Raw genomic sequence first — 55,699 nt, 5'->3', positions numbered from 1 at the left:
GCGGCGCTGTACCGGGTCAAGCGCGACGGACGCGACGGCTACGCGCTCAGCGACGCGACACCAGCACACCATACGCATGCGTCTGGTAACCTGCCGCACTCCGATCCACCCACTGCCGCGCAATGAAGCCATCGCTGTTCCGCCTGGGCCTGAACCTGTGGCCGCCGTTCCTGTGCGCCGGCATCCATGTGACCGAACTGAGCGCGGACTACCGCCACGCCCGGGTCGAACTGCGCATGCGTCCGTGGAACCGCAACTACGTGGGCACCCATTTCGGCGGCAGCCTGTTCGCCATGACCGATCCGTTCTGGATGCTGCTGACCATGCAGAACCTGGGGCGCGACTACTACGTCTGGGACAAGGCCGGCAGCATCGAGTTCGTGCGCCCGGGGCGCGGCACGGTCAGCGCGCGGTTCGATCTGGACCAGGCGCTGCTGGACGAACTGCGCGCGGCCACCGCCGGCGGCGACAAGCATCTGCGCTGGTTCGAGACCGACGTCGTCGACGCCCAGGGCGAGGTGGTGGCGCGGACGCGCAAGCAGCTGTACGTCAAGCGCAAGCCGCCGCGTTAGCGCGCCTGCCGCCCGCGGGTTCGCCAAGGCCGGCGCCGCCTCTGCGCACGCATGCGGGTACACATCGCATGCGATACCGACCGCGCCGTCAGCGTGCGCGGCGTCGCGAGGCGGGCCGCATGGGCGGGCCCCGGCCCAATCGCAGCTGCACGGCCGCGCCGCGAGACCATGCGGCGCCGCACCAACGGCCATCACGCGCCGCTACACTACGCGGATGTCGCCCGATCTCTCCGCTCCCGCCCCCCGCCCGTCCCTGCAACGGCTGTTCTTCACCGGCCTGCTGACCCTGTTGCCGATCTGGCTGACCTGGGTGGTGGTCAAGTTCGTGTTCGTGCTGCTCTCGGGCATCAGCAGCCCCTGGGTGGTGCCGCTGTCGGTGCGCATCGCCGCCTCGTTCCCGCGCGAGCTGGGCTGGGTCACCGCGCAATGGGTGCAGAACACCATCGCCCTGATCGCCACCCTGGCGGTGATCCTGCTGGTCGGCATCCTCAGCCGGCGCATGATCGGCCAGCGCCTGCTGCGCTGGTTCGAAGCCGTGATGCGCCGCATCCCGCTGGCCAGCGTGGTCTACGACAGCGTGCGCAAGCTGGTGGACATCCTGCAGACCCAGCCCGGCAGCACCCAGCGCGTGGTGCTGATCGACTTCCCGCACCGGGACATGAAGTCGGTGGGCCTGGTCACGCGGGTGATCAAGGAACACGGCACCGGCCGCGAGCTGGCCGCGGTGTACGTGCCGACCACGCCCAACCCGACCTCCGGCTACCTGGAGATCGTGCCGGTGGAACTGCTCACGCCCACCGACTGGAGCGTGGACCAGGCCATGAGCTTCATCATCTCCGGCGGCGCGGTGTCGCCGGAGAGCGTGCCCTTCACCCGCACCGTGGACCGCTGACGCCGATGCGCCGCGGCACGCTCGACGATCGCGCGGTCCGGCTGTTCATCGCCCTGGCGGCGTTCTTCTGCGTCAACGCCGCGCTGGCCGAGTTCATCGGGGTCAAGATCTTCGCCCTGGAAGACACCCTGGGCATCGCGCCGCTGAACTGGAACCTGTTCGGGCAGACGGGCTCGATGAACTTCACCGCCGGCACCCTGCTGTGGCCGCTGGTGTTCATCCTCACCGACACCATCAACGAGTTCTTCGGCCGCCGCGGCGTGCGCTTCATCTCCTGGCTGGCGGTGGCGCTGATCGGCTATGGCTTCCTGTTCGCTTTCGCCGCGATCGCGCTGGCCCCAGCCGGCTTCTGGGTCACCGCGGCGCAACACCAGGGCGTGCCCGACTACCAGGCCGCGTTCGCCGCGGTGTTCGGCCAGGGCATGTGGACCATCGCCGGTTCGCTGGTCGCATTCATGGCCGGCCAGCTGATCGACGTGGCGGTGTTCCACCGCATCCGCAACGTGACCGGGGAGAAGCACGTGTGGCTGCGCGCCACCGGCTCCACCGCGGTCTCGCAGCTGATCGACAGCTTCGTGGTGATCTACATCGCCTTCGTGCTCGGCCCGCAGCACTGGTCGATGCAGCTGTTCCTGGCGGTGAGCACGCTGAACTACATCTGCAAGATGCTGCTGGCGGTGCTGCTGATCCCGTTGCTGTACCTGATGCGGCGGCTGATCACCGATTACCTGACCCCCGAACGCGCCGAACAACTGCGCGAGGAAGCCGCCGCCGACTGAACGCCGGCACACGCGCGAGCGCACCGCACGCGCTTGCGCGCGGCCGTCGTGCAGCGCCGCAGACGCCGATGCCGCCTGGCCCGTCGCGACACGGCGCCCGCCCGGGACAGGGCGGTGGGCGCCCGCAGGCAGCGGCCATGGGTGGCCTCGGCGGTGCGGATCGGGCAAGCTCCCCGCTCGCTTGTCGTTGGAGCCCGCAATGCCGCCCCGCTTTTCCCGCCTGCTGTCCCTGGCCATCGCCACCGCCCTGAGCCTGTCGCTGGCGGCCCCGGCGGACGCGGCCAAGAAGAAGACCACCAAGCAGACCACCGCGCAGACCCGCGCCAAGGCGAGCAAGGCCCGCAAGGCGCGGCCGGCGCCGGCTCCGGTGGTGCTGACCAAGGCGCAACAGCTGAACCGGCTGTACGACGACTACTGGGAAGCCTCGCTCAAGCTCAATCCGCTGCAGGCGACCTTCCAGGGCGACAGCCGCTACAACGACCAGTTGCCGAACTTCCTCTCGGCTGCGTTCCGCCAGCAGTCGCACGACTTCACCGTGGAGTGGCTGGGCAAGGCCGAGGCGATCGGCAAGGACGGACTCAGCGGCCAGGACCTGCTCAGCTACGAGATCTTCGTCGGCGACGCGCGCAACGCGCTGGAGGCGGAGAAGTATCCGAGCTGGATGCAGCCGGTGAACCAGTTCTACAACGTCGGCAGCATCATGGTGATGCTCGGCTCGGGCACCGGCGCGCAGCCGTTCCGCACGGTCAAGGATTACGACAACTGGTCGCGGCGCGCGCTCGGCATCCCGGCGCTGTTCGACCAGGCCATCGCCAACATGCGCGAAGGCATGAAGGCCGGCGTGGTGCAGCCGCGCGCGCTGATGGAGAAGGTGCTGCCGCAGCTCGATGCGATCATCAAGCCCACCGCCGAGGAGAGCCTGTTCTGGGGCCCGGTGCGCAACCTGCCGGCGGACATTCCGGAGGCCGAGAAGCAGCGCATCACCGCCGAATACAAGCGCATGATCGAGTACCGGATCATGCCCGCCTACCGCGCGCTGCGCGGCTTCATCGCCACCGACTATCTGCCGGCCACGCGCAATACCGCCGGCATCGGCGCCCTGCCCGGCGGCGATGCCTGGTACGCCTGGAACGTGCGCCAGAGCACCACCACCGACCTGACCCCCGCCCAGATCCACCAGATCGGCCTGGACGAGGTGGCGCGCATCCAGGGCCAGATCCAGGCGGTGATGAAGCAGGTGCGCTTCCGCGGCTCGATGCAGAAGTTCTTCAAGTTCATGCAGACCGACAAGCGCTTCACCTTCAAGAGCGAGGACGAGCTGCTGAGCTACTACCGCGGCCTGGAAGGCCGGGTCGACGCGGCGGTGCCGCGCATGTTCTCGCTCAAGCCCAAGGCCGCGTTCGAGATCCGCCCGGTGGAGCCGTACCGCGCGCAGTCGGCCGCCAGCGGCTCGTACATGCGTCCCAGCGAAGATGGCCGCCCCGGCATCTTCTACGTCAACACCTACGACCTGCCCAGCCGCAAGACCTGGGATGCGGAAGACCTGTACCTGCACGAGGCCATTCCCGGCCACCACTTCCAGCTCGGCCTGCAGCAGGAGCTGACCAACCTGCCCAAGTTCCGCCGCTTCGGCGGCGAGACCGCCTTCATCGAAGGCTGGGGCCTGTACGCCGAATCGCTGGGCAAGGACATGGGCCTGTACCAGGATCCCTACAACTATTTCGGCTACCTGCAGAACGAGCTGTGGCGCGCGATCCGCCTGGTGGTGGACACCGGCCTGCACAGCAAGGGCTGGACCCGCGAGCAGGTGATCGACTACATGCTGCAGAACTCGGCCACCAGCCGCACCGACGCCGAAGCCGAGGCCGAGCGCTACATGGCCATCCCCGGCCAGGCGCTGTCCTACAAGATCGGCGAGATGAAGATCCTGCAGCTGCGCGACTACGCGCGCGCGCAACTCGGCGACAAGTTCGACATCCGCGAATTCCACGCCGAAGTGCTGAAGGATGGCTCGGTACCGCTGAACGTGCTGCAGGAAAAGATCGAGCGCTGGGTGGCGAGCAAGAAGAAGGGGTGAGCGGAAAGCCGCTCCTCCGGCGGAACATGCGACCTGAGGCGTCGCGGGATCGTCGCAGGAGCGACTTCAGCCGCGATGGGGCCTTGCTGGTGAAGCCCGGTCGCGGCTGAAGCCGCCCCTACGGAAAAGCAGCAGCCGCAGCGAGGCAGATAGCACGCCAGTTCCACCAGGACATGAGCGCGCACGAACCCACAGTGCAGCTCCCTGGCATGCCGGCTGCTGCAAGTGCAGCGCGACAGGAGTGGGAACTACAGCGACGTCCCGTTGATGCAATCGCCGTCCGGTTGCGCCCATTCCACTCGGTGCGGATCGCACACCAGTTGCATCAGGGCACTGGGCCCGCATGAACCCCTTGTGGGAGGGACTTCAAGTCCCGACGCGTTGCAGTGAAGGGCGTCTGGACTGAAGTCCCTCCCACAAACGGCCAAGGCGATCGATCAGCGCCGACACCCACTGAAAACCGACGGCGAAGCCATCGCGCCGTCGCGTGCAAGGCGCCCCGCACTCTCTAAGACGATGCCAGACGCCGCGCCAGCTGCGCGATGTCCCGCGGCGTGGTGCGGCCTCGCAGCGACGGAATGCGCAGTGTCGCAGACGGCAGCGGTGTGGTCGCGACGCGCTGCGCTATGCTGCTGCCATGCCATTCGCCCGCTTACTGACGACGCGCGACCGCACTGTCGCCACCGCCGCGCCACAGACGCGCACTGCAGCCATCGCCCACACCTGTTGCCCGAGCGCGCCGCGATGACCTCGTCGCTGACCCTGGACGGCCTGCACCACGTGGCGATCATCGCCTCCGACTACGCGCGCTCCAAGGACTTCTATTGCCGCATCCTGGGCCTGCCGGTGATCGCCGAGGTCTACCGCGATGCGCGCGACTCCTGGAAGCTGGACCTGGCCCTGCCCGACGGCAGCCAGCTCGAACTGTTCTCGTTCCCCGCGCCACCGCCGCGGCCGAGCCGCCCGGAAGCCTGCGGCCTGCGCCACCTGGCGCTGCGCGTGCGCGACCTGGACGCCGCCGTCGCGCACCTGCAGGCGCACGGCGTGGCGGTCGAACCGATCCGTGTGGACGAGTACACCGGCCGCCGCTTCACCTTCTTCGCCGATCCCGACGACCTGCCGCTGGAACTGTACGAGCACGGCTGAACGCCCACCGCCGGCCACGCTGAACCGCATGCCGCAGTGCGGATTCCCAGCACCATACGCTTGGGTATACAGTCGGATCAGGCCGGCATCGCGCCGGCCGCACCGGACATCCCTCGGGAGGGGAACATGCGCACGACCTTCAAGACCCTGATGCTGGCCCTGCCGCTGAGCGCGGCGGCATTCATGGCGCACGCCGCCGACACCTCGCCGGTCGGCCGCTGGCAGACCATCGACGACGAAACCGGCAAGCCCAAGTCGATCGTGCAGATCGAACAGGCCGCCAACGGCAAACTGAGCGGCAAGGTGGTCGAGATCCTGCAGTCCAACCACGGCCCCAACCCGATGTGCGACAAGTGCGACGGCGAGCGCAAGGGCAAGCCGATCAAGGGCATGACCATCCTGTGGGGCCTCAAGCCCGACGGCACCGCGGTATGGGACGGCGGCTCGGTGCTGGACCCGGCCAAGGGCAAGACCTACAAGGCCAAGGTCACCCTGACCGACGGCGGCAAGAAGCTGCAGATGCGCGGCTACATCGGCATCGAGGCGCTGGGGCGGACGCAGACCTGGATCAGGGAGTGACGGAAGCCGGGAATTGGGAGTTGAGAATCGGGAATCGTTAAAAGCGGCATCTGCCGGCCTGATCCCACCCCACTCCGACAAGGCGCCTGCAAAGGCGCCTTTTTCGTGGCCATCAGCTCGCGGGCGGCGCTCTTGCGATTCCCCATTCCCGATTCCCCATTCCCAGCTCCATGCAATAATCCCCGGCCCCCAGAAACGCCGGCCGCCATGACCACCGCCCTCGTCACCACCGCCCTGCCCTATGCCAACGGACCGCTGCATCTGGGGCATCTGGTCGGCTACATCCAGGCCGACATCTGGGTGCGCGCGCGGCGGCTGCGCGGCGACCGCACCTGGTTCGTGTGCGCCGACGACACCCACGGCACGCCGATCATGCTTGCCGCCGAGAAGGCCGGGGTCACCCCGGAGAGCTTCATCGCCGCCATCCAGGCCAGCCACGAGCGCGATTTCGCCGCGTTCGGCGTGGCCTTCGACCATTACGACTCGACCAACTCGGACGCCAACCGCGCCCTGACCGAGGCGTTCTACGCCAAGCTCGACGCCGGCGGCCACATCGCGCGGCGCTCGGTGGCGCAGTTCTACGACCCGGCCAAGGGCATGTTCCTGCCCGACCGCTACATCAAGGGCATCTGCCCGAACTGCGGCAGCGCCGACCAGTACGGCGACAACTGCGAGGTCTGCGGCGCCACTTATTCCCCGACCGAACTGAAGGAGCCCAAGTCGGTGATCTCCGGCGCCACGCCGGAACTGCGCGATTCGGAGCACTTCTTCTTCGAGGTCGGCCGTTTCGACGGCTTCCTGCGGCAGTGGCTGGCCGGCGACGTCGCCCTGCCCGGAGTCAAGGCCAAGCTGATGGAATGGCTGGACAGCGAAGGCGGCCTGCGCGCCTGGGACATCTCCCGCGACGCGCCGTACTTCGGCTTCCAGATCCCCGGCCAGCCGGGCAAGTATTTCTACGTGTGGCTGGACGCGCCGATCGGCTACCTGAGCAGCTTCCAGACCCTGTGCGCGAGCCTGGGCGAAGCCTTCGAGCCGCACCTGGCCGCCGGCACCGCCACCGAACTGCACCACTTCATCGGCAAGGACATCGTCAACTTCCACGGGCTGTTCTGGCCGGCGGTGCTGCACGGCACCGGCCACCGCGCGCCGACCCGGCTGCACGTCAACGGCTACCTGACCGTCGACGGCGCCAAGATGTCCAAGTCGCGCGGCACCTTCGTGATGGCCCGCACCTACCTGGACGTGGGCCTGGAGCCGGAAGCGCTGCGCTACTACTTCGCGGCCAAATCCTCCGGCGGCGTCGACGACCTCGACCTGAACCTGGGCGACTTCGTGGCGCGGGTCAACGCGGACCTGGTCGGCAAGTTCGTCAACCTGGCCAGCCGCTGCGCAGGCTTCATCGACAAGCGCTTCGGCGGCACGCTCGCCGACGCGCTGCCGGATGCGGCGCAGTACGCGCGTTTCGTCGCCGCGCTGGCGCCGATCCGCGAGGCCTACGAGCGCAACGACCCGGCCAGCGCGATCCGCCAGACCATGGCCCTGGCCGACGAGGCCAACAAGTACATCGACGAACACAAGCCCTGGGTGCTGGCCAAGCAGGACGGCGCCGAAGCGCAACTGCAGGCCGTGTGCACGCAGGGCCTGAACCTGTTCCGGGTGCTGGCCGCCGCGCTCAAGCCGGTGCTGCCGCGCACTTGCGCCGAAGCCGAGGCGTTCCTGTCGGCCCCGCTCGGCGCCTGGGAAGACCTCGACGCCCCGCTGCTGGCGCACGTGATCCAACCGTACGCCCCCCTGTTCACCCGTATCGACCCCAAGCTGCTGGACGCCATGACCGACGCCTCCAAGGACACCCTCGCCCCCACTCCAACTGCCGCGCCCCCCGCCAAGCAGGAAGCGAAGGCCGCCACCAATCCCCAATCCCCAATCCCCAATCCCGGCCACATCGGCATCGACGACTTCGCCAAGCTCGACCTGCGCATCGGCAAGGTGCTGGCCTGCGAGTTCGTCGAAGGCTCGGACAAGCTGCTGCGCTTCGAACTGGACGCCGGCGAGCTGGGCAAGCGGCAGATCTTCTCCGGCATCCGCGGCAGCTACGGCGAGCCGGAGAAGCTGGTCGGCCGCAGCGTGGTGTTCATCGCCAACCTGGCCCCGCGCAAGATGCGCTTCGGCCTCAGCGAAGGCATGATCCTGTCGGCCGGCTTCGACGGCGGCGCCCTGGCCCTGCTCGACGCCGACAGCGGCGCGCAGCCGGGCATGCCGGTGCGGTAAGGCCGGAAAAGGAGAATCGGGAATCGGGAATCGGGAATCGCAGAGCTGCAGCCCGCCGCCAGACCCGCTTTTACGATTCCCGTTTCCCCATTCCCCATTCCCATGGACTTGGCCCTCTTCGACTTCGACCACACGGTCACCACCGCCGATACCTATTCGGGATTCCTGCGCCGTGTGGCCACGCCGGCGCAGCAGGCGCGGGCGCGCTGGGCGGTCGGGCCGTGGCTGGCCGGCTATCGGCTGGGCCTGGTGTCGGCGGCGACGTTGCGCACGCGGGTCACCCGGCTGGTGTTCGCCGGCCGCGATGCAGACGAGATCGCCCGCGAGGCCGAGCACTATGCGCAGCAGGCGCTGCCGCCGCTGCTGCGACCGGACATGATGCAGCGGATCGCCTGGCACCAGGCCCAGGGGCACACCGTGGTGCTGGTCTCCGGTTCGCTGGATCTGTATCTGCGGCCCTGGTGCACGCAACATGGGCTGGACCTGATCTGCAACCATCTGGAAGTGCAGGATGGGCGCCTGACCGGCCGCTATCGCCACGGCGACTGCGGCCCCCGCAAGGCCGCGCTGATCCGCATGCAGTACGACCTGAACGCCTATCGGCGCATCCATGCGTACGGCGACAGTCGCGAGGATCGGCCGATGCTGGCGCTGGCGCACGAGCGCTGGTACTGCGGGCGCCGGATCGCTTGAGCCGATGACACTGCCCGATGCGGCGCCGTCGGGCGAACATGGGCACCGCGTTACACTGTGCGGGCTGACCACGCCGATGCACCTTCTTCGCTCTGTAGTCCCCGCGGCGCTGCCGCGCGCCGCCCCTGCCATGACGCCCGCCCACGACGCCCTGCTCGAACGCCTCGATCGCCTGCTGCCGCAGACCCAATGCGGCCAGTGTGGGTTCGACGGCTGTCGTCCCTATGCCGAGGCGATGGCCGCCGGCACGGCGCAGGTGGACCGCTGCCCGCCCGGCGGCGACGCCGGCGCGCGCGCCCTGGCGCGGGTGCTCGGGGTCCCCGCCCTGCCCTACGATCGCAGCCGCGGCACCCACACGCCGCCGCAGGTGGCGTGGGTGGTCGAGGCCGAATGCATCGGCTGCACCAAGTGCATTCAGGCCTGCCCGGTGGACGCCATCGTCGGCGGCGCCAAGCACATGCACACGGTGCTGGCGCCCTTGTGCACCGGCTGCGCGCTGTGCCTGCCGGCCTGCCCGGTGGACTGCATCGTCCTGCGCTGAGACAGCCGCTGCAGCGCGAGCGCCACGGCCTGCGCATCCGGATCGGCACCCGCCGCGTATGTCCTGGTGTCATCCCACCGGAGCGCCGTGCATGCCGACGTCGACCGCCGCCTTCCCGTTCACCCGACCGCACCTGCCGCTGGCCCTGGTCCTCGGCGCCGCCGCCCTGGTCGCCGCCACGCCTGCGCGGGCGATGCTGCACTACGAGGGCATCGCCTATGCCGCCGACGGCAAACAGGTGCTGTACCGCGAAAGCCACTGGGTCCGCGAGGATGGCGCGCGCCTGGTGCTGTACCAGTGCAACGACGGCGCCGCGTTCGCGCGCAAGCGCGTGGACGACGGCAGCGCCGCGCCGGACTTCGAACTGGTCGATGCGCGCAGCGGCTACCGCGAGGGTGTGCGCCGCAGCGGCAGTGGGCGCGAGATGTTCAGTCAGGCCAAGGGTCAGGCCGAACGCCGCGCGCCGCTGCCCAAGAGCACCGAGGCGCAGGTGATCGACGCGGGTTTCGACGCCTACCTGCGCCAGCGCTGGGACAGCCTGGGCAGCGGCGGACCGCAGCGCATCGCCTTCGTGCTGCCCAGCGAACTGCGCACGCTCGACTTCCGCATCACCCCCGGCCCTGCCGATGCCGAAATGCAGCGCTACACCCTGAGCCTGGCCGCCTGGTACGGCACGCTGCTGCCCGACCTCAGCGTCGCCTACACGCGCCAGGACCGGCGCCTGCGCGAGTTCCGCGGCGTCGGCAACATCCGCGACGCGCGCGGCCGCTACCCGAGCGTGCGCATCGAATTTCCCGAACGCCTGCGCGGCCAGGCCGACGATGGCGCCTGGGAGCAGGCGCTGCAGCAACCATTGGTCGCGCAATGCAGCGCGCGCTGAGCCGCGCCGCCAGCGCATTCACGCCGGCCATCGCCGCACCCGCTACAACCATGCCTGCGCATCGCCCGCGCATCGACGAGGACACCTCATGGCCAAGGCCTACCTGTGGTTCAACGCCGCGCTCTACGCGCTCCTGGCCGTCTGGTGCACGCTGCTGCCGGCGCAGACCGCCGCCGCGGTGGGCTATGTCGGCCTGGACCGCTCCGGCCAGTCCGAATACCTGGTCATCTACGGCGGCCTGCAATTGGGTATGGCCTTCCTGTTCGGCTACTTCGCCCGCACCGGGCAACTGCGCACCGGCCTGCTCCTGGCGCTGGCGTTCTACGTGCCCATCGTGCTCTACCGCAGCGCCAGCCTGCTGCGGCTGTGGCCGGTCGGCCCGACCACGACCGGCCTGGCCGCGTTCGAGATCGTCCTGCTGCTCACCGCGTGCGTACTGTGGCGGCGCCAGCGCGCCTGAGCGACGGCCGCGGCGAAAGCCTGTAGCATCACGCCGACCTTCGCCACCGTCTCCCGGCATGACCGAGTCGCCCGATCACGACGAAGCAGGACAATTGCTGGTGGCCACCGCCACCGGCGACAGCGCCGCGTTCGAACGCCTGTACCGCACCACGTCCTCGCGCCTGTTCGGCGTGTGCCTGCGCATCGTGCCGCAGCGCGGCGAAGCCGAGGACGTGCTGCAGGAAGTGTTCTCCTCGGTCTGGCGCAAGGCGGCGCAGTTCGACCCGCAGCGCGCGCGCGGCCTGACCTGGCTGACCATGATCGCCCGCAACAAGGCCATCGACCATCTGCGCGCACGCGCACCGGCGCGGCAGTCGGTGGCGCTGGACGACGCCGGTGAACTGCAGGACGAAGGCCGCGATCCGCTCGCCGATACCGAGTGGCGGGTGGCGGGACGGCGCCTGGACGTGTGCATGGGCGAACTGGAGCCGCCGCGCGGCGACTTGATCCGCACCGCGTTCTTCGAGGGCATCACCTACGAGGAACTGGCCCACCGCAGCGGCACGCCGCTGGGCACGGTCAAGAGCTGGATCCGCCGTGGCCTGGCCAAACTGAAAGCGTGTTTGGAACGATGAACGCCTCCGTGCCCGATCCACAGGAAACCCCGCCGCCGCGCGACGTGCTGGCCGGCGAATACGTGCTCGGCGTGCTCGACGCGCAGGAGCGCCGCGCCGCCGAAGCGCGCATCGACAGCGACCGCGCCTTCGCCGCGGCGGTGCTGCAGTGGCAGCAGCACCTGATGCCGCTGGCCGACGAGATCGCCCCGGTGGCGGTGCCCGAGCGCGTGTGGGTGCGCATCCGCGCCTCGCTGGGTCTGGATGCGCCGGCGCCGCGCCCGCGCCCCGCCGCACCCGGGTTCTGGGACAGCGTGCGGACCTGGCGTTGGCTCAGCGCCGGCGGCTTCGCCACCGCCACGGCCTGTCTGATGGCGCTGCTGCTGGCGCGTGCGCCGGTGCCGCCGCCGGCCGCGCAGCCGCCGCCGGTCGCCACCACCACCACGCCCAAGCCCAGCGGCATCGCGATGACCTCCACGCTGATGCAGGACGACGGCAAGCCCGGCTACGTGGCGCTGATGGACGCCGACAAGCGCAGCATCACCCTCACCCCGCTGGGCGGCACCCACGACAGTGCGCGCGTGCCCGAACTGTGGCTGATCCCGGCCGACGGCAAGGCGCGCTCGATGGGTGTGTTCGACGAGGCCAAGGCGCGCGTGGCGCGCATCCCCGATGCGCTGATGCCCATGCTCAGCGACGGCGCGGTGCTGGCGGTGACCATGGAACCGCCCGGCGGCGCGCCCGGCGGCGTCGCCACCGGTCCGGTCGTGGCCAAGGGCGGCATCAGCACGCTGCAGCTGGCGCCGTAGACAACCCTTCTCCCATCGGGACCATGGATGCCCTTCCCCCGTCGGGAGAAGGAGCCCCGAAGGGGCGGATGAGGGTACGGGCGAAGCCTGATGCAGCGTCCGGTAACGCAAATTGGATGCGCGAGAGCTTCGCTCCGTACCCTCACCCCAACCCCTCTCCCGATGGGAGAGGGGCAGTGCACCACGTACCTTGCACGCGCCGTGGAGAGATCGGGCCGCGGTCAGGCTATGCCGCGCTCGTCTACAAGAACCGGGCGCGCATTCACCCGCCCACCACTCGTGCGCAGGCAACATCGCCGCCGCCATCGCGCATCCGCACGACAGCCAGATCTTGCGATTCGTGCGACGCCTGCGCTGTGCCGTCGTGGCCGCCATGCCGCGCCCGCATCCGTGCAGGGGAAATGCGACGCGGGTGCATCCGTGTTCCGGTTTCGCCCGTATCGCTCCCAAGTCCCCCAATGAGACGCGCTTGTGCCGAGTCCCGTTCCGGAACCCAGCCCTTCCACAACGCCACCTGCCGCGCGTGGCCGCATCCTGCGCACCTTGCGGCGGTGGTTCGACACCAGTGCCGAGATCGAGCTGGATCCGGCGCGCGCCGACCGTATCGACTGGCTGCGCGCCGCGCCCTACATCGGCCTGCACCTGGCGTGCCTGGGCGTGTTCTGGGTCGGCGTGTCCTGGTTCGCCGTCGGCATGGCGGTGGCGATGTACGCCGTGCGCATGTTCGCGCTCACCGGCTTCTACCACCGCTATTTCGCGCACCGCGCGTTCAAGACCTCGCGCCCGGTGCAGTTCCTGTTCGCCGCGATCGGCGCCACCTGCGTGCAGCGCGGGCCGCTGTGGTGGGCCGCCCACCACCGCAACCACCATCGCCATACCGATACCCCGGCCGATCCGCATTCGCCGCGCCAGCACGGCTTCTGGTGGAGCCATAGCGGCTGGTTCCTGACTCCGCGCGGCTTCCGCACCGACTGGGAGGCGATCCCGGACCTGCGCCGCTTCCCCGAACTGCGCTTCCTCGACCGCTTCGACCTGTTGCTGCCGGTGCTGCTGGCGCTGGCGCTGTTCCTGCTCGGCGAGTGGCTGCAGCAGCACGTGCCGCAGCTCGGCACCGACGGCCCGCAGTTGCTGGTGTGGGGCTTCTTCGTCTCCACCGTGGCGCTGTTCCATGCCACCTTCACCATCAACTCGCTGGCGCACCGCTTCGGCAGCCGCCGCTTCGACACCCGCGACGACAGCCGCAACAACCTGTGGCTGGCGCTGCTGACCTTCGGCGAAGGCTGGCACAACAACCACCATTTCTTCCCCGGTGCCGCGCGCCAGGGTTTCCGCTGGTGGGAGCTGGACCTGACCTGGTACGGCCTGAAGGCGCTGTCGTGGACGCGCGTGATCCGCGAGCTCAAGCCGGTGCCGGCCGGGCTGGTGCGTGCGCAGGCGCGTGCCCGATGAGCCGGATCGCGGTGGTGGGCTCGGGGATCGCCGGCCTCGGCGCGGCGTGGCTGCTGTCGCAGCGCCACGAGGTGACGCTGTACGAGGCGGCCGACTATCTCGGCGGCCACACCCATACCCACGCGATCGAACTGGACGGCGCGGAATACGCGGTGGACAGCGGCTTCATCGTGTTCAATCCGGAGCACTACCCGCTGCTGAGCGCGCTGTTCGCGCGGCTCGGGGTCGAGTCGCAGCCGACCACGATGAGTTTTTCTGTGCACGAAGAGCGCACCGGGCTGGAGTACAACGCCGGCACGCTCGATGGGCTGTTCTGCCAGCGCCGCAATCTGCTGTCGCCGCGCTTCTGGCGCATGCTGCGCGATCTGCGGCGGTTCTACCGTGAGGCGCCGCAGGTCCTGCACGACGCCAAGCTGGCGCAGCTCACCCTCGGCGACTTTCTGCAGCGCCACCGCTACTCCGAGGTGTTTCGCGACGCGCACCTGGTGCCGATGGCCTCGGCGCTGTGGTCCTCGCCGTCGCGGCAGATCCTCGATTTCCCGATGCGCCAGCTGATCGGCTTCATGGCCAATCACCACATGCTGCAGGTCAGCGGCCGCCCGCAGTGGCGGGTGGTGCGCGGCGGCTCCAACAGCTACGTGCGCGCGCTGCGCAGCCGCTGGCGCGTGCGCGAGCGGCTCGGCACGCCGGTGCGCGCGCTGCAGCGCACGGCCCACGGCAGCGTCGCGATCGCCTGCGATGCCGACACCCAGCAATACGACCACGCGGTATTGGCCTGCCACGCCGACGACGCGCTGCGCCTGCTGACCGACCCCAGCGACGCGGAAATCGCGATCCTCGGCGCGATCGGCTACCAGGACAACGAGACCGTGCTGCACACCGATGCGCGCGTGCTGCCGCGCGACCGCCGCGCCTGGGCCGCCTGGAACGCGCACGTGCCGGCGGATCCGGACGCGCCTTGCACGGTCAGCTACTGGATGAACGCGCTGCAGTCGCTGCAGGCGCCGCAGCCGTTCATTGTCAGCCTCAACCGCACGGATGCGATCGATCCGGCCAAGGTGCTGCGACGCATGCGCTACCGGCATCCGCTGCAGACCCAGGCGTCGGTGGCGGCGCAGGCGCGCAAGGGCGAGATCCAGGGCCAGCGCAATACCTGGTTCGCCGGCGCCGGCTGGGGCTTCGGCTTCCACGAGGACGGCCTGCGCAGCGCGGTCGACGTCGCCGCCGCGCTGGGGGTACCCTGGTCATGACGCTGATGCGCCGTGCTGCCGTGCCCGCCCCGCCGACTGGCGCCGTCTCGACAACGTCGGCGGCGGCGGGCACGACCCTGCATGGCCTGCACAGCGCGGTATACACCGGCTGGGTGCGGCATCGCCGTTACGCGCCGAAAGCGCTGGCGTTCCGCTATCCGCTGTTCCTGCTGTACCTGGACCTGGACGAACTGGAGCAGGTGTTCGCGCGGCGCTGGCTGTGGTCGGTGAACCGGCGCAACCTGGCCGAGTTCCGCCGCAGCGACTACCTGGGCGACCCCGCGCAGCCGCTGGACGAGGCGGTGCGCGACCGCGTGCAGCAGCACACCGGCGAGCGTCCGCTGGGCCCGGTGCGCATGCTCACCCACCTGCGCTACTTCGGCCACTGCTTCAATCCGGTCACGTTCTACTACTGCCACGACGCGCAGCAGCGCCTGCACAGCATCGTCGCCGAGATCACCAACACGCCGTGGCGGCAGCGCCACGCCTATGTGCTGCCGATGGCCGAGGCGCGCAATCACGGCACCACGCACGCCTGGCGCTTCGCCAAGCGCTTCCACGTCTCGCCGTTCATGGCGATGGCGCACACCTACGCCTGGCGCTTCAGCGAACCCGGCGCGCAACTGCGCGTGCACATGGACGTGCTCGATCCCACGCCGGCGGCGACGCGGCGACGCTTCGACGCCACCCTGGTGCTCGAGCGCCGGGCCCTCGATGGCGCCAGCCTGGCGCAGGCACTGCTGCGCTATCCGGCGATGACCCTGCAGGTCATGGCCAAGATCCACTGGCAGGCGCTGCGGCTGTGGCTGCGCGGCAACCCGGTGCACGACCACCCCGACCACTCCCTTCCGCGAGAACGCCGATGAACGCTCCGCACGCGCCCTCTTCCGCCGCCGCGCTGGCCCCTGCCGCACCGCCGCTGCGCGGGCTCGACCGCCTGCTGCGGCAACGCCTGCTCGCCACGCTGGATGGCCTGCGCGAAGGCCAGTTGCGCATCGAGGAAGCCGGCACGCTGACCACGCTGGGCGATTCCACCGCTGGCGCCGACGCGCTGCAGGCGCATCTGCGCATCCATGACCCGCGCTTCTACCGGCAGGCCGCGCTCAACGGCAGCGTCGGCGTCGGCGAGGCGTACATGGACGGGCTGTGGGATTGCGACGACCTGGTCGCACTGGTGCGCCTGCTGGTGCGCAATCGCGACCGCCTGGACGCGATGGAGACCGGCCTGGCCCGGCTCGGCGGCCTGGCGATGCGCGGCCTGCACGCGTTCGCGCGCAATACCCGCGCCGGCAGCCGCCGCAACATCGCCGCGCACTACGACCTGGGCAATCCGTTGTTCGAGCTGTTCCTGGATCGCAACCTGATGTACTCCTCGGCAATCTTCCGCGACGCCGACGCCGCCTTGGGCGAGGCCGCGCTGGAACGCGCCGCCGAGCGCAAGCTGCAGCGCATCTGCGCCAAGCTCGATCTGCAGCCGCACCACCACCTGGTCGAGATCGGCACCGGCTGGGGCGGCTTCGCGCTGCATGCGGCCAAGCACCACGGCTGCCGCGTCACCACCACCACCATCTCGCGCGAGCAGTACGAACTGGCCCGGCAGCGCATCGCGGCCGCCGGGCTGTCGGACCGGGTCGAGGTGCTGCTGCGCGACTACCGCGATCTCGACGGCCGCTACGATCGCCTGGTCTCGATCGAGATGATCGAGGCGATCGGCCATCAATACCTGGATACCTACTTCGGCAAGGTCGGCAGCCTGCTCAAGGACGACGGCCAGGCGCTGATCCAGGCCATCACCATCGAGGATCATCGCTACGCGCAGGCGTTGAAGTCGGTGGACTTCATCAAGCGCCATATCTTCCCGGGCAGCTTCATTCCCTCGGTGGCGGCGATGACCGGCGCGATCGGCCGCGCCAGCGACCTGCGCCTGTTCAACCTGGAAGACATCGGCCCCAGCTACGCGCTGACCCTGCGCGCCTGGCGCGAGCGCTTCATGGCCAGGCTGCCGCAGGTGCGCGCGCTCGGCTACGACGAACGCTTCATCCGCATGTGGGAGTTCTACCTGGCCTACTGCGAAGGCGGCTTCCTGGAGCGCTCGATCGGCGACGTGCACCTGTGGCTGAGCAAGCCGCGCGCACGGCCGGCGCAGTTCGCGCCGGCGCTGGCGGGCGACGCATGAGCAACCTGATCAACTACCTCGCCCTGCAGGGGCTGTGGCTGGCCGCCGTCGTCGGCGCCGCGCACGGCTTGGCCTGGGCCGGCCCGGCGGCGCTGGCGCTGTTCGCGCTGTACCAGTTGCAGCCGCGCCGCCGCGCGCGTGGCGACGCCGCGCTGATCGCCCTGGCGTTGCCGTTGGGCGCCGGTGTCGATGCGGCCATGCGCGCCGGCGATTGGGTGCGCTACGCCGCCGCGCCGCCGGCACCGTGGCCGCCGCTGTGGATCCTGGCGCTGTGGGCCGGCTTCGCGCTGACCTTCCAGCACTCGCTGGCCTGGGTGATGCGCCATCCCTGGCGCGCGGCGCTGTTCGGCGCCATTGGCGGCCCGCTGGGCTATGTGCTGGCCGCGCGCGGCTGGCAGGCGGTGACGCTGGTGGCGCCCACGCCGCAGGCGCTGCTGGCGCTGGCTGTGGGCTGGGCCGCGGCGCTGACCTTGCTGAGCCTGGCGACGCGCCGCCTGATGGTCGCCACGCCGGCGCTGCCGGCCACCGGAGCGGCGCGATGAACGCATGGCCGCTCCTGCATGTAGGCATCTTCACCGTGCTGGTCATGCTCGCCGGCTGGGCCTGGCAGCGACATACCCGCAATGCCGGCGTGGTCGATGTGCTGTGGTCGGCCTGCATGGCGCTGACCGCGGTGTACTGCGCCTGGCGCGCAGATGGCGCGCTGCTGCCGCGGGTGCTGACCGCGGTGCTGGGCGGGCTGTGGGGCGCGCGCCTGGCCTGGCATCTGGGCGTACGCGTGTTCGGCGATGCGCACGAAGACGGCCGCTATCGTGCCCTGCGCGAGCACTGGCACGGCGACCAGCTCAAGTTCCTGGCGTTCTTCCTCGGCCAGGCGCTGGTGGTGCTGGCGTTCGCGGTGCCGCTGTCGGTGGCCGCGCACAATCCGCAGCCGCAGTGGAGCGTGTGGACCACGTTGGCGGTCGCGACCTGGCTGATCGCGGTCGGCGGGGAAAGCCTGGCCGACCGGCAACTGGCCGCGTTCCGCACCGACCCGGCGAACAAGGGCAAGACCTGCCGCCAAGGCCTGTGGCGCTATTCGCGGCATCCGAACTACTTCTTCGAATTCGTGCACTGGTTCGCCTACGTGTTCCTGGCAGTGGGCAGCGGCGCGCTGTGGGTCGGCGTGGCCGCGCTGGGCCCGTTGCTGATGTTCGCCTTCCTCTATCGCGTCACCGGCATTCCCTATACCGAACAGCAAGCGCTGCGCTCGCGCGGCCGCGATTACGCCGACTACCAGCGCAGCACCAGCGCCTTCTTCCCCATGCCGCCGCGGCACTGAGCCGCGCGAGGAGATCCGCCATGTCCAGTACCTTCGCCACCTCTTCCCCGCCTGCCGCGCCGGCCGAGCCGCTGGCCACGCGCCTGGCCGAATCCGGCCTGCTGCCCGACGCCATGCTGCGCGCGGCGATGCGCCGGTTGTGCGCGCAACGCCTGCGCGACGAGCGCGCCGGCGGCGCCGACGCGGCCTGGGAGCGCCAGCGCCTGCTGATCGAATCGCTGCGCGAGAGCGCCATCGCGATCGAGACCGACGCAGCCAACCGCCAGCACTACGAAGTGCCGCCGCGCTTCTTCGAGCTGTGCCTGGGCAAGCGCCTGAAGTACAGCAGCTGCTACTGGGATGCGACCACGCCCGACCTGGACGCGGCCGAAGAACGCATGCTGCAGCTGTACGCCGAACGCGCACAGTTGCGCGACCGTCAGCGCATCCTCGAACTTGGCTGCGGCTGGGGCTCGCTGACGCTGTGGATGGCCGAGCAGTTCCCCGGCGCACGCATCACCGCGGTCTCCAACTCGCGGCCGCAGCGCGAGCACATCGAAGCGCAATGCCGCGCGCGCGGGCTGGGCAACGTCAAGGTGATCACCCACGACGCCAACACCCTGACCCTGCCGACCGAAAGCTACGACCGTGTGGTCTCGATCGAGATGTTCGAGCACATGCGCAACTACCGCGAACTGCTCAAGCGGGTCAGCCACTGGCTGGTGCCGGGCGGCCGGCTGTTCGTGCACATCTTCTGCCATCGCGACCTGGCCTACCCGTTCGAGGTGCAGGGCGAGGACAACTGGATGGGCCGGCACTTCTTCACCGGCGGCCTGATGCCGGCGGCCGACACCCTGCTGCAGTTCCAGGACGACCTGGCGATCGAACGCCGCTGGCTGCTGTCCGGCCAGCATTACGAGAAGACCGCCAACGCCTGGCTGCACAACCAGGACCGCCACCGCGACACGCTGATGCCGGTGCTGCAGGCCACCTACGGCGCCGACGCCAAGATCTGGTGGCAACGCTGGCGCATGTTCTGGATGGCCTGCGCGGAACTGTTCGGCTACGAACAGGGCCAGCAGTGGGGCGTGGCGCATTACCGGTTCGTCAGGCGCTGAGGGGCAGGGATTGGGGAGTCGGGATTGGGGATTGGCAAAGGCGGCGTGCTGCCGCCTGATCGCTCCTACGCGGATCAGGGGATATGCAAGCGACGGCGTGGCGGGCAAGACGAATCCCCAATCCCCAATCACCAATCCCGGCCGCTTAAGCGGCGGCAGTAATGACGATCTCGATCTTCCAGGCCGGGTCGGCCAGCTTGGCCTGCACGGTGGCGCGGGCCGGGGTGTTGCCCGGGCTGACCCATTCTTCCCAGACCTTGTTCATTTCGGCGAACTCGGCCAGGTCGGTCATGAAGATCTCCGCGCGCAGGATCCGGCTCTTGTCGGTGGCGGCGAGCGCCAGCAACCGGTCGATCGCGGCCAGCACCTGGCGGGTCTGGCCGGCGATGTCTTCGCTGGTATCGTCCGCGATCTGCCCGGCCAGATAGGCCACGCCGTTGTACACGGTCATCTCCGACATCCGCGGGCCGGTATCGAAACGCTGGATCATGATGCGCTGTCCTGTAGTGGGAAGACCGCGCCATTGTCGCGCGATTGCGCCGCGGCTGCAGGCACCGGCCGCCACACGCGATACGCCACCGGCAGCAGCCAGGCCAGGATCAACACGATCGGCAGTTTCTGGGTCAGCCCGCGCGGCGGTGCGCGCCACAGCACATGCACCCACAGGGCCACGAACGCCAGCACCGCCAGCAGCAACAGCGGCCCGGCGCGGCCCTTCCACGCCGCCTGCCCGCGCAGCCACGCGCTCTGCAGCAGCATCGCCGTGGTCACGCACAGGAACGCGGTCTGCGCGGAGAGTCCGTGCACCAGCGGCGCCAGCAGCGGTGCGCGCTGCGGCAGATAGCTGTCGCCGATCGCCACGCCGCACAGGCCGAGCGCGGCGCAGCCGAACAGCAATACAGGCGCACCGCTGCGCGCGCGTGGCGGCGCCTGCGCATACAGCCCGGCCGCCAGCGCCACCACGCCGACGGCCAGCAGGACGTAGACGGTGCGCAGCAGCAGGCCGCCGGGCCCATGCAGGTACTGGCTGAGCGTGGCCTGCTGCCAGTGCAGATCGGCACGCACGACCTGCAACGCCATGGCCACGCCGAGGAACAGCAGCGCCAGCAGCAACGCTGCGGCGCCGGCCAGGCGCGTCCAGCGCGGCGGCGAGGGAAAGGGAGATGCGGACAAGGGCATCGACAGGCTCCGGAACCGACACAGACCGTCGCCACATGCGCCGGCCACGGCCCCTGCCGCGGTCCAGACGCCGTGGCGACGTGCGATTCCACTATCATGCGCGTCGCCGGCACGGCCGGTATAGCCTGGAGCGTGGGATGCACGGCAAGAGGAGCGGTACGGCTGACAGGGGTGCGATGTGTGCGCTGCGGGGTGCGGCCCGGGAGGGCGCCAAGCTCACCGATACCGGACTCGCCTGCGCGCCGCTGACCGCGACCGCTGTCGGGATCTGACGCGTGGCATCCCACCAGGGTGATGCGCGGCAGGCCGGTGCAACCCGGCTTGCCCCGCCACCCCACCCACCGCGACGCAGCCACTTGGTCGCAGCCCTCTCAATGTTCGTCACACGCTTTCATCCAACCGGTATCGCGATGGCCCGTCTTCGTTTCACCCGCACTTCCGCTCCGGCCGCGTCGCGCACCGCGCAACGTGCGCCGTCGCGCCTCGCCGCCGTCCGTCCGCAATGACCGACGCCGCGCCCTCCACTCCCGCACCCACGCCCGGCTGGCGCCGTGCGCTGCCGGTGCTGGCCAGCCTGGCGATCCTGGCCCTGGCGCTGCACGCGCTGGCCACGGAGTTCAGCACCCACGGCTACAGTGCGATCCGTCACGCCTTCAACCAGCTGAGCCTCAGCCAGATCGTGCTGACCCTGCTGCTGGGCCTGAGCAGCTATGCCTGCCTGATCGGCTTCGATGCCGTCGGCCTGCGCCGCAGCGGGCGCAAGCTGCACCCGATGCGGATCAGCATCACCGCGTTCCTGGCGCATGCGGTCGGGCAGACTCTGGGCTTCGCCGCGTTGACCGGCGGCGCGGTGCGCCTGCGCGGTTACGGCCGGGTCGGGCTGAGCCTGGCCGAGATCGGCCAGGTGGTGCTGATGAGCACGCTCGGCTTCGTGTTCGGCGCGTGGCTGCTGCTGGCGCTGGCCCTGACCCTGGAACCGGCCGCGGCGGCGCTGGCGCTGCCGGTCGGCGCGACCGCGGTGCGCGCGATCGGCATCGCGTTGCTGGTCGGCTTCGCCACGATGCTGCTGCTGGCCGGCCGCGACGGCCGCACCCTGCGCTGGCGCAGCCACGAACTGTGGCTGCCGGACCGGCGCACCACCCTGGGCGTGACCGCGCTGAGCGTGGTCGAACTGGGCCTGGCCAGTGCCGCGTTCTACGTGCTGCTGCCCAACGAATCGGGCATCGAATACATCGGCTTCGTCGGCCTGTACCTGGTCGCGGTGGTGGCGGGCCTGGTCTCGACCGTGCCGGCCGGCCTGGGCGTGTTCGAGTGGAGCCTGCTCAAGCTGCTGCCCGGCGTGGCGCCGGCGGCGGTGCTGGCGGCGGCGCTGATCTACCGCATCACCTACTACGTGGTGCCGCTGCTGCTGTCGGTGCTGATGGCGTCGCTGTCCGGCCTGCGCCGGCCGCTGGCCGCCAGTGCCGGCGGCGTGCGCGTGGCCTGGCGCACGCTGCGCCCGTGGCTGCCGCAGATCATCGCCCTGGCGGTGTTCGCGGTCGGCGCGGCGCTGGTCATCGACGGCACCCTGCCCACGCCCAAGCGCCGCCAGGACATGGCGCCGCTGTCGATCATGGAAACCTCGCACTTGCTGGCCAGCCTCGGCGGCGTGGTGCTGCTGCTGATCGGCCAGGGCCTGCAGCGGCGCAGCCATGCCGCCTGGGTGCTGGCGATCGGCATCTGCGTGCTGCTGCCGCTGCCGGCCTGGCTGCGCGGCGGCCACGTCTCGGTGGCGCTGTCCTCGCTGGTGGTGGCGGTCGGCCTGTGGGGCGCGCGCCGCGAGTTCTATCGCGAGGGCGCCCTGCTCGACGAGGCCTGGTCGTGGCCGTGGCTGCGCAACCTCGGCCTGGTGCTGATCGCCACGATCTGGCTGCTGTTCTTCGTCTACAGCCACGTCGAATACCAGAACGAGCTGTGGTGGGAATTCGCCACCTCGGCCAACGCCCCACGCGCGCTGCGCGCGGTGCTGCTGGTCAGCGTGGCGGTGGTGGTATTCGGGCTGGCGCGGCTGCTGCACAGCACGCGCTCGCCGTTGCCGCCGGCCGATGGCGCGCAGCTGGACGCGCTGGCGCCGGTGCTGGCCGAGGCCACCGACACCCAGGCCTGCCTGGTGCTGACCGGCGACAAGGCGCTGCTGCAGGCCGAGGACGGCCCCGGCTTCGTGATGATGCAGCGCTACGGCGGCTCGCTGGTGGCGATGGGCGACCCGGTCGGCGCGCCGGAAGTGGCCCGCGCGCTGATCTGGCGCTTCCGCGAGGAAGCCGACCGCATGGGCCTGCGCCCGGTGTTCTACCAGGTCGGCGAGCAGCACTGGCAGACCTACCTGGACCTGGGCCTGACCCTGGTCAAGCTCGGCGAGGAAGCGATGGTGTCGCTGGAGGGCTTCCACCTGGAAGGCCGCGACCGCGCCGACCTGCGCCAGGCCTGGAACCGCGGCAAGCGCAGCGGGCTGAGCTTCCGCATCGTCGAGACCGACGCGGTGGACGCGCTGATGCCGGTGCTGGCCGAGGTCTCGCAGCAGTGGCTGGAAGACAAGGCCGGCGCCGAGAAGGGCTTCTCGCTGGGCAGCTTCGACCCGGCCTACCTGCGCCGCTTCCCGATCGCGGTGGTGGAGTTCGAGGGCAAGGTCGTGGCCTTCGCCAACCTGTGGCAGGCCCCGGCCGGTCACGAGCTGTCGGTGGACCTGATGCGGCACATCGCCGATGCGCCGAAGGGCACGATGGACTTCCTGTTCATCGAGCTGTTCCTGTGGGGCCGCGACCAGGGCTACAAGCGCTTCTCGCTGGGCATGGCGCCGCTGTCGGGCCTGGCCCAGCACCGCCTGGCCGGCCGCTGGAACCGCTTCGGCAACCTGATCGTGCGCCACGGCGAACGCTTCTACGGCTTCACCGGCCTGCGCCGCTTCAAGTCCAAGTTCGCCCCTGCCTGGCGCACCCGCTACCTCGCCGCCCCCGGCGGCATGCACCTGCCCGCCGCCCTGCTGGACGTGACCCGACTGATCTCGCTGGATCCGCGCAAGCCGGAGTGAGGCGGGGATCGGGGAGTCGGGATTGGGGATTGGCCTGGCTACCCCGTTTGCCGGAGCTTTACGAGGCTTCGCGCCGTACCCTCATCCGCCCCTTCGGGGCACCTTCCCCCGAAAAGGGGGCCGTGGTCCCGATGGGAGAAGGAAAAGCAAAGCCCCTCTCCCCCCGGGAGAGGGGTTGGGGTGAGGGTACGGCGGCCGACGACGCGAGCGCGCAAGCCCGCACGCGCGACCAACCCCCAATCCCGCCTCCCCAATCCCGGCTTCTACTGAATCCGCTGCAGAATCTGCTTGGCCAGCGTCGCGTAGTCGCCCTGGAAATGATGGTCGCCGGGCAGCTTGACCAGTTGCACCGCGCCCTTGGGCAGGTCCGGGCACAGCGCGTCGTCGTCGTCCTCGCCGTAAATGCACAGGGTCTGCGCCGGCGGCATCTTCGCCACTTCCGGGGCGATCGGCAGGCCGTCGTCGCCGGAGCTGATCCAGTTGGACACGTGGAACTCGTAGTCGGCGGTCTTGCCGACCGACAGCAAGGCGGTGAGTTGCACCTGGTCGCGCATCGCTTCCGGCAACTGGTTGTAGGCCGCCGGCAGCACGTCGGCGCCCTGCGAGAAGCCGATCAGCACCACCCGCCCGCGTTGCCACAGGTGGCTGTAGTGGCGGTAGATGCGGTCCAAGTCGGTAGCGAAGCCCTGCGGCGTGCGCTCGCTCCAGAAGTAGCGCAGCGAATCCACGCCCACCACCGGGATGCCGGCCTTGGCCAGGGCGCCGGCGACCTGCTGGTCGAGTCCGGCCCAGCCGCCGTCGCCGGAGACGAAGATCGCGAACACGTTGCCGTTGTCGGCATCGCCCGCGCCCGCGGCGGCAGGCACTTCGACCACCGGCAACCCAGCCAAGTCGGCCGGGGTCGGCGGCAGGCTGACGCCGGGCCGGTCGCCCAGCGAACGCACCGCCGCACGCAGGCCCGGCAGCGCATCGCCGCTGGCGCTGCGGCGGAACTGCCGCGCCTGCGCCACCTTCTGCAGGAACGCGTCGCTCTGCTGGGTGCAACGGTCGCGGCGGGTCTTGGCATCGAGCGCCGCCAGCCACGGCACCGGCAGCGCAGTCGCCTGCAACGCGCGCGCCGGCGCGGTGATGCCGGCGCCGCAGATCTGGTCGTCGAGCACCTGCACCGGGCAGAAATCCTCGGTCAGCAGGCCCGCCAGCAGATGCTTGGGCGCCTGCGCCGCGACCGCATAGGCCAGCGCGGCGCCGTCGCCATCGCCCACCAGCAACGGCAGGTGGTAGGTCGGCACGTGGAAATAGGCCTGCACGTAGCGCGAGAAATTCTCCACGTCGCCGGCGGAGAAGCCGCAGGTGCCGTCGATCTTGGCCAGCACCGTCTGCAGGTGCGCACTGTCGATCACCGCCACCATGGCGCCGTCGTCGCGCAGCGCCTCGATCTGGCGCATGCGCTCGGCGTCGGCGTGCTTGCCGCCGGCGAACCACAGCACCACGCGCTGCGCGTTGCCCTTGGGCAACAGCACCGGCACCTGCTCGAAGCGGCCGTGGCTGAGCTTTTCCGGCGCCGCGGCCGGTGCGCCAGCATGCGGCGCGGCGGTGGCCGCAGCGCCCGGTGCTGCGCCGGCGACGCCGGCCGCGAGCAGTCCGCCCAATGCACATCCCCACATCCAACCGCCACGCTTCTGCATCATCCGGCAATCCTGAAAAGGCGTGTAAAGATAATCCCGAACGGCGACGGCGCGAAGCGCGGCGCGCTCCCTGGTTCATGCCAGGTACGCCGGACCTGCGCCAGCGCCTGCACCGGCAGGCCTGTCAGGCGTCCGCGTCGGCGCCGGGATGGCGCAGCCGCCAGGCGGCCAGCGCCTGCCGGTAGCGCTCCAGCTCCTCGTGGTAGAGGTCGTAGACGCACAGCGGACAGCCGCTGTCGCAGCAGTCGCTGGGGCCCGGCGGCAACGGCGCCTGCGGGCGGGGATCGGCATTGGCGGCAGGGTCGGACATGGGGCTCCGTGGCGGCGGCCGGGGCAGACCGGCGCGGCAGTGTAGAAGAAGGCGGCGCAGGCAGCGGTCCGCGTCCCCTCAGCCGATGGCGTGACGCAGGTTGGCGCGCGCGGCCGCGTCGTAGCGCGCATGGAAGCGCTCGCTGAGGAAGATGCGCGGCTGCGCCAGCACGGTGCGCAGGAACGCGCGGCGCTTGCGTCGGTACAACCAGCCCGGCACCACGCCGCGGTACTCCTCGGCGATGGCGCGGTCGTAGGCGGCGAAGGCTTCCGGCGCGGCGCCGAGGATGGCCATGTCGCAATCCAGGAACAGCGCGGCGTCCGCATCCACCGAGTCGACGGTCAGTTGCCCGTGACGCGCGGTGAGTTCGATCAGCGCAGCCACCCGCGTCGCCTCCACCCCGGCGTCCGGCAGCCATTGCGCGATCGCCGCCTCGGCCAGGCGCGCCGACTGCGCTTCGTTGTCGCCGCGGCCGGCACGATAGACCGCATCGTGATAGAGCACGGCCAGGTAGACCTCGCGTGGCTGCCGCCAGCCGGTGTCGGCGGCGACCTCGGCGTAGTGCGCCAGCACCGCCTCGACGTGGCCGAAATGGTGATACGCCCGCGGCGGTTCGGCGTAGGCCGCCCGCAGCTGCGCCCATTGCGCCTCGGGCAGGGTCAGCGGCGCCGCGTTCATGCGCCGTGCTGCGCAGGGGCGGCGCGCAACGGCCAGCTGGCTTCGTGCAGGTAACGGCCCTGGCCCTGTACGCTGCGGATCAGGCTCAGCGACGTCGCCTGCCAATGCAGCGCCGGCACCTGCTGCGACGCCAACGCCTGATCGACATAGGCCAGGGTCATGTGCGGCAGATAGGCGCCGTCGGCGCGCGGCGCCACGCCGTGTCGGGCCAACTGCTGCTGGAGCGCCTGACGCAACGCCAGCAACGGCGCGGGCTCGGCATCACCGCGCAGTACCAGCGGTCGGCTACGCGCGCGGCTGTCGAAAGTCACCGCCTGGTCGAATGCAAGTTGAAAGGGCGAGGCCGCAAGCGCCTGCCCGGCGGCGCATGCCTGCTGCAGCAAGCGTGGCGGAATCCCGGCGTATTCGCCCAGATAGTGCAAGGTCACGTGCAGCCGCTCGGGCGGCAGCGCACGCCCGTGCAGACCATGCGCCTGGCACAGTTGCTGGCCAAGGCTGTGCACCGCTTGCGCGGTTCGCGTGTCGGGTAGCAGCGCAAAGAACAGGCTTTCGCGTGCGGCAGGCGCATCGAAACCGAGCGAGAACTGGGCGCCGGCAGGCGCAGCATCGGGAGACATGGGCAGAAGCGGCAAACGCCGCAATCAGGTCGGGCAGCGGTCGAGCACGCATGGTAGCAAGCGCACCGTCCCGCTGCAGACCATCGGCACGCCGACCCGGACAACGCCGCGATGCGGCGCGCCGGGCCGGCGGCGGGCGGCGCTTATGCCGCGTTCTTCATCGCGTGCTTGCGGGTGCGCATCACGTCGTGGCAGGCGCGCACTTCCGGCAGCAGACGGGTGGCGGCGTCGCGCGCGGCCACCGGGGTGTCGGCGTCGGCGATCGTCTCGTTGAAGGCCTTCAGCAGGCGATCTTCGGACTCTTCCAGCTCGGCGACGTAGCCGTACTTGGTGTCGCCCAGCGCGGCGCGGACCTTGCCATACATCTGCTGCATGCTGCCGACCATGGTGCCGTGCTCTTCCGGCTTGCCGCCGACCGACTGCACCACTGCGCTCAGGCTGCTCACGATGTCCGACTTGACGCCGGCGATGCGCAGGAACAGCGCGGACAACTCGGCGTCGCCCACCTTCTTGGCGGCTTCTTCGTAGAAGTCCTTGCCGTCGCGGGAAATGGCGATGAGGTCGTTGAGGCTGTGCGTGGTCTTGCTCTGGATGCTCATGGGAAACTCCTGTGGCGAAGCCGGCGATATCGCGCAACGGGCACACGGGGGTGAACCTGGATATCGCACGGCGCGGTCGAGAGGATTGCCGCGTTGCGTGGTGTTGGCGATGCTGGGCAGAACGGCATAAAGCGCACGTGAGCCATCGGCGCTCGCTCGTCACGCCGCATTGCCCGTGGTGAACACGCGTTCATGGCCGCACTGCGCAGTCAGACATGTGGCGAAGTTTTCACCATCCTGTCTGCGTGCATTGTGGCGCCTGGGTGGCAGCGACTTATCCACACGGTTGCCCCACGTTCGTCCACAGCGGTTGTGGATGACCGCCGCCATCGATCGCGTCGGCCGGAGACCGCTCGTCGGCACCGCCACGATGACCGTCCTGTCTCGCCAGCGAGGGCCTATAGTGCAGGCGAGCCCTCGCCACTGCAGGGCACCGCGAGGTGCGTCATGTTCGCCTGGACCGCGTTCGCCCTGCTCGCCGCCGCCACGGCCGCCCCGTCGCCGCCCACACCGTCGCGACCTTCATCGCACACGGCAGCGGCCGTCCAGAGAGAGGCGACACCGCCGGTTCGGGCGACGACTACCGCGGCAACCGCCGTTCCGATCCCTGAGCAGATCATGCAACTTCCACCGGCGCTGCATGCGCTGCTGCAGCAGCGCATCGACCGCGGCGCCGATGCCGAACACCGTCTGCAGCAACTGGTGGCGCTGGCCTTCGATGCCAACGGCCTGGACCTGCAGTACGACCCCAAGGCCACCCACAGCGTCGCCGAGAGCTACGCCACGCGCCACGTCAACTGCCTGTCCTTCACCCTGCTGTTCGTGGCGATGGCGCGCGACGTCGGACTGCAGGCACAGGTCCAGGAGGTGCGTCGCGTGCTGAGCTGGTACGAGGACGGCAATGCGCTGTACAACGTCGGCCACGTCAACGCCGGCGTGCGCGTGGACAGCGGCCGCGGCAGCATCGACCTGGACCGCAGCGTGCTGATGGACCGGCGCGGGCCGCAGCCCATCTCCGACCGCCGCGCCCTCGCCCACTACTACAACAACCGCGGCGCCGAGCTGATGGTCGACGGCGATGTCGACGGCGCCCGCGCGCATCTGGCGATGGCCCTGCAGATGGACCCACGCTTCGCCGGGGCCTGGAACAACCAGGGCGTGCTGGCGATGCGCGATGGCGACAGCACCGCCGCCGCACGCGACTACACCAAGGCGCTGGAGATCGATCCGGAGCACCTGCCGGCGCTGTCCAATGCCGTGGGCCTGGCCCGACGCTTGGGCGACGGCACCCGCGAGGCCGCCCTGCAGCGGCAGATGGAACAGGTGCGCCAACGCGACCCATTCCAGCAATACCTGCTCGGCAACGAGGCGGAACGGCGCCAGGACTACGCCGCGGCCATTGCCTATTACCGTCACGCGCTGCACCTGTACGACGGCGCCCACCTGCTGTACTTCGCCCTGGCCCGCGCCTACCTGCACAGCGGCGACACCCGCCGCGCCACCGCGGCGCTGCGCGAGGCCATGGCGCACGCCGATCCAGCCACGCAACCGCGCTACCAAGGCAAGCTGGACGCGCTGCGGCGGCTGTCTTCCACCGCGCGGCCGCTGCGCTAGCGCACCCTAGCCGGCCGCATGCGCGCAGGCGCCACGCCGTGCCGCCTGGCGCGCCCACAGGTAGATCAGCAGGCCTCCCACGGCCATCGCCGCGCCGACATAGCCGGTGGAGGTCCAGCCCAGGCCGGCGCCGATCGCGATGCCGCCCAGCCACGGCCCCAGCGCGTTGGCCAGGTTGAACGCGGCATGGTTGGAGGCCGCGGCCAGGGTCTGCGCATCGCTGGCCACGTCCATCAGGCGGGTCTGCAGCACCGGCGCCAGCGCACCCATGCTGCCGACCGCGACCACCGCCGGCAGCACCGCCCACGGCGAAGTGGCCGCCAGCGGGAACACCAGCAACACCGCCAGCGACCACAGCAACACCAGCGGCACCGCGCGGAACTGCATCCGGTCGAACAGCCAGCCGCCGGCCAGATTGCCGAGCAGGCCGCCCAGCCCGAATGCGCCCATCGCCACCGGGATCCAGTGTTCGGACACGCCGGTGACCTCCATCAGGGTCGGCGCCAGATAGCTGAAGACGCAGAACATGCCGGCGAAACCGATCGCGCCGATGCCCAGCGCCAGCCACACCTGCGTGCGGTTGAAGGCGCGCAGTTCGCCCAACGGCGAGGGCCGCGCCTCCTGCGGATCGGCGGGTAACAGGCGCCACACCAGCACCACCGTCAGCACCGCGATCGCCGCGACCAGGGCGTAGGCATAGCGCCATTCCGCCACTTGGCCGAGCCAGGTCGCCAGCGGGTTGCCGACCAGCACCGCCAGGTTGAGGCCGAGCAACACCCGGCTGACCGCCGCGCCACGCTGGTCGGGCGGACCGATCGACGCGGCCACCAGGGTCGCCACGCCGAAATAGGCGCCATGCGGCAGGCCGGCGACGAAGCGCGCCAGCAGCATGCTGTGATAGTCCGGCGCCACCGCGCTGGCGAGATTGCCGAACGCATAGAAGCCCATCAGCGCCAGCAGCAGATCGCGGCGCGACCAGCGCGCGCCGAGGATCGCCAGCAGCGGCGCACCGACCACCACGCCCAGCGCATAGGCACTGATCAGATGCCCGACCTGCGGCGCATCGATGACCAGACCACGGCCGATGTACGGCATCAGCCCCATAGTGGAGAACTCGCTGGTGCCGATCGCGAAACCGCCCATCGCCAGCGCGAACAGGATCAGCACGTAGCCGCGCCGCGACAGCGGCGCCGTGGCGGATGAGGTCATGCGCACGTCCCGAAGGAAAGGGCCGCCCATTATTGTGCATCGCAGCAAGTCCTGCAGCCTCACCTGCGCAACGCCACGTTGCGTGGTGCCGCTGGCGGCGCCCGGGGCGGCGATGCCCTCGCGAAGGTGCCGCCGCAGCAACGCACTGTCCCACCGCACCGCCGCGAAACCGCCGCACGCGCCCCCATGTCCTGTACGCACGCCGCCTTGCAGCGTCCCGCTGTAGGGTCGGCCGCCCCACCCCACCACCGAGAGACCCACCGATGACCGACACCGCTTCCCCGCTGTTCACGCCGCTACGCCTGGGCGCGATCGCACTGGCCAACCGCATCGTGATGGCGCCCCTGACCCGCAACCGTGCCGAAGGCGAAGGCCGCATCCCCTCGCCGCTGGCCGCCGAGTACTACGGCCAGCGCGCCAGCGCCGGCCTGCTCATCGCCGAGGCGACCCAGATCAGCCCGATGGGCCAGGGCTACAAGGACACCCCGGGGATCTACAGCGACGCGCAGGTCGCGGCCTGGAAGAAAGTCACCGACGAGGTGCATCGCCGTGGCGGCAAGATCGTGCTGCAGCTGTGGCACGTCGGCCGCATCTCGCACGTCAGCCTGCTGCCGGGCGGCGCCGCGCCGGTGGCACCCAGCGCGCTGCGCGCCGATGCCAAGACCTTCACCGCCGAGGGCTTCACCGACGTCTCCGCCCCGCGCGCACTGCGCCTGGACGAAATCCCCGCGCTGATCGAGGACTTCCGCCGCGCCGCCCGCAACGCCATCGCCGCCGGCTTCGACGGCGTGGAAGTGCATGCCGCCAACGGCTACCTGATCGACCAGTTCCTGCGCGACGGCAGCAACCACCGCGACGACGTCTACGGCGGCAGCATCGAGAACCGCACCCGCCTGCTGTTCGAAGTGGTGGAGGCGGTGGCGCAGGAGATCGGCGCCGACCGTACCGGCGTGCGCCTGTCGCCGGTGACCCCGGCCAACGATGCGCGCGACAGCGACCCGCAGCCGCTGTTCGAGCGCGCGGTGGAACGCCTGGATCCGCTGGGCCTGGCCTTCGTGCACGTGATCGAAGGTGCCACCGGCGGCCCGCGCGACAACATCGCCTTCGACTACGCCGCGCTGCGCGCCAAGTTCCACGGTCCGTGGCTGGTCAACAACGGCTACGACAAGGCACTGGCCGAACAGACCGTGGCCTCCGGCCGCGCCGACGCAGTGGCGTTCGGCCGCCCGTTCATCGCCAACCCGGACCTGGTGGAACGACTGCGCCGCGACGCGCCCTTGAACCAGGTGGACGCCGACACGCTGTACGGCGGCGGCGCCAAGGGCTACACCGACTACCCGACGCTGGATTGATCGCGTCCTGCGGCGGCACTGCATCGGTGCCGCCGCAGCGGGCGATGCAGTGGGGCTCGCCCGCTCAGGCCTTGCGCAGGAAGCAGGTCTTCAGCACCAGGCCCTTGATCTTGTCCGAGTTGCCTTCGATGTGTTCGGCATCGTCTTCGACCAGGCGGATGCCGCGGATCACCGTGCCCTGCTTGAGCGGGATCGACGAGCCCTTGACCTTCAGGTCCTTGATCACCACCACCGTGTCGCCGGCCTGCAGCACGTTGCCGTTGCTGTCGCGCACCACCGTCGCCGCGTCGTTGGCGGCGTCGGCCGCGACCGGCCACTCGTGGCCGCAGTCCGCGCACACCCAGTTGGCGCCGTCGACATAGGTGTTTTCCAGGGTGCATTGCGGACAGGCGGGTGCGGCGGGCATGGGAATCCTTGATACGGCGACGACGGCGAGCCGCCTATTGTAGCCGCCCGCCCCGTGCCGCCGTGCGGCCGCGCCAGCCGCAGGAATCTCATGTCCGCTTCGTCCGGGTCCCGCCTCGCGATCTACGCCGCGCTCGCCGGCAATCTGGCCATCGCCATCGCCAAGTTCGTCGCCGCCGGGCTCTCCGGCAGTTCGGCGATGCTCAGCGAAGGCGTGCATTCGCTGGTGGACACGGTCAACGAGCTGTTGCTGCTGTACGGCCTGCGCCGCGCCGCGCGCCCGGCCGATGCCACCCATCCGTTCGGCCACGGGCGCGAACTGTACTTCTGGAGCTTCATCGTCGCCCTCCTGGTGTTCGCGCTCGGCGCCGGAGTGTCGCTGTACGAGGGCATCGCCCATATCCGCGATCCGCAGCCGGCCAGCGACCACACCCTCAACTACATCGTGCTGGGGCTGTCGCTGTTGTTCGAGGGCGGCTCGTGGTGGGTCTCGCTGCGCGAGTTCCGCGCGCGCAAGGGCCGCCTGAGCTACGTACAGGCGTTCCGCGAGAGCAAGGACCCGAGCCTGTTCACCGTGCTGGTGGAAGACAGCGCAGCGTTGATCGGCCTGTTGATCGCGCTGGCCGGGCTGCTCGCCGCGCAATGGCTGGACATGCCGGCACTGGATGGCGTCGCCTCCGTCGGCATCGCCGCGGTGCTGGCCTGCTCGGCGTTCGTGCTGGCACGCGAGACCAAGGGCTTGCTGATCGGCGAGCCGGCGGCGCGTCCGCTCGGCGACGCGCTGCGGCGCATTGCCGCGGCCGATCCGGACGTGCGCGCGGTCAACGGCGTACTCAGCGTGCAGATGGGGCCGTACCAGGTGGTGGCCGCGCTCAGCGCCGAGTTCGAGGACCAGCGCAGCACCGCGCAGATCGAAGCGTGCATCGAGCGGATCGAGGCCGCCGCGCGCGCCGAGCATCCGGAACTCCAGGCGCTGTTCGTCAAGCCGCAGACCCCGGAGACCTGGCTGGCCCGGCGCACCGCGCTGCGCCGGCCGCCGCCGGCCTGAATGGCGGCGCCCCGACGCGACTTGCGGCCCTGCGCCGCTTTTCGTTAGGGTAGCCGGGTAGCACCCCCTCTCATCGCGCTGTGACTGTGCCGGCGTATCCCCCTTACTCACTGAACGAGGTTTCCCATGGAGATCGCCAACGGGCTTGTCGCCACCATCCACTACACCCTCACCGACGATGCCGGTGAAGTGATCGACCAGTCCTCGCCGGACAATCCGCTGAGCTACCTGCACGGCGCCGGCAACATCGTGCCGGGCCTGGAGAAGGCGCTGACCGGCAAGCGCACCGGCGAGTCGGTCACCGCCGACGTGATCCCGGCCGAGGGCTACGGCCCGCGCCACGAGCAACTGGTGCAGCAGGTGCCGCGCGGTTCGTTCCCGGATGCCGGGTCGCTGGCGCCGGGCATGCAGTTCCAGGCGCAGACCGACCAGGGCCCGCTGCTGGTCACGGTCACCGAGGTCGGCGAAGAACTGGTGACCATCGACGGCAACCACCCGCTGGCCGGGCAGGTGCTGCACTTCGCCGTGGAAGTGGCCGGCGTGCGCGAGGCCACCGAGCAGGAAAAGAACCAGGGCCACGCCGGCGCCGCGCTGTAAGCGACCCGGTTTCGCGTCCCCGACGAGGCCCGCCGATGCGGGCCTCGTGCGTTTGCGGCCGCGCTTGCGTCGCGCGACGGCTTGCCCCACAGTGCGCGGCCCCTCCCGCCCCCGGCACCGTCATGCGCCTCGGTATCGACTTCGGCACCAGCAATTCCGCCGCCGCCGCGGTGATCGACGGCCGCGTGGTGCCGATCGAGTTCGGCGCGCAGCAGCAGTTCCGCACCACGGTGTACTTCCCCGAGGTGATGCGCGACCCGGCCGAGTTCGACCTGACCCCGGCGCTGGAACGGCAGGTGGACGAGCTGATCGAATCCGGCCGCCGCGACGCGCTCGCCGCCGGGCGCGAGCGCAGCCCCGAGGCGCTGCGCCGCGATGCGATCCGGGTGGTGCGCCGGCAGTGGATGGAAACGCAGATGCGCGAGCCGCGCAGTTCCGCGGCGCTGCTGCAGAACGCGGTGTACGGCGACGACGCGCTGGACGCGTATTTCGTCGAAGGCGAAGGCAACCTGGTGCAGAGCCCCAAGTCCATGCTGGGCTACAACCTGCACCCGCGCGCGCGCCAGACCATCACCGGTATCGCCGCGCACATTCTCGAACACATCCGCCTGACCGCCTCGCAGCAACTGGGCGTGCAGGTGCGCCGCGCCCTGCTCGGGCGCCCGGTGCAGTTCCGCAGTTCGATCGGCGAGGCCGGCAACGCGCAGGCGCTGGAGATCCTGCACAGCGCCGCGATCACCGCCGGCTTCGACGACGTCGCCTTCCTGGAGGAACCGGCCGCCGCGGCGATGCATTACCACGCGGTCAGCCGCGAGCGCCACGCCGCGGTGGTGGTGGACATCGGCGGCGGCACCACCGACATCGCCCACGCCAGCGTCGGCGGCGACGCCGCGCCGCAGGTGCACCGCGCCTGGGGCATCCCGCGCGGCGGCACCGACATCGACCTGGCGCTGAGCCTGGCCGGGTTCATGCCGCAGTTCGGCCGCGGCCTCACCCGCGTGCCCTCGCACCACTACGTCGAGGCGGCGATGGTGCAGGACACCACCCGCCAGCGCGATTTCCGCCAGCATCGCTACGACGCCGTCCCCGCACCGTACGAGGCGCGCCTGCAGGCGCTGCAGGAGCCCGGCAACACCGCACGCCTGTACCGCGCGGTGGAGCGCAGCAAGATCCGCCTCAGCGACGCCGAGCACCACGCCGAGATCCTGGACTACATCGAAGCCGGCTTGCAGGTGCAGGTGCAGGCCGAGGAACTGGTGCAGGCCGCACGCAGCTATCTGGAGGCCCTGCAGGAGTTGCTGGCGCAGGTGCGCCAGGACATCGGCGGCGACCCGGCCGCGGTGTTCCTGACCGGCGGCATGTCGCGCGCCGGCTACCTGCAGCGCCTGGTCGCCGCCGCGTTCCCGCAAGCGCGCCTGGTCCACGGCGACCCCTCGTTCGGCGTGGTGCAGGGCCTGGCGCTGGCCGCCGCGCAGGACTGACGCAGCACAAGCGTCGGCGGCCCCTCCCCGACCGGCCGCTCGCGGCCGGCGCGCCGCCTGCGGCCCGCATTGTTCATGCAGCGGGCGCACGACTGGCGTAGCATGGCGGCACGCTTCAGCGTCACGTCGCTACGCGCGTCTCGTCCGGCCGTTCCTGTCGCCCGACTCGCTTCCTTCTCGCGCCAACCTCCGTCCCTTTACGGGCCGGATCCTTCGGAGCGCCATGTCCCCCGCCCTTGCCACGCTCCCGATCGAGCGTCTGGCGTCGCCGCTTCAGCCACCTTCCTGGCCGACAGGTCCGGATCGGGGCGGCGACGCATGAGCGAGAGCGCGCGGGACGCGACCGACGCTGACATCGCCTGCGACCGCTGCGACGCTATCTGCTGCCGCCTGACCGTCCTGGTGATGCCGGACGACCACGTCCCCGAGCATCTCACCGAGTACACCCGCGAGGGTCTGCACGTGATGGCGCGCGACGAGGACGGCTGGTGCGTGGCGGTGGACGGCGCGCGCATGTGTTGCTCCATCTACGCGCAGCGCCCGGCGGTCTGCCGCAAGTTCGCGATGGCCGGCCCGTACTGCCGCGAGATCCGCCGTACCCACCACGAGCAACTGACCCGTGGCATTCCCCTGACGATGTACTGACTGCAGGAGTTCCAGCATGGCACGACCGACCAGCACCACCGCTTCGCCCAGCGCCAGGAACACACGCGGCGCCAGCGCCGCGGACAAGGCGCAAAAGGGCCTCAGCCGCGAGCGCATCGAGGCCGACCTGGCCGCGTTCCACCAGGCCGGCGGCCGCGTCGAGGTGCTCGGCACCACCCGCGTGCTGAAGAAGGTCGACGTCGCCGACGCGGGCTAGCGCCCGCGCATCCCGCCGTCATCGCGCGCACCTGCGGCGGGACACGGCCGGACATGGACGCCGGTCCACGCCGCGCGAGGACGCGGCGCCTGGGACGCGACGACGGCGCCTCCGGTTGGCGCCGACGACCACACGGCCAGGCCAACACGGCGCCCTCGGAGTGCCGGCGCCGGTGCGCAAGCACGGCACCGTCTTCACGCCAGAAGCGCATACTGCGATCTCTTCCACGGTCTCGTTTCGGCATGCTCCTGCGCTCCCTGTCCGCCGAACTCGGCCAGCCCGCCTGCGGCAACTGTCGCGATGGCGAGCCGCTGGATTTCGCCGTGCGCATGGCGTTCCAGCCGATCGTCGATGCCGCCACCCGCTCCATCTACGCCTACGAGGCGCTGGTGCGCGGCGAGGACGGCAGCGGCGCGGCGGCGGTGCTGGCGCGGGTGCGCCCGCAGCAGATGTACCGCTTCGACCAGACCTGCCGGGTGCAGGCGATCGCCACCGCCGCGCAGCTGGGCCTGCGCACGCGCCTGTCGATCAACTTCATTCCCAATGCGGTGTACGAACCGGCGACCTGCATCCGCCTGACCCTGAGGGCGGCCGAGCACTTCGGCGTGCCCACCGGCGACCTGATCTTCGAGTTGAGCGAGTCCGAACGCATCGCCGACCTGCCCAAGGTCGTGCGCATCCTGCGCGACTACGCGCAGCGCGGCTTCCTCACCGCGATCGACGACTTCGGCGCCGGCCACTCCGGCCTCAACCTGCTCGCCGATTTCCAGCCGCACCTGATCAAGCTGGACATGGCGCTGATCCGCGGCATCGACGGCAGCGCCGCGCGCCGCCACATCGTCGGCGGCATCGTCGCGATGGCCGCGCCGCTGGGCTGCCGCATCCTCGCCGAGGGCGTGGAGACGCCTGCCGAGTACCGTGCACTGCGCGCGCTGGGCATCGACCTCTACCAGGGCTATCTGTTCGCCAAGCCGGCGCTGGAAGCCTTGCCGGACGTCACCGAGGCGCAGTGGGAGGCGCTGGAACGCGCCGGCTGAGCCGCCCACCGCCGCAGCGCACGCCAGCACGACTTGCCCGCGGCGGCCACGCTTGCGACCATCGCGCCTCCCCTGCGTGTTCCGAAGTGCAATGCCCTCGCTCCATACCCTGCTGCCGCCGTGGACGCACCGCTGGCTCGACGTGATCGTGCCCGGCGCGCAGATCGTGCTGATCGTGCTCGGCGCCTGGTTGCTGCGGACCTTGCTGCGACGGTTGATCCGGCGCCTGGGCGAGCACTACGCACTGCCGCCGGAACTGGTGATGATGGCGCGCCGCGGCAGCGGCTTCGTGATCTACGCGGCGGCGCTGCTGCTGATCCTGGACCGCTTCGGCGTCTCCGGCACCGTGCTGTGGACCGCCTTCACCGGCTTCGCCGCGGTCGCGGCGGTGGCGTTCTTCGCCGCCTGGAGCGTGCTGTCCAACATCTTCTGTACGCTGTTGATCTTCACCACGCGCCCGTTCCGCCTGCACGACCACATCGAATTGCTGGAGAACGGCGAAAAGCCGGGACTGAAGGGCCAGGTGATCGACATCAACCTGATCTACACCACGCTGCGCGAGGAACGCGACGGCGACGGCGAGAGCGTGCTGCAGATCCCCAACAGCCTGTTCTTCCAGCGCAGCACGCGCCGCTGGCGCGGCCATCCGGTTCCATCCGGGCTGGGCTGAGCGCCGCACGCCACCGAGGCCGACGCTGACGCCACGCACATGACGAAGCCGCTATGGTCGATGCCAGCCACCTAGCGCGGCGATCTCCCCTTTCCCGACCAGGTACTGCATGGAACCCGTCATTCATCCGTTCGCCGACCTCTTCGCCCAACTTGGCCTGCCCAACAGCGAAGGCGAGATTCGCCAGTTCATCGCCCAGCATGCGCCGCTGCCCGATGACATGCGCCTGGAAGAAGCCCCGTTCTGGACACCCGCGCAGGCACAACTGCTGCGCGAGGAGCGCCTGGAAGACGCCGACTGGGCGATCGTGGTCGATCAGCTCAACATCGCGCTGCACGCGCAGCCCAAGCCTTGACCCGACCGCGCCGGCTGAGCATCAACGCAGCTGGCTATCCTTGCTGCCGCGGCGGTTGTAACCGCTGTGCTCGTGCTGCGCGCGGTCCTGCGCGTCCTGGCAGGCCACGCACAGGCGCACACCCGGCACGGCCTTGCGCCGCGCCTCGGGAATCGGCGCGTCGCAGTCCTCGCAGTGGCTCAGCCCCGGCCCCTGCGGAAGTTGGCTGCGCGCCCGCTTGATCGCATCCTCGACGGTCGCATCGATCTGGTCCTGCACCGCGCCGTCGCCTGCCCACCCAGTGGCCATGGTCGTCTCCGCACTCTTGCCTTGCCTGGATGATGCGGCCGGCACCGGCGAATGCAATGCACGCCGGCTTCACCTCGCCGAGACGTTCATGCAGCGCCGCCCGGCGTCCCGCCTCACCAGATCAGGTCGTCCGGGACCTTGAACTGGCTGTAGTACGGATCGTCCTCGCCGCTGGCCGGCGTTGCCGCAAGCGCATCGAACACGATGGTCGCCGGATCGCGCGCGACGATCTTCTCCACGACGGCGCGCGGCACCGGCACATAGCCGGCATCCAGCCGCGCGATCGCCACGCTGCCGGCGATCAGCTGCGCGCGCAACGCCGCATCCACCCGCAGCCGCTGGATCTTGCCGGCATCGGTGAAGTGGTAGTCGATCTCGCCGTCGGCCTTGAGCTTGTGGCTTTCGACCAGTTGCCGTGCCTGCGCGCGCTGCTCCTGCGCACGCGCCTGCGCATTGCGCTCGGCAGACAGCGCACGATCGCGCTCCACCCGCTCCTGCCGCAACCGCTCGCTCTCCAGCTGCTCGGCACTGGGCGGCGGCGGGGTCTTGCCCTGCCGCGCCTTGGCCTGCTCGCGCGCGACCTGCGCCACCTGGCTCTTCTTCACCAGGCCGGCCTTGAGCAGTTGCTCCTGCAGGGGATTGCGCATCGGAAGCGTCCACGGACTCGGATTCGGGAGCCGCATGATACCCGCAGCGCCGGTGCCCGCCCGCGAAGGCCGCCCACGGCGGATGCCCCGCCGCGCGCGGCAGGCTAAGGTGGCGGGATGGACACCCTGCGCTACCTCGTCGGCTACCCACCCCAGGTCCTGGACCAGGTGCGCGAACTGATCGCGCGCCAGCGCCTGGGCGACTGGCTGCGCCGCCGCTACCCCGAGGCCAACACGGTGCGCACCGATCGCCAGTTGTACGACTACACGCAGGCGCTGAAGGACCGTTGCATGCGCAGCGCCGAGCCGCTGCACAAGGTGATCTACGACAACCGCCTGCAGGCGGTGAAGCATGCGCTGGGCACCCACACCACGGTGTCGCGGGTGCAGGGCGGCAAGCTCAAGGCCAGCCGCGAGATCCGCATCGCCGGCGTGTTCCGCGACGCGCCGGCGGCGTTCCTGCCGATGATCGTGGCCCACGAACTGGCGCACCTGAAGGAAAGCGCGCACAACAAGGCCTTCTACCAGCTGTGCGCACACATGACGCCGGACTACCACCAGTTGGAGTTCGACCTGCGTCTGTACCTGACCCAGTTGGAACTGGGCGAGCACTGAGATGCCATCGCGTGCGGCCGCCGCCCGGCGCCCGTACACTGCGCCCCCCACCGATCACCACAGCCCCGATGTCCAGCCCCGTCCGTCTCGACAAGCATCTCGCCGCCCTGCTGCCGTGTTCGCGCGGCGAGGCGCAGCAGTACATCGAGGGCGGCTGGGTCAACGTGGACGGGGTGGTGGTCGAGGAACCGCAGACACCGATCACCACCCAGCAGGTGACGCTGGCGCCCGACGCGCAACTCGGCCCGGCGCAGGCGGTCACGCTGCTGCTGCACAAGCCGGCCGGGATGCGCGCCGAGGATGCGATGGCATGGGCGACGCCCGGCAACCGCAGCGCGCTGGACGCCAGCGAGATGCGTGTGCTCAAGCGCCATTTCCTGCGCCTGAGTCTGCCGCTGCCATTGGAGACCGAGGCCAGCGGATTGCTGGTGCTGAGCCAGGACCGCCGCGTACTGCGGCGGCTGAGCGAGGACGCGGCCACGCTGGAGCAGGAGTTCGTGGTGGAGGTCAGCGGCACGTTGCAGCCCTACGGCCTGCATCGGCTCGCGCACGGCCTGCGCCATGGCCAGCGCACGCTGCCGCCGTGCAAGGTCAGCTGGCAGAGCGAACAGCGCCTGCGCTTCGCGATCAAGCACGTGCAGCCGGGCCAGTTGCACGACATGTGCGCGCAGGTCGGGCTGGAAGTGACCGGCCTGCGCCGCCTGCGCATCGGCCGCATTCCGCTGGGCAAGCTGGCACCGGGCGAGTGGCGTTATCTGCCGGAAGGTGAGCGGTTCTGAGGGATTGCGGGTGCGGCCTCGCCGATCGTTGTTGCCGGCGGTCGTACCCTCACCCCAACCCCTCTCCCGGGTGGAGAGGGGCTAGGAGCGCGCAGTGACTCAGGGCTCTGCCAGCGCGCGCTGGATCGCCTGCTCGGCCAATGGCGCCATCACCGCATAGCCGGCGTTGTTGGGGTGCACACCATCGATGGCCACGGTCTTGTCCATGCCGCCGTCGCGGTTGCTCAGCTTGCTGTAGTAGTCCAGGTACACCGCGTCGTGCTGCTGCGCGTACTGCTGCATCCACGCGTTGAGCGCACGCACCTTCTGCGCCGGCTGCAGGCCCGGCCGCCACGGATAGTCGGTCACCGGCAGCACCGAGGCCAGCACCACCTTGATGTGGTGGGCTTGGGCCAGTTCGGTCATCGAGCGCAAGTTGTCCTCGATCATCTCCAGCGTGGACAGCCCGGTATTGCCGGCCAGGTCATTGGTGCCGGCCAGGATCACCACCACCGCCGGCTTCAGGTCGATCACGTCCTGGCGGAAGCGCACCAGCATCTGCGCGGTGGTCTGCCCGGAAATGCCGCGATTGACGTAAGCGGACTTGCCGGGGAAGAACGTGGTGCCTTCGCGACGGCCCCAGGCGTCGGTGATGGAGTCGCCGTAGAACACCACGCGCGGCGCGTCCGCGGCCGGCGCCTGCAGCGCGGCATTGTCGGCGCGATAGCGCTGCAGTTGCGCCCAGTCCAGCAGGCGCTGCTGCATCGCCTTCACTTCGTCGGGCTTGAGCGTGTCCGGCGCACGCGTGTACAGCGCATCGACCTTGCCCTCCAGCGCCGCGGTGGACGTGGGCGTTGCCGCCTGCACGGCGCCTGCGGCCGTGGCGCACAGCGCGATGGCGAGGGACAACAGCGAGGGGCATTTCATCGAGGCATTCCTTGTGCGGACAACGGTGATCGCACAGTGTAACCAACCGCTCGCACCGCCCATGCGGCGTCGCCGCAGCGCACTGCGGCACGTCCGACTGCACCGCAATTCAGCCCGCGCTCACGCGGCGAATCCGGCACACGGGATCGATGGCGCATATCGCCACGCGCCACGCGGACGCAATCTGCCGCGCCGTGTCGATGCGCGGCAACACGCGGCCGCGACGGCCATCGCAGCCTGCGACGACATGCGTCACGCGCGTGCCGGCACGATGACAGCGCGATGCCGCCGCCATCGTTTTTCGCTATCGCAGCAACCTTTTGCAAAGGCCCTAACTTTTTCGTAAGTACATGACACGCAAGGATTTTCACTTCTAGGATGGCCGCGGACGTGACGGGGGGATCCTCACTCCCAAGCCCGAAGGACATCCATGAAAACGCGTGATGCACACCAGAACCACTCCCGCCTGCGGCTGGCGTTGATTCCCGGCTTGATGTTCAGCGCAATGGCGATGGCGCAGTCCGCAGGCACCGCAGCGGCGACGACCAACACCAGCGCCGCCAGCGCACAATGGCGCAGCACGTTCTCCGGCGGTACGCCGTTCGCCACGCACAGCCTCTGGGACAGCGCCGGCGGCGGCTTCCTCAACACCCGCTTCGCGCCCGGCGAATGGCAGATCACCCCGTTCAACGCGGCGCGCCTGAAGACCGCGTGGACCTTCACCACGCAAGGCGACGTCTCGGCCACCCCGACCGTGCAGGGCACGGCGCTGTACGTGCCGGACTGGGGCGGCCAGCTGTATCGCATCGACACCGACCTGGGCAAGGCGGTGTGGCAGGTGAAGCTGGCCGACTACACCGGCATCGCCGGTTCGCTGTCGCGCAACAGCCCGGCGATCGCGCGCGACAGCGTGCTGGTCGGCGACCAGGCCAGCGGCACGGTGCTGGCGATCGACAAGGCCACCGGCAAGCTGTTGTGGAAGACCCTGGTCGAGTCCAACCCGCAGGCGCGCATCACCGCCTCGCCGGTGATCTACGGCGACCGCGTCTACGTCGGCGTGTCCTCCGGCGACTGGGGCGGCCTGAGCGCCGGCTACAAGTATTCCTTCCGCGGCAGCGTCGCCGCGCTGGACCTGAAGACCGGCAAGCTGCTGTGGAGCTTCCGCACCACGCCGGAGGGCTACACCGGTGCCTCGGTGTGGGGCACGCTGGCGATCGATCCGCTGCGCCAGCGCGTCTACGCCACCACCGGCAACAACTACTCGGTGCCGACCGAGGTGGCCAGCTGCGTCAAGAACGCCAACGGCGACAAGACTGCGCAACTGGCCTGCATGGCGCCGGACAACTACGTCGACTCGGTGTTGGCGCTGGACATGCGCAGCGGCAAGCCGGTGTGGACGCGCCGCCTGCAGGGCGCCGACGCCTGGTCGCTGTCGTGCCTGGTCGCGCCGACCAATGGCCTGTGCCAGGACCCGCAGGGGCCGGACTACGACTTCAGCGGCGGCGGCGCCAACCTGTTCACGGCGATCCGCAACGGCAAGCCGCAGGCGCTGGTCGGTGCCGGCCAGAAGAGCGGCGTGTACTGGGCCTTCGACGCCGACACCGGGCAGACCGTGTGGTCGACCCAGGTCGGCCCGGGCGGCACCGCCGGCGGCATCGAGTGGGGCTCGTCGGTGGATCCGTTCTCCGGTCGCGTGTACGTGGCCATCAACAACAACGAGCACACGCCGTACACGCTGGCGCCGGGCAACACCGAGACCTGGAACGCCGGCTCCTGGGCCGCGCTGGATGCGGCCAGCGGCAAGATCCTCTGGCAGGTCAAGGTGCCGGGTACCGATCCGGTGCAGACCGCGTTCGGCGCCGGCGGCCGCGGCCCGCTGGCGTCGTCGCCGGGCCTGGTCTATGCCGGCTCGATGTCCGGCGCGATGACCGTGCTCGATGCCAAGACCGGCGCCACGCTGTGGAGCTTCGATGCCGGCGGCTCGGTGTCCAGCGCACCGGCGATCGTCGATGGTGCGGTGTACTGGGGTGCGGGCTACAGCCGCTTCAACTTCGGCACCGGGGTCAACAAGCTGTACAAGTTCGTGCCGTCGAACCGGCGCCGCTGAGCGCAGCTCGGGACCGCCTCTTCGGTTGTAGTGCCTCTCCTGCGAATGCCTCTCCTGCGCAAGCGGGAGAGGCTGTTGCACGACGATCGAGCGCATCGCATCGCGAAGCGCAAGGCGCCAGGTGAGATCACGTGGCGCACGTACGCTTGGACAGCGCGCGCTGCGACGAGAGCTGACACGAGGCAACGCCAGGCCCATGAAGATCCGGGGGCTCCGCTTCCCGCGAAGCCCGCCGACGATCAGCTGACCGCTCAGTTGAACGTGTAGTCCAGGGTCAGGAACATTTCCCGGCCGTTGTACTCGCTCGCGGTCTGCCCGGTGGTGACGAACTCGAAGCCGCCGGCGTAATACGGAATCGCACCGACCTTGTCGAAGATGTTCGACACGGTGAGCTTCGCATGCAGGTCCGGCGTGACCTGCAGGCCGACCGAGCCGTTCCAGGTGATCCAGGCCGGCGCGTGGCCCCGGTAGGTCGTATCCGGCACGGTGACCTGGTTGCCGTCCTGGGTGACCTGGCAGACGCCGGTGGAGATCGTGTTGCCGCCATTGGACACCGTGACCATGCCGGGCTGGATGCCGTTGGGCAGCACGTCGCAGCCGGCGTAGTTGGGGGCGCGCATGCGGCCGTTGCGCACGCCGGAGATCGACACGTTCCAGCGGCCCTTGGTCCAGTCGGCGATCCAGGTCATGCGGCTGGCCACGTTCTGATAGCGGGTGTTCTGCAACGGATCCGACGCCAGCACGCGCTGCTTGTACGACAGGTTGTTGGTGTAGTTGATGCCGGCGCGGAAGTCGCCGTAGCCGTCGGTGTGGAACTTGTAGTCCAGCGTCGCATCGACGCCGGCCACGTACAGCGAGGCTTCGTTGATCGGGCCAGATTGCACGGACACGATCTGGCCGTTGGCGTCGCGCTTCACCATCTGGGTGACCATCCGGCAGTACTCCGATCCGGCCACGTGCGCCGTGTACGGCGACAGGCCCGACGTCCCGTTCGGCTTCAGCCCGGTCAGGCAGCCGGCTTCGTCGGCCAGCACCGTGTCCTGGCCGAGGTACTGGATGGCGTTGTCCACGCCCATGTTCCAGTAGTCCGCCGACACCGACAGCCCCTGCACGCCCGGCACCTGCCAGACGAAGCCGTAGGTCCAGGAGTGGCCGGTCTGCGGCAGCAGCAGGCGGCTGCCGTTGGTGTAGAGCGTGTAGTACTGCGACCCGGGACGCTGCACGCTGTTGCACCAGGTGTTGTTGTTCTGCCCGGCCTTGATCGCGTTCACGCACTGCAGCGGGTCGGCGTAGAAGCCCACCGGCGAGGTCGAACCGGTCAGGTAGATGGCCTGCATGTCCGGCGCCTTGAAGTTGGTGCCGTAGCTGCCGCGCAGCAGCAGACCGTCGTACGGACGCCACTCCAGGCCCGAGCCCCAGGTACGGGCGATGTCGGCACGGCTGGCGTCGTTGTACTTGTCCAGGCGGCCGGACAGCGTCCAGGTCACCGACTCCAGCACCGGCACGCGGAACTCCGTGCCCAGCGAGAAACGCTGCCGGGTGCCGGCACCGGTGAGGTAGGCGCCGAACGGGTTCTGGAACGTGGACGGATCGGCCGCACGCGGGTCGGGCGACAGCTTGAAGCCGTTGTGTGCGGCTTCGAGCACCGCGGCCCAGCCCACCGACCGGTCGGCCCAGGGCAGCTTGAACAGGTCGCCGTTGACGCGCAGTTGCGCCTGGTCGAGCCAGGACGACGCGGTGTTGACGCCGGTCACCGCGAACTGGTCGTACTGCTGCGGGGTGATCGGGTTCCAGAACTGCTGCCAGTTGAAGGCGTAGATCGGCAGGCCGTCGGCGGTGGTGCCCTGCTGCTGGCCGAGGAAGAAGGTGTTGGTGGCCTGCGCGTTGTAGCCGGTGAACTCCTCGCGGACGATGTACTTCTGCGTGTTGAGGTTGAGGTCCCAGTTGAAACGGCCGTCGAACACGGTGCCGCGCAGGCCGGCCTGCAGGTTCCAGTTGCGCTCGCGATCGTAGGTGTTGGCGCTGACGCCGATCTCTTTCTGAGTCAGCTGGCGGATCACCTGGTTGACCGTCTGCCCGGTGGTCTGGTCGTAGAACGGGCCGGCGCTGAACACGTTGAGCTGCGTGTTGGAGATGCCCACGGTCTGGTACAGCGCGGCCGAGCCGTAGAACTGCAGACCGTTCTGGAAGTCGTACTCGCCCGCCAGATAGCCGCTGTTGCTGATGCTGCCCGGGGTCAGCACCCAGTTCTGGAACAGCGCCGGCTGCGCGCAGTAGAAGCCGTTGTCTGTGACGCCGGTGACCTGGGTGCCGTTGGTGGTCACCGAGTGCGATTGGGTCAGGCGCGAGTTGGTGAACTTGTCGCAGGTGCCGGCGGGCGGCGTGATGTAGTGGCCGTTGGCATCGGTGGCCGACAGGGCGATTGCGCCGGCGGCATCGTACTGGTAGCCGAACATGCGCGAGGCCGGACCCCAGGCGCCGTAGCCCGCGTCGGCCACGGAATCCTGGTAGGACCTGTCCATGCCCCACAGCGCGCTGCGGTTGGAGTGCTCCAAATTGTAGGTCACGTGCCAGTTGTCGCCCGCGCGGCCACCGACGTAGTTGATGTCGCCGTATCGGCGGCCGCCACGCGTCGCGCCGCCCGCAGTGACCTGCAACTGGTTGCCCTGGTAGTCCTTCTTCAGGATCACGTTCACCACGCCGGCGACCGCGTCCGAGCCGTAGATCGACGACGCGCCGGAGGCGAGCACTTCGATGTGATCGATCATCCCGGTGGGGAGGTTGTTGAAGTTCTGGAAGTTGCTCTGCTTGTTGAGCGGCTGCGGGTAATCGACCACGCGATGGCCGTCGATCATCAGCAGGCTGAAACCGGGGCCGAGCCCGCGCAGGTTCACCGAGCGCGCATTGACCGAACTGGAGCCCCAGGAGGCCGGGTCGGACACCTGCTGGCCCACCTGCGGCAGCGAGTCGAGGAATTCCCACAGCGTGGTGTAGCCCTGCTTCTTGATCTCTTCGCCGGTGATGGTGACCACCGGCGCAGGGCCTTCGACCTCCACGCGCGGGATCAGCGATCCGGTGACCGTCACCGCCTTGAGTTCGACCGGCTTGTCGGCCTTGCCGGCGCCATTGGGCGGGGCCGCGTCATCGGGCGCGGATTGCGCCATGACAGAGGGCGCCCACAGGGCGAGCGCAACGGAACTGGCGATGAGTCCACGCCGGAAAGCGATTCTGTTCACTGGTCTCCCCCCACAGGAGCGATCGATGTTGGAGATGTGCCGAGCCCGCCCTAGCCCCCCGGGCCTCGCGCGGGCCGTCCGCAAGGCGGTGCATACAAGAACGAAAAGTTCATATATGCGACGCCAGCGTTATAGGCCGAATTTGAATCGATGCAAGCTGCGTCGCAGCACGCCAGATGCCGATTCAAGTGATTGAATCTACTGAAATTTGTCGGAAAGATTGCAGAAAGGTGGCAACCGGTCAGGACCGTGCTCGGCGGGAGCGTCCGCGCTTGCTTCATGCGGTTCGGCGGGGCGGCCTGAGCCGCTGGTGAGCGTGTGCGGGGGGACTGGCCGACGTCCGTGTCGACGTGTCGATCAGGCCGCTCCAGATAGCGCTACCCATCCTGCCCTTCCCAATCGACAGGCTCGTATCCGCATTGCAGCGCGCAGGCAACGGCACCGCTGCGGCATCGCAGCGCCGTGCGCTTCTTTCGCGCCATCACACGCAATGTGAGCAGCTGTCTACGAAACCGGCCCTCCGAGCGTGACGCCTGACACGCAATCGCTCTGGCGTCGTCCGTAGCCTCGGCAGGCACCCTGAACTTGGGTGCAATGGCATCCGGTCCCCTGCCGGATGGTCTCGTCCCTCTTCGCAAAAGGAAGATCGATGAATCGCAAGCATGCGTTGTACCTGGCGTTGCTCGCCGGCATTGCCGGCATGTCCCCCGCCGCCATGGCTGCCACTCCCCCAGCAGCCGAAATGGATTCCGCCCCGGTCGAAGCCCGCCCGGATGCCGCCGCGCTCGGTGGCGCAGAACTGCGCAGCCTTCCCCCGGGCAGCGCGCACGCCCCGCGCCTGATCGAACTTGCCGCGCCCGACAGCAGCAAGGCCGCGGCGATGAAGCAGGCACGCGGGCAACAGGTCAAGCACGGCCAGCCGCTGCAGATCGGCTTTTCCCGCGACGTCGCCAAGCCCGACATCAACCTGCGTCGCCTGCGCTGGCAGACGCTGCCCAACGGCGCCCAGGTCACCAGTTTCGAAATCGCCTCGACCAATGCGCAGGCGCTGCGCGCAGCGCTGCAGCTCAGCGGCAGCGGCGCCCAGCCCGGCGATCCGCGCAAGGCGACGCTGCGCTTCGCCGGCGACGACGGCCGCGTGTTCCAGCAGAGCGGCGCCGAGTTCGCCGGTAGCCAGCCCGGCTGGTCGGCAGTGATCGCCGGCGCGCGCATGGTGGTGGAGATCGAGCTGCCGGCGGGCCAGTACCCGCAAGGCTTCGCGCTGAAGATCCCGCAGCTCTCGCACCTGGACATCAGCCCGGTGGCCAGCGAGACGATGATGCGGCCGATGATCGGCGAGAGCGATTCGTGCGAGCGCGACATCGTCTGCCGCGCCAACCCGACCTCCGGCTTCACCTCGGCGGCCAAGTCGGTGGCGCGCATGACCTTCACCAGCGGCGGCAGCACCTACCTGTGCACCGGCACCCTGCTCAACAACAGCAATTCGCCGAAGAAAGCGATGTTCTGGAGCGCGGCGCACTGCATCAGCACCCAGACCGTGGCCAACACGCTGCAGACCTACTGGTTCTACGACGCCACCACCTGCGGCGGCTCCACGGTCAATTCCAACTACACCACCCTCGGCGGCGGCGCCTACCTGCGCTATACCAACACCACTCGCGACACCACGCTGCTCGAGCTCAAGAGCGCTCCGCCGAGCGGCGCGTTCTACGCGGGCTGGAGCAGTTCGGCGATCGGCTCGACCGGCACCGCGATCGAGGGCATCCACCACCCGGCCGGCGACGTCAAGAAGTACTCGCTGGGCAAGGTCACCGCGCTGTCCAGCTCCATCGACGGCAAGTCGCCGCTGTATCGCGTGCAGTGGAGCACCGGCGTCACCGAAGGCGGCTCGTCCGGCTCCGGCCTGTTCACCGTCAACAGCAGCGGCGCCTACCAATTGCGCGGCGGCCTATATGGCGGCACCTCGTACTGCAGCGCACCGAGCGATCCCGACTACTACTCGCGCTTCGCCGACGTGTATTCGTCGATCCAGCAGTATCTGAGCCCGTAAGCCAAGGTCCGGGAGGGCCGTACTCCCGCACCTGCGCCTAGGACAGGCCGTCCCGATGACGGCCTGTCCGTTTCGCACGCCGAAGCCGCGCAGCGGCTACACTCAGGGCATTCCCCTGACGGCAGACATGCATTGGCCAAGCCCAACTACTCCTTCGAAAAGCGGCAGCGCGAGCTGGCCAAGAAGAAACAGCAGGAAGAAAAAGAAGCGCGCAAGCGCGAAGCGCGTGCCGCAGCGGCCAAGCCCGCCTCCGACGACGACGCTGCAACGCACGAAGCCGATACCGCCAGCGACGCCTAGGCCTTCAATGGCACGGCAGGCGCCTGCCAACCACCACAGGGCCTCGCTCTACGGACTTGTCGCGCGACGCACCTGCATCGACGCGACACCCGGCCTGGTGCTTAACTGACCTTCTTGGCCAGCATGGTGCCCAGCACGAACAGCACCAGGGCGATGGCGATGCCTGCCCAGAACAGGAACTTGGCGACGCCGATCGCCGCGCCCGCCACGCCGCTGAAGCCGAGCGCGCCGGCGATGAGTCCGATGATGGCGATGATGATGGCCCACTTGATCATGATGCGGTCTTCCCGAAAACGAGGACAGGCGCACGCCGTCATCGCGTGCGCTGGCGTCTGCAGATGGCCGACGCTGGTTCGGGAGACTAGACAGCGCGGCATGCGCATGCGGTGAAACGCAGATGCACGCGCCGTGCACGGCGCGGCGTCGCATCAGGCGGTGCCGGTCTGCGCAGGCGCCGACGCATCGGCCGGCAGGCTCGCCGGGAACCATTCCGCGCGGCGCAGCCAGCCGGCCAGGAACTCGGCGTCGGCCGGACGCTCCGCCACCAGGCGCTGGTAGTAGGCGATGCGCTGCTGCCGGTACTGCGCGTACACCTGTGCCGTGTCCGCACTGGCAAGCGCCGCCAGGGTCGCCGGCCCCATCTCGCCATCGACCGCCAAGCCGGTCGCGCCCAGTTGCTGCAGGACGCGCTGCAGCAGCGAGATCGCGACATCGCCGGCATTGACGTAGAAATCGAACACGAGCTCGGCCAACGTCTGCGAGGCGATCTGATCGGCGCCGATCCTGTCCCAGTAGTCGTGCTGGTAGATCGTCGCGGCCTGCTGCACAGTCAATGCGCGCAGGTTCTGCAGCGTCGGCGCTTGGCCCAGCAGCGCTTGCGCGCAGCGCTGGAAGGTGGCCAGGGTGATGCCGTGGTTGGTGGCGCCGCCCGGATCGTTCGGATCATCGACGAAGCCGCCCTCGAACCGCAGCAGCTGTGGGAGATACAGGTCGAACGATGCCATGGCGACGTCCTCGCGATCGATGGGCGGTCAGCGTGGCACCCGTGGCGGCACCATGCAGTGACCGCGGGCACAACGGGCGCGCCGCCAGGCCGCGCACGCACTCATGGCGTGGCCGCCGCCGGCGACGCCGCTGCCCCCTCCGGAAAGCCCAGCGCCTGCTCGGCCGCTCGCGCGGTCAGCGCCATGTCCGCCCAGGCCGGATGCGGCGTGGTGGGCGGGATCTGGCTGCGCATCAGCCGCTGCGGATCGGTCTGGTCGGCGAAGGTCCCGCTCCAGGCCTGCGGCGTCTGCCATAGGGCGTGCTGCAGCACGACCTGCATGTTGGCGATGGAGTGGCGCGGCAGCAGATGCGGGAACCAGGCGCCGTTGACGTCGTAGGCAGTGCGGAACGCCTGCCCCACCGACGCATAGCCGAACATGGACGGCGGCAGCGACGGCGCGTAGTCCCAGTAGTTGTAGCAGCGCGTGCTGTCGGCCGCGGCGATATGCGCGGCATAGGCCTGTTCCCAGCTCGCGTCGCCGACCATCGGGCTGCAGAAGTTGATGTTGCGGCTGGGCAGCCCCGGCCGGCTCAGCGCCAGGTCCAGCGAGAACAACTGGCTCAGCGCGCCGCCCAGGCTGTGCCCGGTGACGTAGACCCGGGTCGGCGCGAAGTGCTCCAGCAGCGCGAACAACTGCGCGCGCATCGAGGCGCGCATGGCGCCGCCCCTGCCGTTGTAGATGCCGTAGAACCCGGCCGACACCTGCGGCACCGGCGTGACGGTACCGGCGCTGGGCACGAAGGCGGTGGTGGAGAAGTCCAGGTCCTCGTAGATGTCCAGGTCCGAATCGGTGCCGCGGAACGCGAACAGATAGGTCCCGGCGGTGGCGGTGGAACGGAACAGCAGACCGAACAGCTCCTCGCTGCCCCCCAGCGGGTCGCCATCCCAGCCGGACCAGCGGGCGACCAGACGGTAGTCGGACGGCGCCGAGACCGGCTTGCCTTCGTAGGCCGCGTAGGCGGCGATGCTGGCGGCGGCCATCGCCAGGGTCAGTTGCGGCGGCAACAGCGGTTGCGTCGCGGGAATCGCACTCATCGGCAAACGTCCTGTCGGAAAGCGGCGCGTGCCGCGGGCAGTCGGCACACGCCTTCCCTGCGGAACGGTGGTCCGTCCGCCACGCTGCATGCGTGGCGTGGTCGCTTAGTAGCACTGGGGATCGGCGCGATGCTTCGATACGCATCGCAGCGCGCTGCACATCGCCGCACTTGTCTACAGCGATCCGCGCGCACCGGCTCTGCACGTGGCCTGCACCCTCCCGTCACGGACCGCGCGCGCGCCTGCCGGCACAGTGCAGGCGGGCACTGTCGCCCGCTCGGAGATCCGCATGGCCAGCCCGCAGGAACTGGAAGAGAAATTCTGGAAGGCATTGAAGTCCGACCGCACCGTGATGCTGGGCCTGGACGGCGTCGAGGACGGCCACGCCCGGCCGATGACCGCGCAGTTCGAGGGCGATCGCGGCGGCCCGATCTGGTTCTTCACCTCCAAGGACAACGCGCTGGTGCAGAAGCTGACGCAGAGCCAGCGGGTGATCGCGGCGTTCAGCGCCAAGAACCACGACCTGTTCGCCAGCATCAGCGGCACGCTCAGCGTCGATAACGACCAGGCGGTGATCGAGCGCCTGTGGAACGGCTTCATCGACGCCTGGTACGAACAGGGCAAGGACGATCCGAAGCTGGCGCTGCTGCGCCTGGACCCGGATCACGCGCAGATCTGGCTCAACGGTTCCAGCCTGATGGCCGGCATCAAGGTGCTGTTCGGCATCGACCCCAAGCGCGACTACCAGGACAAGGTCGCCGACGTGCCGCTGCGCTGAGGTAGACGCGCTCGCCACGCCGCCGTAGCGCCGGCTGCATGCGTGCAGCCGGTGCATCCGCTCGGCCGGCCGCCTCCTGCCCGCCGGGCGCATCGCGTCTGCATGAGGTCGAGAAAACGCGCCGCGCTTCATGCGAGCGGCGCATGGCGTCGACCGCGCCGAAGCAACGGGTCATTCGGCCTTTAGCAGTCCACGAATCGCATCGCGCAGCACGGCTTCGGTGGCTCGCAGGGCACGATCGACCTGGTCTTCGGCCGCCGCCTCCGCCAGCCGCAACCACGCCTGCGCCCCCGCCGGGTCGGCGTGCCGCACGGCCATCAATGCCCGGCAGCGCGGACGCAACGCAGGAGCGATCCAGTCCGCCTCCGCCGTCAGTCCCGCATCCAGCACCTCCATCTCGGCGCTTCCTGCCATTGCACGCGAAAATGCGAATTCGCACCGCAGCAGCATGACCAGCGTCTCCCATTGCGCGGCAGCGTGCCCCGCCTCGGCGAGGCGCTGTTCCATCTGCGGCTGCAGTTCCGCCGCTTGCCGCCACTGACCACGCTGTTGCGCCGCCTTCAACGCAAACCAGCTGTGGCACAAGGCCAGGTCGCTGCGTGCGAGCACGTCCAGGCGGGACGGCGACAGCCTGTCCGCGGTGACGCCCTGGCATGTCCACCCATTGAATTCTGCAAGCACGTACGCCGGGGCATCCGCTTCGTGCCACTGCGCCACATTCGCCCATTGCAAGCCGTCGGTTGCTCCCGACCGTCCCTGCACCGGCAACAGATTGATCAGTGCGACCGCGAAGTTGAGGACGCCGATGCCAACGCAGAATGCGCCCAGATTGCTGTCGACCCCGGCGCATCGCGCGGCAAGCCATGCGATCGACGCCACCAGCAGATTGGCCGCCGGCCCGCCGACGATCGTCAATCGATACTGCCGGCGCAGCGACAGGGAGGGATCCGGCACGGGCAGCACGAAACCGATCGGATGGCCCGGACGCACGCGCCGCCAACGCATCCTCCAGCCACGGCGGCGCGCATGCAGTTGCAGCGGGCCGATATGGATCAGGTAGACGGTCATGCCCGCGGCACGTGCCGCCAGCACGTGGCCGCACTCGTGCAGCGCCACCGTCGCCATGCCCGCCAGCGGAAGACTGAGCAGGATCACCGGCAACTCGACCATGCCCGGCGCCCAGACGCCCTGGACCAGGGCGATAGCGCCGACCGCCATCGCCGAGACGCCGATCAGCAACAGCACGCCCTGCACGCCTGTCAGGAGCCGATTGAGCCAAGGCGATGGCATCCACGCGCCGCGTGTTGTCCCGGCCGAACTCATGGCCGGCTCCGCGCGGCACCGAGCGGCCACCTGCCAAGCCGGAACTGCGCAGCGCATGCATGCGCAGGCGCCGCCAGCAGGGCGCCACCTTCATGGACGGCGATCGTCGCCAACGGCGCCAGCAAGCAGATCAGCCTCGGCGCCAGCGTGGACACGACAGGGATCCGCGCCTGCGTCGGCGCATGCTGTCTCGCGCTGTCGGCTGCGCCGACCTCCCGTCGCATCGCCCGGTAGCCGAGCATCGCTTCGGCACCCGCCCGCTCTGCCGCACGTTTCGACCAATCACTGGCTGGACCACGCAACGGCGCCACCTAACGGCGATAGCGCACCGCCAGCTGCGCGGCCGCCGCAGCGCGATGCCGGCGCAGGGCCAGGCCGAGCGCACTCATGGTCGCCGCATCGGCGTCGCCCGACTGCTCCTCCAGGGCGCGTTGCACGCGCGGCGACAGCCCCCAGTCCGCGGAAATGGCCTTGGCGCAGTGCGCCGACCAGGCCTCCAGCATCTCGGTCATTGCCGCCGGCGTGGGCGCTGCCTCGGCGTGGCGTGCGTGGACATCGCGCAGCACCTGCACCACCGAGACCGCACCCAACCCGCACAACAGCGCCAGCAACTGCGCGGCGTTCGCGTCCTCGCGGTCGGGCACTTGGGAGGCGGCGTGCGCCGACAGCAGGGTGTGTTCCCACAGGACCGCCGCACAGCGGCCGAAGACGCTGCCGTCGTCGACGATCACCGGTTGCAGCAGCGCCGCCAGCACGATCTGGCGCAGGCCCTCGGTGCCGAGCAGGGCCACCGCCCGTTCCAGGTTCTCGATCGGCTCGGGATGGCGGCGGTACACGACGCTGTTGGCGATGCGCAGCAGGTTGCCGGCCAGCGCCGGGTCCTGGCCCAGGATCGTGGCGATGGAATGGGCGCCGGCGGTCGGGTCGTTGATCGCGCGGGTGAGCTGCGGCAGCAGGTGCGGGCGTCGCGGCGTGTAGCGCGGATGCGCGTCGATGCGCGCCAACACCGCGGCGGCCTCGGCCATGACCGCCGGCGCAGGCGTGGCCGACGTGCTCACCGGCCGGCCGGCGAATGCCAGCTCGCACAGGCGCGCCAGGATCGCGGCGTCCGGCACCGGATCCAGATCGAGCAGCGCCGGGTCGGCGAAAGGGTCGAGGCCCGGGTCCACCGGGTCCACCGGGGCAACAGGCGCGGCTGGCGCGGCTGGCGCGGTGGGTGCAGACACTGCCGGTGCCGCGGATACGTCGGCATCCTCGGCATGGGCGCGCGCCTGCGGCGCCTCGGCCGCATCGCCAGGGCCACGCCGCAGCCACCACCACAGTCCGCCCCCCAGCACCAGCGCACCCGCACTGATGGCAATCCACATGATCGGCACGATCGTCGTCATCCGCAAAACATCGCCAGGTCCCCGCGCCCGGCCACCGGTGCGCGCCCACGCGGCACGCCATGTCATTCAAGCACGCCGCGCGGGTTTCTGCGCAACGCCGACGTGATGCGGTGGCCGACCGCCGTGAGGCGGTCATGGACAACGCGCGATCGCGCCACTCAGCAGCAAGCAAGCGGCGTGCCGACAGCGCCATTCACCACTCCATCAGCCTGTGGCGCCGCTCCTCGCTGCCGCCTGCGGACGGCACGTGGCGGATCTGGTCGGGGCGATGCGGCTTGAACGCCGCCCTATGGGGGGCGACGGCCACCCGCACGCTCAGTGCGGCGCCGGTGCGGGCGCGGTGCGATGCCCGTAGCTGAGTACCCGCGTCAACTTCCAACCGTCCGGGTCCTGGCGCCACACCATCACGAACTTGGCGACGCCCTCGCAGCGGCCGCTGGCCAGCTCGCAGAAGCGGTGCTCGCCTTCCTCGATCGCCCCGAAGTCCTTGATCGGATAGACCCGCAACGTACCGGGCAGCAACTCGCGGCGGACCTTGCCGCAGATCCATTTGCGCGTGTTGTCGACGACGCTCGCGCGGTCCCAGGTGACGCCGCCGCTGTCGTGGTAGAACTCCACGTCCGGCACGAACGACGACTCGAACGCCGCCAGGTCGCAGCGGTTGTAGGCCTCGAACAGGCGCTGGTCCAGCGCCGCGACGGTGTCGAACAGCGGCCCCGCCGCCCCATCTCCGGCCGGTTCCGCCGCGCGGGTCGCGGCCGCGCACGCCATCAACACTGCCAACGCTCCCCAGGCTTTCATCGGCACCCTCTGCGTGAATCGATGGGACACTATGAGACCGCCCAGGCCGCGG

At 69.8% G+C, this 55,699-nt stretch carries 57 protein-coding genes (1 of these 57 running past the window's edge); 38 read left to right on the top strand and 19 right to left on the bottom strand.

All coding sequences use genetic code 11. The annotated features are described in order from the left end of the window. The 21 genes from SLW52_RS04350 to SLW52_RS04250 all read left to right on the top strand — a co-directional run. Nucleotides 1-126, top strand: partial view of a CHASE2 domain-containing protein gene (locus tag SLW52_RS04350; protein WP_320739329.1) — the final stretch only. It extends 1,515 nt beyond the left edge of the window; the window shows 126 of its 1,641 coding nt (coding positions 1,516-1,641); its start codon lies beyond the left edge, outside the window; the stop codon is at nt 124-126. Then, entirely contained in the window at nt 123-572 is a 450-nt protein-coding gene (locus tag SLW52_RS04345) for a DUF4442 domain-containing protein (protein WP_148827570.1), read from the top strand. Before SLW52_RS04350 ends, SLW52_RS04345 begins: the two co-directional genes overlap by 4 nt. A gap of 214 nt (nt 573-786) precedes the next feature. Then, nucleotides 787-1,464 carry a DUF502 domain-containing protein gene (locus SLW52_RS04340; protein ID WP_320739330.1) on the top strand — a complete coding sequence of 226 codons (678 nt, stop codon included), beginning with the start codon at nt 787-789 and terminating at the stop codon, nt 1,462-1,464. Continuing rightward, nucleotides 1,461-2,243 (top strand): queuosine precursor transporter, encoded by a 783-nt coding sequence (locus SLW52_RS04335; RefSeq protein ID WP_026144042.1) that lies wholly within the window; start codon nt 1,461-1,463, stop codon nt 2,241-2,243. Before SLW52_RS04340 ends, SLW52_RS04335 begins: the two co-directional genes overlap by 4 nt. Nucleotides 2,244-2,442: 199 nt before the next feature. Next, nucleotides 2,443-4,320: a DUF885 family protein gene (locus tag SLW52_RS04330; protein WP_320739331.1), complete on the top strand. Its 1,878-nt coding sequence runs from the start codon at nt 2,443-2,445 to the stop codon at nt 4,318-4,320. Nucleotides 4,321-5,076: 756 nt separating this feature from the next. After that, on the top strand, nt 5,077-5,466 hold the full coding sequence (locus SLW52_RS04325) for a VOC family protein (protein ID WP_320739722.1): 390 nt from the start codon (nt 5,077-5,079) through the stop codon (nt 5,464-5,466). 126 nt (nt 5,467-5,592) lie between these two features. Next, entirely contained in the window at nt 5,593-6,045 is a 453-nt protein-coding gene (locus tag SLW52_RS04320; protein WP_320739332.1) for a DUF2147 domain-containing protein, read from the top strand. Between the two features lie 207 nt (nt 6,046-6,252). Continuing rightward, complete coding sequence (gene metG, locus SLW52_RS04315; RefSeq protein WP_320739333.1) at nt 6,253-8,313, top strand: methionine--tRNA ligase; 2,061 nt, start codon at nt 6,253-6,255, stop codon at nt 8,311-8,313. Between the two features lie 102 nt (nt 8,314-8,415). Beyond that, on the top strand, nt 8,416-9,006 hold the full coding sequence (locus SLW52_RS04310; RefSeq protein ID WP_320739334.1) for an HAD family hydrolase: 591 nt from the start codon (nt 8,416-8,418) through the stop codon (nt 9,004-9,006). 76 nt (nt 9,007-9,082) lie between these two features. Beyond that, nucleotides 9,083-9,547, top strand: a complete 465-nt coding sequence (gene rnfB / locus SLW52_RS04305; RefSeq protein WP_295927270.1) for an Rnf electron transport complex subunit RnfB — start codon at nt 9,083-9,085, stop codon at nt 9,545-9,547. A gap of 91 nt (nt 9,548-9,638) precedes the next feature. Then, nucleotides 9,639-10,427: a hypothetical protein gene (locus SLW52_RS04300; RefSeq protein WP_320739335.1), complete on the top strand. Its 789-nt coding sequence runs from the start codon at nt 9,639-9,641 to the stop codon at nt 10,425-10,427. Nucleotides 10,428-10,515: 88 nt separating this feature from the next. Further along, nucleotides 10,516-10,887 carry a hypothetical protein gene (locus SLW52_RS04295; RefSeq protein WP_017910216.1) on the top strand — a complete coding sequence of 124 codons (372 nt, stop codon included), beginning with the start codon at nt 10,516-10,518 and terminating at the stop codon, nt 10,885-10,887. A 58-nt stretch (nt 10,888-10,945) separates the two neighbouring features. Beyond that, a complete protein-coding gene (locus tag SLW52_RS04290; protein ID WP_320739336.1) occupies nt 10,946-11,503 on the top strand; it encodes a sigma-70 family RNA polymerase sigma factor in 558 nt (185 codons plus the stop codon). Beyond that, nucleotides 11,500-12,291, top strand: a complete 792-nt coding sequence (locus tag SLW52_RS04285; RefSeq protein ID WP_320739338.1) for an anti-sigma factor — start codon at nt 11,500-11,502, stop codon at nt 12,289-12,291. The genes SLW52_RS04290 and SLW52_RS04285 overlap by 4 nt, the downstream gene beginning before the upstream one ends. A gap of 471 nt (nt 12,292-12,762) precedes the next feature. Beyond that, a complete protein-coding gene (locus SLW52_RS04280) occupies nt 12,763-13,740 on the top strand; it encodes an acyl-CoA desaturase (RefSeq protein ID WP_267085099.1) in 978 nt (325 codons plus the stop codon). Continuing rightward, the gene (locus tag SLW52_RS04275; RefSeq protein WP_320739339.1) at nt 13,737-14,990 is read left to right on the top strand and encodes an FAD-dependent oxidoreductase; all 1,254 of its coding nucleotides are present in this window, start codon (nt 13,737-13,739) and stop codon (nt 14,988-14,990) included. Before SLW52_RS04280 ends, SLW52_RS04275 begins: the two co-directional genes overlap by 4 nt. Further along, the gene (locus SLW52_RS04270) at nt 14,987-15,856 is read left to right on the top strand and encodes a DUF1365 domain-containing protein (protein WP_320694273.1); all 870 of its coding nucleotides are present in this window, start codon (nt 14,987-14,989) and stop codon (nt 15,854-15,856) included. The genes SLW52_RS04275 and SLW52_RS04270 overlap by 4 nt, the downstream gene beginning before the upstream one ends. Next, complete coding sequence (locus SLW52_RS04265; protein ID WP_267099112.1) at nt 15,853-17,166, top strand: cyclopropane-fatty-acyl-phospholipid synthase family protein; 1,314 nt, start codon at nt 15,853-15,855, stop codon at nt 17,164-17,166. The genes SLW52_RS04270 and SLW52_RS04265 overlap by 4 nt, the downstream gene beginning before the upstream one ends. Continuing rightward, the gene (locus SLW52_RS04260) at nt 17,163-17,708 is read left to right on the top strand and encodes a DUF2878 domain-containing protein (RefSeq protein WP_267093747.1); all 546 of its coding nucleotides are present in this window, start codon (nt 17,163-17,165) and stop codon (nt 17,706-17,708) included. The genes SLW52_RS04265 and SLW52_RS04260 overlap by 4 nt, the downstream gene beginning before the upstream one ends. Then, on the top strand, nt 17,705-18,487 hold the full coding sequence (locus tag SLW52_RS04255) for a DUF1295 domain-containing protein (protein ID WP_320739340.1): 783 nt from the start codon (nt 17,705-17,707) through the stop codon (nt 18,485-18,487). Before SLW52_RS04260 ends, SLW52_RS04255 begins: the two co-directional genes overlap by 4 nt. 20 nt (nt 18,488-18,507) lie before the next feature. Then, on the top strand, nt 18,508-19,584 hold the full coding sequence (locus SLW52_RS04250) for a cyclopropane-fatty-acyl-phospholipid synthase family protein (RefSeq protein WP_267081747.1): 1,077 nt from the start codon (nt 18,508-18,510) through the stop codon (nt 19,582-19,584). Nucleotides 19,585-19,729: 145 nt separating this feature from the next. Here the strand turns inward: SLW52_RS04250 and SLW52_RS04245 are convergent, their stop codons facing one another. Both SLW52_RS04245 and SLW52_RS04240 read right to left on the bottom strand, forming a co-directional pair. Continuing rightward, nucleotides 19,730-20,074, bottom strand: coding sequence for a RidA family protein (locus SLW52_RS04245; protein ID WP_017910151.1), 345 nt, complete (start codon nt 20,072-20,074; stop codon nt 19,730-19,732). After that, entirely contained in the window at nt 20,071-20,763 is a 693-nt protein-coding gene (locus SLW52_RS04240) for a DUF998 domain-containing protein (RefSeq protein WP_320739342.1), read from the bottom strand. Before SLW52_RS04240 ends, SLW52_RS04245 begins: the two co-directional genes overlap by 4 nt. Before the next feature lie 502 nt (nt 20,764-21,265). Between SLW52_RS04240 and mprF the strand changes: the two genes are divergently transcribed. Further along, on the top strand, nt 21,266-23,830 hold the full coding sequence (mprF, locus tag SLW52_RS04235; RefSeq protein WP_150410310.1) for a bifunctional lysylphosphatidylglycerol flippase/synthetase MprF: 2,565 nt from the start codon (nt 21,266-21,268) through the stop codon (nt 23,828-23,830). A gap of 263 nt (nt 23,831-24,093) precedes the next feature. Here mprF and SLW52_RS04230 read toward each other — a convergent pair whose 3' ends face one another. From SLW52_RS04230 to SLW52_RS04210, 5 genes are all read right to left on the bottom strand, one after another. After that, nucleotides 24,094-25,518, bottom strand: coding sequence for an AcvB/VirJ family lysyl-phosphatidylglycerol hydrolase (locus SLW52_RS04230; protein WP_295943694.1), 1,425 nt, complete (start codon nt 25,516-25,518; stop codon nt 24,094-24,096). A gap of 121 nt (nt 25,519-25,639) precedes the next feature. Beyond that, the gene (locus SLW52_RS04225; RefSeq protein WP_017908246.1) at nt 25,640-25,825 is read right to left on the bottom strand and encodes an oxidoreductase-like domain-containing protein; all 186 of its coding nucleotides are present in this window, start codon (nt 25,823-25,825) and stop codon (nt 25,640-25,642) included. A gap of 78 nt (nt 25,826-25,903) precedes the next feature. Beyond that, on the bottom strand, nt 25,904-26,503 hold the full coding sequence (locus SLW52_RS04220) for a hypothetical protein (protein ID WP_152180845.1): 600 nt from the start codon (nt 26,501-26,503) through the stop codon (nt 25,904-25,906). Beyond that, the gene (gene thpR, locus SLW52_RS04215) at nt 26,500-27,120 is read right to left on the bottom strand and encodes an RNA 2',3'-cyclic phosphodiesterase (RefSeq protein ID WP_043092684.1); all 621 of its coding nucleotides are present in this window, start codon (nt 27,118-27,120) and stop codon (nt 26,500-26,502) included. Before thpR ends, SLW52_RS04220 begins: the two co-directional genes overlap by 4 nt. Nucleotides 27,121-27,263: 143 nt before the next feature. Next, nucleotides 27,264-27,719: a PA2169 family four-helix-bundle protein gene (locus tag SLW52_RS04210; RefSeq protein WP_041500455.1), complete on the bottom strand. Its 456-nt coding sequence runs from the start codon at nt 27,717-27,719 to the stop codon at nt 27,264-27,266. A 618-nt stretch (nt 27,720-28,337) separates the two neighbouring features. Here SLW52_RS04210 and SLW52_RS04205 point away from each other — a divergent pair. Beyond that, entirely contained in the window at nt 28,338-29,333 is a 996-nt protein-coding gene (locus tag SLW52_RS04205; protein WP_320739344.1) for a tetratricopeptide repeat protein, read from the top strand. 6 nt (nt 29,334-29,339) lie between these two features. On the opposite strand, the gene SLW52_RS04200 is transcribed toward SLW52_RS04205, so the two are convergent. Then, nucleotides 29,340-30,542, bottom strand: a complete 1,203-nt coding sequence (locus SLW52_RS04200) for an MFS transporter (protein ID WP_295911250.1) — start codon at nt 30,540-30,542, stop codon at nt 29,340-29,342. 263 nt (nt 30,543-30,805) lie between these two features. Here SLW52_RS04200 and SLW52_RS04195 point away from each other — a divergent pair, with 263 nt between their 5' ends. After that, nucleotides 30,806-31,894, top strand: a complete 1,089-nt coding sequence (locus SLW52_RS04195) for an alkene reductase (RefSeq protein WP_320739347.1) — start codon at nt 30,806-30,808, stop codon at nt 31,892-31,894. A gap of 64 nt (nt 31,895-31,958) precedes the next feature. On the opposite strand, the gene SLW52_RS04190 is transcribed toward SLW52_RS04195, so the two are convergent. Then, a complete protein-coding gene (locus tag SLW52_RS04190) occupies nt 31,959-32,300 on the bottom strand; it encodes a zinc ribbon domain-containing protein YjdM (RefSeq protein ID WP_017908239.1) in 342 nt (113 codons plus the stop codon). A 90-nt stretch (nt 32,301-32,390) separates the two neighbouring features. Here SLW52_RS04190 and SLW52_RS04185 point away from each other — a divergent pair, with 90 nt between their 5' ends. The 8 genes from SLW52_RS04185 to SLW52_RS04150 all read left to right on the top strand — a co-directional run bounded on the left by SLW52_RS04185 (nt 32,391) and on the right by SLW52_RS04150 (nt 38,349). Then, complete coding sequence (locus SLW52_RS04185; protein WP_295943699.1) at nt 32,391-33,347, top strand: cation diffusion facilitator family transporter; 957 nt, start codon at nt 32,391-32,393, stop codon at nt 33,345-33,347. A 126-nt stretch (nt 33,348-33,473) separates the two neighbouring features. Then, nucleotides 33,474-33,944, top strand: coding sequence for a peptidylprolyl isomerase (locus SLW52_RS04180; protein WP_017908237.1), 471 nt, complete (start codon nt 33,474-33,476; stop codon nt 33,942-33,944). Between the two features lie 122 nt (nt 33,945-34,066). After that, a complete protein-coding gene (locus tag SLW52_RS04175) occupies nt 34,067-35,425 on the top strand; it encodes an Hsp70 family protein (protein WP_152180852.1) in 1,359 nt (452 codons plus the stop codon). Between the two features lie 318 nt (nt 35,426-35,743). Beyond that, complete coding sequence (locus SLW52_RS04170; protein WP_017908235.1) at nt 35,744-36,070, top strand: YkgJ family cysteine cluster protein; 327 nt, start codon at nt 35,744-35,746, stop codon at nt 36,068-36,070. A gap of 16 nt (nt 36,071-36,086) precedes the next feature. Beyond that, nucleotides 36,087-36,287: a hypothetical protein gene (locus SLW52_RS04165; protein ID WP_017908234.1), complete on the top strand. Its 201-nt coding sequence runs from the start codon at nt 36,087-36,089 to the stop codon at nt 36,285-36,287. A 242-nt stretch (nt 36,288-36,529) separates the two neighbouring features. Further along, entirely contained in the window at nt 36,530-37,324 is a 795-nt protein-coding gene (locus SLW52_RS04160) for an EAL domain-containing protein (RefSeq protein ID WP_152180853.1), read from the top strand. Between the two features lie 91 nt (nt 37,325-37,415). Next, a complete protein-coding gene (locus SLW52_RS04155; protein WP_017908232.1) occupies nt 37,416-37,994 on the top strand; it encodes a mechanosensitive ion channel domain-containing protein in 579 nt (192 codons plus the stop codon). A gap of 109 nt (nt 37,995-38,103) precedes the next feature. Continuing rightward, nucleotides 38,104-38,349, top strand: a complete 246-nt coding sequence (locus SLW52_RS04150; protein WP_043092701.1) for a DUF2789 domain-containing protein — start codon at nt 38,104-38,106, stop codon at nt 38,347-38,349. Nucleotides 38,350-38,370: 21 nt separating this feature from the next. On the opposite strand, the gene SLW52_RS04145 is transcribed toward SLW52_RS04150, so the two are convergent. Both SLW52_RS04145 and SLW52_RS04140 read right to left on the bottom strand, forming a co-directional pair. Beyond that, on the bottom strand, nt 38,371-38,637 hold the full coding sequence (locus SLW52_RS04145; RefSeq protein ID WP_010342319.1) for a DksA/TraR family C4-type zinc finger protein: 267 nt from the start codon (nt 38,635-38,637) through the stop codon (nt 38,371-38,373). 113 nt (nt 38,638-38,750) lie between these two features. Then, complete coding sequence (locus tag SLW52_RS04140; RefSeq protein ID WP_267096858.1) at nt 38,751-39,284, bottom strand: DUF2058 domain-containing protein; 534 nt, start codon at nt 39,282-39,284, stop codon at nt 38,751-38,753. Between the two features lie 117 nt (nt 39,285-39,401). On the opposite strand from SLW52_RS04140, the gene SLW52_RS04135 reads away from it, so the two are divergent. Then, nucleotides 39,402-39,899: a M48 family metallopeptidase gene (locus tag SLW52_RS04135; protein ID WP_017908229.1), complete on the top strand. Its 498-nt coding sequence runs from the start codon at nt 39,402-39,404 to the stop codon at nt 39,897-39,899. Between the two features lie 68 nt (nt 39,900-39,967). Further along, nucleotides 39,968-40,678 (top strand): rRNA pseudouridine synthase, encoded by a 711-nt coding sequence (locus SLW52_RS04130; protein WP_320739348.1) that lies wholly within the window; start codon nt 39,968-39,970, stop codon nt 40,676-40,678. A gap of 99 nt (nt 40,679-40,777) precedes the next feature. Here the strand turns inward: SLW52_RS04130 and SLW52_RS04125 are convergent, their stop codons facing one another. After that, complete coding sequence (locus SLW52_RS04125; RefSeq protein WP_320739349.1) at nt 40,778-41,584, bottom strand: SGNH/GDSL hydrolase family protein; 807 nt, start codon at nt 41,582-41,584, stop codon at nt 40,778-40,780. Between the two features lie 505 nt (nt 41,585-42,089). On the opposite strand from SLW52_RS04125, the gene SLW52_RS04120 reads away from it, so the two are divergent. After that, nucleotides 42,090-43,691, top strand: a complete 1,602-nt coding sequence (locus tag SLW52_RS04120) for a PQQ-binding-like beta-propeller repeat protein (protein ID WP_295909054.1) — start codon at nt 42,090-42,092, stop codon at nt 43,689-43,691. A 251-nt stretch (nt 43,692-43,942) separates the two neighbouring features. Here SLW52_RS04120 and SLW52_RS04115 read toward each other — a convergent pair whose 3' ends face one another. After that, nucleotides 43,943-46,855 (bottom strand): TonB-dependent receptor, encoded by a 2,913-nt coding sequence (locus SLW52_RS04115; RefSeq protein WP_320739351.1) that lies wholly within the window; start codon nt 46,853-46,855, stop codon nt 43,943-43,945. 721 nt (nt 46,856-47,576) lie between these two features. Between SLW52_RS04115 and SLW52_RS04110 the strand changes: the two genes are divergently transcribed. Then, the gene (locus tag SLW52_RS04110; protein WP_026143237.1) at nt 47,577-48,977 is read left to right on the top strand and encodes an endoproteinase ArgC; all 1,401 of its coding nucleotides are present in this window, start codon (nt 47,577-47,579) and stop codon (nt 48,975-48,977) included. A gap of 132 nt (nt 48,978-49,109) precedes the next feature. Next, complete coding sequence (locus tag SLW52_RS04105) at nt 49,110-49,277, top strand: hypothetical protein (RefSeq protein ID WP_017908223.1); 168 nt, start codon at nt 49,110-49,112, stop codon at nt 49,275-49,277. A 101-nt stretch (nt 49,278-49,378) separates the two neighbouring features. Here SLW52_RS04105 and SLW52_RS04100 read toward each other — a convergent pair whose 3' ends face one another. The 3 genes from SLW52_RS04100 to SLW52_RS04090 form a co-directional block, all read right to left on the bottom strand. Further along, entirely contained in the window at nt 49,379-49,552 is a 174-nt protein-coding gene (locus tag SLW52_RS04100) for a DUF1328 family protein (RefSeq protein ID WP_017908222.1), read from the bottom strand. Between the two features lie 153 nt (nt 49,553-49,705). Further along, the gene (locus tag SLW52_RS04095; protein ID WP_152237957.1) at nt 49,706-50,281 is read right to left on the bottom strand and encodes an N-acetylmuramidase; all 576 of its coding nucleotides are present in this window, start codon (nt 50,279-50,281) and stop codon (nt 49,706-49,708) included. Nucleotides 50,282-50,382: 101 nt separating this feature from the next. Beyond that, nucleotides 50,383-51,357 carry a lipase family protein gene (locus tag SLW52_RS04090; protein ID WP_152238439.1) on the bottom strand — a complete coding sequence of 325 codons (975 nt, stop codon included), beginning with the start codon at nt 51,355-51,357 and terminating at the stop codon, nt 50,383-50,385. Nucleotides 51,358-51,646: 289 nt separating this feature from the next. On the opposite strand from SLW52_RS04090, the gene SLW52_RS04085 reads away from it, so the two are divergent. Then, nucleotides 51,647-52,135 (top strand): pyridoxamine 5'-phosphate oxidase family protein, encoded by a 489-nt coding sequence (locus SLW52_RS04085; protein ID WP_010342308.1) that lies wholly within the window; start codon nt 51,647-51,649, stop codon nt 52,133-52,135. A gap of 171 nt (nt 52,136-52,306) precedes the next feature. Here the strand turns inward: SLW52_RS04085 and SLW52_RS04080 are convergent, their stop codons facing one another. The 3 genes from SLW52_RS04080 to SLW52_RS04070 form a co-directional block, all read right to left on the bottom strand. After that, on the bottom strand, nt 52,307-53,458 hold the full coding sequence (locus SLW52_RS04080; protein ID WP_320739352.1) for a M50 family metallopeptidase: 1,152 nt from the start codon (nt 53,456-53,458) through the stop codon (nt 52,307-52,309). Nucleotides 53,459-53,769: 311 nt separating this feature from the next. Further along, complete coding sequence (locus tag SLW52_RS04075; RefSeq protein WP_320739353.1) at nt 53,770-54,846, bottom strand: HDOD domain-containing protein; 1,077 nt, start codon at nt 54,844-54,846, stop codon at nt 53,770-53,772. Nucleotides 54,847-55,161: 315 nt separating this feature from the next. Continuing rightward, entirely contained in the window at nt 55,162-55,647 is a 486-nt protein-coding gene (locus SLW52_RS04070; RefSeq protein WP_320739354.1) for a nuclear transport factor 2 family protein, read from the bottom strand. Nucleotides 55,648-55,699 lie beyond the last annotated feature (52 nt).

The sequence above is a fragment of the Xanthomonas sp. LF02-5 genome, from assembly GCF_034105325.1.
Classification (GTDB): domain Bacteria; phylum Pseudomonadota; class Gammaproteobacteria; order Xanthomonadales; family Xanthomonadaceae; genus Xanthomonas_A; species Xanthomonas_A sontii.
Note: the sequence above shows the minus strand (reverse complement) of the source record. Positions and strands in the feature narration are given on the sequence as shown.

Coding starts and splice junctions, on each gene's coding strand:
- SLW52_RS04275 (WP_320739339.1), top strand. CDS start 13,737: ATGAGCCGGATCGCGGTGGTGGGCTCGGGGATCGCCGGCCTCGGCGCG.
- SLW52_RS04075 (WP_320739353.1), bottom strand. CDS start 54,846: ATGACGACGATCGTGCCGATCATGTGGATTGCCATCAGTGCGGGTGCG.
- SLW52_RS04210 (WP_041500455.1), bottom strand. CDS start 27,719: ATGAGCATCCAGAGCAAGACCACGCACAGCCTCAACGACCTCATCGCC.
- SLW52_RS04300 (WP_320739335.1), top strand. CDS start 9,639: ATGCCGACGTCGACCGCCGCCTTCCCGTTCACCCGACCGCACCTGCCG.
- SLW52_RS04090 (WP_152238439.1), bottom strand. CDS start 51,357: ATGAGTGCGATTCCCGCGACGCAACCGCTGTTGCCGCCGCAACTGACC.
- SLW52_RS04310 (WP_320739334.1), top strand. CDS start 8,416: ATGGACTTGGCCCTCTTCGACTTCGACCACACGGTCACCACCGCCGAT.
- SLW52_RS04180 (WP_017908237.1), top strand. CDS start 33,474: ATGGAGATCGCCAACGGGCTTGTCGCCACCATCCACTACACCCTCACC.
- SLW52_RS04175 (WP_152180852.1), top strand. CDS start 34,067: ATGCGCCTCGGTATCGACTTCGGCACCAGCAATTCCGCCGCCGCCGCG.
- SLW52_RS04085 (WP_010342308.1), top strand. CDS start 51,647: ATGGCCAGCCCGCAGGAACTGGAAGAGAAATTCTGGAAGGCATTGAAG.
- mprF (WP_150410310.1), top strand. CDS start 21,266: ATGACCGACGCCGCGCCCTCCACTCCCGCACCCACGCCCGGCTGGCGC.
- SLW52_RS04200 (WP_295911250.1), bottom strand. CDS start 30,542: ATGACCTCATCCGCCACGGCGCCGCTGTCGCGGCGCGGCTACGTGCTG.
- SLW52_RS04155 (WP_017908232.1), top strand. CDS start 37,416: ATGCCCTCGCTCCATACCCTGCTGCCGCCGTGGACGCACCGCTGGCTC.
- SLW52_RS04100 (WP_017908222.1), bottom strand. CDS start 49,552: ATGATCAAGTGGGCCATCATCATCGCCATCATCGGACTCATCGCCGGC.
- SLW52_RS04345 (WP_148827570.1), top strand. CDS start 123: ATGAAGCCATCGCTGTTCCGCCTGGGCCTGAACCTGTGGCCGCCGTTC.
- SLW52_RS04120 (WP_295909054.1), top strand. CDS start 42,090: ATGGCGATGGCGCAGTCCGCAGGCACCGCAGCGGCGACGACCAACACC.
- SLW52_RS04220 (WP_152180845.1), bottom strand. CDS start 26,503: ATGAACGCGGCGCCGCTGACCCTGCCCGAGGCGCAATGGGCGCAGCTG.
- SLW52_RS04265 (WP_267099112.1), top strand. CDS start 15,853: ATGAACGCTCCGCACGCGCCCTCTTCCGCCGCCGCGCTGGCCCCTGCC.
- SLW52_RS04130 (WP_320739348.1), top strand. CDS start 39,968: ATGTCCAGCCCCGTCCGTCTCGACAAGCATCTCGCCGCCCTGCTGCCG.
- SLW52_RS04230 (WP_295943694.1), bottom strand. CDS start 25,518: ATGATGCAGAAGCGTGGCGGTTGGATGTGGGGATGTGCATTGGGCGGA.
- SLW52_RS04195 (WP_320739347.1), top strand. CDS start 30,806: ATGACCGACACCGCTTCCCCGCTGTTCACGCCGCTACGCCTGGGCGCG.
- SLW52_RS04165 (WP_017908234.1), top strand. CDS start 36,087: ATGGCACGACCGACCAGCACCACCGCTTCGCCCAGCGCCAGGAACACA.
- SLW52_RS04295 (WP_017910216.1), top strand. CDS start 10,516: ATGGCCAAGGCCTACCTGTGGTTCAACGCCGCGCTCTACGCGCTCCTG.
- SLW52_RS04080 (WP_320739352.1), bottom strand. CDS start 53,458: ATGAGTTCGGCCGGGACAACACGCGGCGCGTGGATGCCATCGCCTTGG.
- SLW52_RS04285 (WP_320739338.1), top strand. CDS start 11,500: ATGAACGCCTCCGTGCCCGATCCACAGGAAACCCCGCCGCCGCGCGAC.
- SLW52_RS04185 (WP_295943699.1), top strand. CDS start 32,391: ATGTCCGCTTCGTCCGGGTCCCGCCTCGCGATCTACGCCGCGCTCGCC.
- SLW52_RS04270 (WP_320694273.1), top strand. CDS start 14,987: ATGACGCTGATGCGCCGTGCTGCCGTGCCCGCCCCGCCGACTGGCGCC.
- SLW52_RS04255 (WP_320739340.1), top strand. CDS start 17,705: ATGAACGCATGGCCGCTCCTGCATGTAGGCATCTTCACCGTGCTGGTC.
- SLW52_RS04340 (WP_320739330.1), top strand. CDS start 787: ATGTCGCCCGATCTCTCCGCTCCCGCCCCCCGCCCGTCCCTGCAACGG.
- SLW52_RS04150 (WP_043092701.1), top strand. CDS start 38,104: ATGGAACCCGTCATTCATCCGTTCGCCGACCTCTTCGCCCAACTTGGC.
- rnfB (WP_295927270.1), top strand. CDS start 9,083: ATGCACCTTCTTCGCTCTGTAGTCCCCGCGGCGCTGCCGCGCGCCGCC.
- SLW52_RS04320 (WP_320739332.1), top strand. CDS start 5,593: ATGCGCACGACCTTCAAGACCCTGATGCTGGCCCTGCCGCTGAGCGCG.
- SLW52_RS04145 (WP_010342319.1), bottom strand. CDS start 38,637: ATGGCCACTGGGTGGGCAGGCGACGGCGCGGTGCAGGACCAGATCGAT.
- SLW52_RS04095 (WP_152237957.1), bottom strand. CDS start 50,281: ATGGCATCGTTCGACCTGTATCTCCCACAGCTGCTGCGGTTCGAGGGC.
- SLW52_RS04115 (WP_320739351.1), bottom strand. CDS start 46,855: ATGGCGCAATCCGCGCCCGATGACGCGGCCCCGCCCAATGGCGCCGGC.
- SLW52_RS04260 (WP_267093747.1), top strand. CDS start 17,163: ATGAGCAACCTGATCAACTACCTCGCCCTGCAGGGGCTGTGGCTGGCC.
- SLW52_RS04125 (WP_320739349.1), bottom strand. CDS start 41,584: ATGAAATGCCCCTCGCTGTTGTCCCTCGCCATCGCGCTGTGCGCCACG.
- SLW52_RS04245 (WP_017910151.1), bottom strand. CDS start 20,074: ATGATCCAGCGTTTCGATACCGGCCCGCGGATGTCGGAGATGACCGTG.
- metG (WP_320739333.1), top strand. CDS start 6,253: ATGACCACCGCCCTCGTCACCACCGCCCTGCCCTATGCCAACGGACCG.
- SLW52_RS04110 (WP_026143237.1), top strand. CDS start 47,577: ATGAATCGCAAGCATGCGTTGTACCTGGCGTTGCTCGCCGGCATTGCC.
- SLW52_RS04135 (WP_017908229.1), top strand. CDS start 39,402: ATGGACACCCTGCGCTACCTCGTCGGCTACCCACCCCAGGTCCTGGAC.
- SLW52_RS04190 (WP_017908239.1), bottom strand. CDS start 32,300: ATGCCCGCCGCACCCGCCTGTCCGCAATGCACCCTGGAAAACACCTAT.
- thpR (WP_043092684.1), bottom strand. CDS start 27,120: ATGTCTCCCGATGCTGCGCCTGCCGGCGCCCAGTTCTCGCTCGGTTTC.
- SLW52_RS04330 (WP_320739331.1), top strand. CDS start 2,443: ATGCCGCCCCGCTTTTCCCGCCTGCTGTCCCTGGCCATCGCCACCGCC.
- SLW52_RS04205 (WP_320739344.1), top strand. CDS start 28,338: ATGCAACTTCCACCGGCGCTGCATGCGCTGCTGCAGCAGCGCATCGAC.
- SLW52_RS04170 (WP_017908235.1), top strand. CDS start 35,744: ATGAGCGAGAGCGCGCGGGACGCGACCGACGCTGACATCGCCTGCGAC.
- SLW52_RS04070 (WP_320739354.1), bottom strand. CDS start 55,647: ATGAAAGCCTGGGGAGCGTTGGCAGTGTTGATGGCGTGCGCGGCCGCG.
- SLW52_RS04225 (WP_017908246.1), bottom strand. CDS start 25,825: ATGTCCGACCCTGCCGCCAATGCCGATCCCCGCCCGCAGGCGCCGTTG.
- SLW52_RS04290 (WP_320739336.1), top strand. CDS start 10,946: ATGACCGAGTCGCCCGATCACGACGAAGCAGGACAATTGCTGGTGGCC.
- SLW52_RS04140 (WP_267096858.1), bottom strand. CDS start 39,284: ATGCGCAATCCCCTGCAGGAGCAACTGCTCAAGGCCGGCCTGGTGAAG.
- SLW52_RS04160 (WP_152180853.1), top strand. CDS start 36,530: ATGCTCCTGCGCTCCCTGTCCGCCGAACTCGGCCAGCCCGCCTGCGGC.
- SLW52_RS04240 (WP_320739342.1), bottom strand. CDS start 20,763: ATGCCCTTGTCCGCATCTCCCTTTCCCTCGCCGCCGCGCTGGACGCGC.
- SLW52_RS04250 (WP_267081747.1), top strand. CDS start 18,508: ATGTCCAGTACCTTCGCCACCTCTTCCCCGCCTGCCGCGCCGGCCGAG.